The 57,671-nt window shown below is 34.4% G+C and carries 51 protein-coding genes and 1 riboswitch (2 of these 52 cut by a window edge); of the genes, 34 read left to right on the forward strand and 17 right to left on the reverse strand.

Annotated elements, in window-relative coordinates:
- The 10 genes from GM921_RS04325 to GM921_RS04370 form a co-directional block, all read left to right on the forward strand.
- Positions 1 to 1,390 carry the 3' portion of a RagB/SusD family nutrient uptake outer membrane protein gene (locus GM921_RS04325; RefSeq protein WP_182921379.1) on the forward strand. The gene continues 191 nt to the left of window position 1, outside the view, so the window shows 1,390 of its 1,581 coding nt (coding positions 192-1,581); its start codon lies beyond the left edge, outside the window; its stop codon occupies positions 1,388 to 1,390.
- 76 nt (positions 1,391 to 1,466) lie between these two features.
- The gene (locus GM921_RS04330) at positions 1,467 to 2,402 is read left to right on the forward strand and encodes a dihydrodipicolinate synthase family protein (protein WP_182921380.1); all 936 of its coding nucleotides are present in this window, start codon (positions 1,467 to 1,469) and stop codon (positions 2,400 to 2,402) included.
- 10 nt (positions 2,403 to 2,412) lie between these two features.
- A complete protein-coding gene (locus tag GM921_RS04335) occupies positions 2,413 to 3,600 on the forward strand; it encodes a galactose oxidase (protein WP_182921381.1) in 1,188 nt (395 codons plus the stop codon).
- Between the two features lie 55 nt (positions 3,601 to 3,655).
- Entirely contained in the window at positions 3,656 to 4,897 is a 1,242-nt protein-coding gene (locus GM921_RS04340; RefSeq protein WP_182921382.1) for an MFS transporter, read from the forward strand.
- 29 nt (positions 4,898 to 4,926) lie between these two features.
- The gene (locus GM921_RS04345) at positions 4,927 to 6,990 is read left to right on the forward strand and encodes a GDSL-type esterase/lipase family protein (RefSeq protein WP_182921383.1); all 2,064 of its coding nucleotides are present in this window, start codon (positions 4,927 to 4,929) and stop codon (positions 6,988 to 6,990) included.
- Positions 6,991 to 7,001: 11 nt separating this feature from the next.
- On the forward strand, positions 7,002 to 8,189 hold the full coding sequence (locus GM921_RS04350; protein WP_182921384.1) for an AGE family epimerase/isomerase: 1,188 nt from the start codon (positions 7,002 to 7,004) through the stop codon (positions 8,187 to 8,189).
- Positions 8,189 to 9,070 carry a DMT family transporter gene (locus GM921_RS04355; RefSeq protein WP_182921385.1) on the forward strand — a complete coding sequence of 294 codons (882 nt, stop codon included), beginning with the start codon at positions 8,189 to 8,191 and terminating at the stop codon, positions 9,068 to 9,070. The genes GM921_RS04350 and GM921_RS04355 overlap by 1 nt, the downstream gene beginning before the upstream one ends.
- Positions 9,071 to 9,109: 39 nt before the next feature.
- Entirely contained in the window at positions 9,110 to 10,276 is a 1,167-nt protein-coding gene (locus tag GM921_RS04360; protein WP_182921386.1) for a sialidase family protein, read from the forward strand.
- Positions 10,277 to 10,278: 2 nt separating this feature from the next.
- Positions 10,279 to 12,228, forward strand: coding sequence for a beta-N-acetylhexosaminidase (locus tag GM921_RS04365; RefSeq protein ID WP_235969772.1), 1,950 nt, complete (start codon positions 10,279 to 10,281; stop codon positions 12,226 to 12,228).
- 45 nt (positions 12,229 to 12,273) lie between these two features.
- A complete protein-coding gene (locus GM921_RS04370) occupies positions 12,274 to 14,298 on the forward strand; it encodes a glycoside hydrolase family 2 protein (RefSeq protein ID WP_182921388.1) in 2,025 nt (674 codons plus the stop codon).
- A 17-nt stretch (positions 14,299 to 14,315) separates the two neighbouring features.
- Here GM921_RS04370 and GM921_RS04375 read toward each other — a convergent pair whose 3' ends face one another.
- The gene (locus GM921_RS04375; protein ID WP_182921389.1) at positions 14,316 to 14,681 is read right to left on the reverse strand and encodes a hypothetical protein; all 366 of its coding nucleotides are present in this window, start codon (positions 14,679 to 14,681) and stop codon (positions 14,316 to 14,318) included.
- A gap of 170 nt (positions 14,682 to 14,851) precedes the next feature.
- Between GM921_RS04375 and GM921_RS04380 the strand changes: the two genes are divergently transcribed.
- Positions 14,852 to 15,859, forward strand: coding sequence for an LLM class flavin-dependent oxidoreductase (locus GM921_RS04380; protein ID WP_182921390.1), 1,008 nt, complete (start codon positions 14,852 to 14,854; stop codon positions 15,857 to 15,859).
- A gap of 123 nt (positions 15,860 to 15,982) precedes the next feature.
- Here the strand turns inward: GM921_RS04380 and GM921_RS04385 are convergent, their stop codons facing one another.
- The gene (locus GM921_RS04385) at positions 15,983 to 16,384 is read right to left on the reverse strand and encodes an OsmC family protein (RefSeq protein WP_182921391.1); all 402 of its coding nucleotides are present in this window, start codon (positions 16,382 to 16,384) and stop codon (positions 15,983 to 15,985) included.
- Between the two features lie 43 nt (positions 16,385 to 16,427).
- On the opposite strand from GM921_RS04385, the gene GM921_RS04390 reads away from it, so the two are divergent.
- Positions 16,428 to 16,871: a PaaI family thioesterase gene (locus tag GM921_RS04390; protein WP_202985628.1), complete on the forward strand. Its 444-nt coding sequence runs from the start codon at positions 16,428 to 16,430 to the stop codon at positions 16,869 to 16,871.
- A 172-nt stretch (positions 16,872 to 17,043) separates the two neighbouring features.
- A complete protein-coding gene (locus tag GM921_RS04395; protein ID WP_182921392.1) occupies positions 17,044 to 17,298 on the forward strand; it encodes a hypothetical protein in 255 nt (84 codons plus the stop codon).
- Positions 17,299 to 17,908: 610 nt separating this feature from the next.
- On the opposite strand, the gene GM921_RS04400 is transcribed toward GM921_RS04395, so the two are convergent.
- The 3 genes from GM921_RS04400 to GM921_RS04410 all read right to left on the reverse strand — a co-directional run bounded on the left by GM921_RS04400 (position 17,909) and on the right by GM921_RS04410 (position 21,659).
- Positions 17,909 to 19,153, reverse strand: a complete 1,245-nt coding sequence (locus GM921_RS04400) for a homoserine dehydrogenase (RefSeq protein ID WP_182921393.1) — start codon at positions 19,151 to 19,153, stop codon at positions 17,909 to 17,911.
- A gap of 99 nt (positions 19,154 to 19,252) precedes the next feature.
- Positions 19,253 to 20,305 carry a homoserine O-acetyltransferase family protein gene (locus GM921_RS04405; protein ID WP_182921394.1) on the reverse strand — a complete coding sequence of 351 codons (1,053 nt, stop codon included), beginning with the start codon at positions 20,303 to 20,305 and terminating at the stop codon, positions 19,253 to 19,255.
- 31 nt (positions 20,306 to 20,336) lie between these two features.
- Positions 20,337 to 21,659 (reverse strand): O-acetylhomoserine aminocarboxypropyltransferase/cysteine synthase family protein, encoded by a 1,323-nt coding sequence (locus GM921_RS04410; protein WP_182921395.1) that lies wholly within the window; start codon positions 21,657 to 21,659, stop codon positions 20,337 to 20,339.
- 248 nt (positions 21,660 to 21,907) lie between these two features.
- Positions 21,908 to 22,020, reverse strand: a riboswitch (SAM riboswitch).
- A 671-nt stretch (positions 22,021 to 22,691) separates the two neighbouring features.
- Here GM921_RS04410 and GM921_RS04415 point away from each other — a divergent pair.
- Both GM921_RS04415 and cysM read left to right on the forward strand, forming a co-directional pair.
- A complete protein-coding gene (locus GM921_RS04415; RefSeq protein WP_235969773.1) occupies positions 22,692 to 23,501 on the forward strand; it encodes a serine O-acetyltransferase in 810 nt (269 codons plus the stop codon).
- Positions 23,498 to 24,370, forward strand: a complete 873-nt coding sequence (gene cysM / locus GM921_RS04420; protein WP_182921396.1) for a cysteine synthase CysM — start codon at positions 23,498 to 23,500, stop codon at positions 24,368 to 24,370. The genes GM921_RS04415 and cysM overlap by 4 nt, the downstream gene beginning before the upstream one ends.
- Before the next feature lie 107 nt (positions 24,371 to 24,477).
- On the opposite strand, the gene GM921_RS04425 is transcribed toward cysM, so the two are convergent.
- Positions 24,478 to 25,593, reverse strand: a complete 1,116-nt coding sequence (locus GM921_RS04425) for a trans-sulfuration enzyme family protein (RefSeq protein WP_182921397.1) — start codon at positions 25,591 to 25,593, stop codon at positions 24,478 to 24,480.
- A gap of 107 nt (positions 25,594 to 25,700) precedes the next feature.
- Between GM921_RS04425 and GM921_RS04430 the strand changes: the two genes are divergently transcribed.
- From GM921_RS04430 to GM921_RS04445, 4 genes are all read left to right on the forward strand, one after another.
- Entirely contained in the window at positions 25,701 to 26,192 is a 492-nt protein-coding gene (locus GM921_RS04430; protein WP_182921398.1) for a lipocalin family protein, read from the forward strand.
- A gap of 173 nt (positions 26,193 to 26,365) precedes the next feature.
- The gene (gene mqnE, locus GM921_RS04435) at positions 26,366 to 27,550 is read left to right on the forward strand and encodes an aminofutalosine synthase MqnE (RefSeq protein ID WP_182921399.1); all 1,185 of its coding nucleotides are present in this window, start codon (positions 26,366 to 26,368) and stop codon (positions 27,548 to 27,550) included.
- A gap of 92 nt (positions 27,551 to 27,642) precedes the next feature.
- Entirely contained in the window at positions 27,643 to 28,254 is a 612-nt protein-coding gene (locus tag GM921_RS04440) for a histidine phosphatase family protein (protein ID WP_182921400.1), read from the forward strand.
- A gap of 95 nt (positions 28,255 to 28,349) precedes the next feature.
- On the forward strand, positions 28,350 to 29,075 hold the full coding sequence (locus GM921_RS04445; protein ID WP_182921401.1) for a menaquinone biosynthetic enzyme MqnA/MqnD family protein: 726 nt from the start codon (positions 28,350 to 28,352) through the stop codon (positions 29,073 to 29,075).
- Positions 29,076 to 29,232: 157 nt separating this feature from the next.
- Here the strand turns inward: GM921_RS04445 and GM921_RS17475 are convergent, their stop codons facing one another.
- Positions 29,233 to 29,688, reverse strand: a complete 456-nt coding sequence (locus tag GM921_RS17475; RefSeq protein ID WP_235969774.1) for a hypothetical protein — start codon at positions 29,686 to 29,688, stop codon at positions 29,233 to 29,235.
- A gap of 105 nt (positions 29,689 to 29,793) precedes the next feature.
- On the opposite strand from GM921_RS17475, the gene GM921_RS04455 reads away from it, so the two are divergent.
- From GM921_RS04455 to GM921_RS04480, 6 genes are all read left to right on the forward strand, one after another.
- Positions 29,794 to 30,369 carry a 2'-5' RNA ligase family protein gene (locus GM921_RS04455; protein ID WP_182921402.1) on the forward strand — a complete coding sequence of 192 codons (576 nt, stop codon included), beginning with the start codon at positions 29,794 to 29,796 and terminating at the stop codon, positions 30,367 to 30,369.
- Positions 30,370 to 30,511: 142 nt separating this feature from the next.
- Positions 30,512 to 33,088 (forward strand): DNA mismatch repair protein MutS, encoded by a 2,577-nt coding sequence (gene mutS, locus GM921_RS04460; RefSeq protein ID WP_182921403.1) that lies wholly within the window; start codon positions 30,512 to 30,514, stop codon positions 33,086 to 33,088.
- A gap of 2 nt (positions 33,089 to 33,090) precedes the next feature.
- Positions 33,091 to 33,588, forward strand: a complete 498-nt coding sequence (locus GM921_RS04465) for a C40 family peptidase (protein ID WP_182921404.1) — start codon at positions 33,091 to 33,093, stop codon at positions 33,586 to 33,588.
- 4 nt (positions 33,589 to 33,592) lie between these two features.
- The gene (locus GM921_RS04470; RefSeq protein ID WP_182921405.1) at positions 33,593 to 34,147 is read left to right on the forward strand and encodes a redoxin domain-containing protein; all 555 of its coding nucleotides are present in this window, start codon (positions 33,593 to 33,595) and stop codon (positions 34,145 to 34,147) included.
- A gap of 12 nt (positions 34,148 to 34,159) precedes the next feature.
- Positions 34,160 to 34,645: a TlpA disulfide reductase family protein gene (locus GM921_RS04475; protein WP_182921406.1), complete on the forward strand. Its 486-nt coding sequence runs from the start codon at positions 34,160 to 34,162 to the stop codon at positions 34,643 to 34,645.
- Between the two features lie 3 nt (positions 34,646 to 34,648).
- Complete coding sequence (locus GM921_RS04480; protein ID WP_182921407.1) at positions 34,649 to 35,263, forward strand: thioredoxin family protein; 615 nt, start codon at positions 34,649 to 34,651, stop codon at positions 35,261 to 35,263.
- Positions 35,264 to 35,379: 116 nt separating this feature from the next.
- Here GM921_RS04480 and GM921_RS04485 read toward each other — a convergent pair whose 3' ends face one another.
- Entirely contained in the window at positions 35,380 to 37,284 is a 1,905-nt protein-coding gene (locus tag GM921_RS04485; RefSeq protein ID WP_182921408.1) for a DUF3857 domain-containing protein, read from the reverse strand.
- Positions 37,284 to 39,260, reverse strand: coding sequence for a DUF3857 domain-containing protein (locus GM921_RS04490; protein WP_182921409.1), 1,977 nt, complete (start codon positions 39,258 to 39,260; stop codon positions 37,284 to 37,286). Before GM921_RS04490 ends, GM921_RS04485 begins: the two co-directional genes overlap by 1 nt.
- A 168-nt stretch (positions 39,261 to 39,428) precedes the next feature.
- Here GM921_RS04490 and GM921_RS04495 point away from each other — a divergent pair, with 168 nt between their 5' ends.
- Both GM921_RS04495 and GM921_RS04500 read left to right on the forward strand, forming a co-directional pair.
- Positions 39,429 to 40,379 (forward strand): 3'-5' exonuclease, encoded by a 951-nt coding sequence (locus GM921_RS04495; RefSeq protein WP_182921410.1) that lies wholly within the window; start codon positions 39,429 to 39,431, stop codon positions 40,377 to 40,379.
- Positions 40,380 to 40,542: 163 nt separating this feature from the next.
- Positions 40,543 to 42,438: a M1 family metallopeptidase gene (locus GM921_RS04500; protein WP_182921411.1), complete on the forward strand. Its 1,896-nt coding sequence runs from the start codon at positions 40,543 to 40,545 to the stop codon at positions 42,436 to 42,438.
- A 274-nt stretch (positions 42,439 to 42,712) separates the two neighbouring features.
- Here the strand turns inward: GM921_RS04500 and GM921_RS04505 are convergent, their stop codons facing one another.
- The 3 genes from GM921_RS04505 to queG form a co-directional block, all read right to left on the reverse strand.
- Positions 42,713 to 43,558: a hypothetical protein gene (locus GM921_RS04505; RefSeq protein ID WP_182921412.1), complete on the reverse strand. Its 846-nt coding sequence runs from the start codon at positions 43,556 to 43,558 to the stop codon at positions 42,713 to 42,715.
- Between the two features lie 79 nt (positions 43,559 to 43,637).
- Positions 43,638 to 44,039, reverse strand: coding sequence for a GreA/GreB family elongation factor (locus GM921_RS04510; RefSeq protein ID WP_182921413.1), 402 nt, complete (start codon positions 44,037 to 44,039; stop codon positions 43,638 to 43,640).
- A gap of 516 nt (positions 44,040 to 44,555) precedes the next feature.
- A complete protein-coding gene (gene queG, locus GM921_RS04515; RefSeq protein WP_182921414.1) occupies positions 44,556 to 45,497 on the reverse strand; it encodes a tRNA epoxyqueuosine(34) reductase QueG in 942 nt (313 codons plus the stop codon).
- Positions 45,498 to 45,576: 79 nt separating this feature from the next.
- Here queG and GM921_RS04520 point away from each other — a divergent pair, with 79 nt between their 5' ends.
- Positions 45,577 to 45,801 carry a hypothetical protein gene (locus GM921_RS04520; protein ID WP_182921415.1) on the forward strand — a complete coding sequence of 75 codons (225 nt, stop codon included), beginning with the start codon at positions 45,577 to 45,579 and terminating at the stop codon, positions 45,799 to 45,801.
- A gap of 5 nt (positions 45,802 to 45,806) precedes the next feature.
- On the opposite strand, the gene ruvB is transcribed toward GM921_RS04520, so the two are convergent.
- The 3 genes from ruvB to pdxH form a co-directional block, all read right to left on the reverse strand.
- Positions 45,807 to 46,829 (reverse strand): Holliday junction branch migration DNA helicase RuvB, encoded by a 1,023-nt coding sequence (gene ruvB, locus GM921_RS04525; RefSeq protein ID WP_182921416.1) that lies wholly within the window; start codon positions 46,827 to 46,829, stop codon positions 45,807 to 45,809.
- A gap of 66 nt (positions 46,830 to 46,895) precedes the next feature.
- The gene (locus GM921_RS04530) at positions 46,896 to 47,783 is read right to left on the reverse strand and encodes a 3-hydroxybutyryl-CoA dehydrogenase (protein ID WP_182921417.1); all 888 of its coding nucleotides are present in this window, start codon (positions 47,781 to 47,783) and stop codon (positions 46,896 to 46,898) included.
- A 15-nt stretch (positions 47,784 to 47,798) separates the two neighbouring features.
- Positions 47,799 to 48,449: a pyridoxamine 5'-phosphate oxidase gene (gene pdxH, locus GM921_RS04535; protein WP_182921418.1), complete on the reverse strand. Its 651-nt coding sequence runs from the start codon at positions 48,447 to 48,449 to the stop codon at positions 47,799 to 47,801.
- Positions 48,450 to 48,497: 48 nt separating this feature from the next.
- Here pdxH and GM921_RS04540 point away from each other — a divergent pair, with 48 nt between their 5' ends.
- Positions 48,498 to 49,061, forward strand: coding sequence for a YqgE/AlgH family protein (locus GM921_RS04540; RefSeq protein ID WP_182921419.1), 564 nt, complete (start codon positions 48,498 to 48,500; stop codon positions 49,059 to 49,061).
- A gap of 68 nt (positions 49,062 to 49,129) precedes the next feature.
- Here GM921_RS04540 and purE read toward each other — a convergent pair whose 3' ends face one another.
- Complete coding sequence (purE, locus tag GM921_RS04545; RefSeq protein ID WP_182921420.1) at positions 49,130 to 49,618, reverse strand: 5-(carboxyamino)imidazole ribonucleotide mutase; 489 nt, start codon at positions 49,616 to 49,618, stop codon at positions 49,130 to 49,132.
- A gap of 51 nt (positions 49,619 to 49,669) precedes the next feature.
- On the reverse strand, positions 49,670 to 50,809 hold the full coding sequence (locus GM921_RS04550) for a 5-(carboxyamino)imidazole ribonucleotide synthase (protein WP_182921421.1): 1,140 nt from the start codon (positions 50,807 to 50,809) through the stop codon (positions 49,670 to 49,672).
- Between the two features lie 514 nt (positions 50,810 to 51,323).
- On the opposite strand from GM921_RS04550, the gene GM921_RS04555 reads away from it, so the two are divergent.
- From GM921_RS04555 to GM921_RS04575, 5 genes are all read left to right on the forward strand, one after another.
- Entirely contained in the window at positions 51,324 to 52,514 is a 1,191-nt protein-coding gene (locus GM921_RS04555) for a BaiN/RdsA family NAD(P)/FAD-dependent oxidoreductase (protein WP_182921422.1), read from the forward strand.
- Between the two features lie 63 nt (positions 52,515 to 52,577).
- Positions 52,578 to 53,324: a hypothetical protein gene (locus GM921_RS04560; protein ID WP_182921423.1), complete on the forward strand. Its 747-nt coding sequence runs from the start codon at positions 52,578 to 52,580 to the stop codon at positions 53,322 to 53,324.
- A gap of 1 nt (position 53,325) precedes the next feature.
- Entirely contained in the window at positions 53,326 to 56,100 is a 2,775-nt protein-coding gene (locus GM921_RS04565; RefSeq protein WP_182921424.1) for a TonB-dependent receptor, read from the forward strand.
- Positions 56,101 to 56,104: 4 nt separating this feature from the next.
- Positions 56,105 to 57,265: a DUF4249 domain-containing protein gene (locus GM921_RS04570; protein WP_182921425.1), complete on the forward strand. Its 1,161-nt coding sequence runs from the start codon at positions 56,105 to 56,107 to the stop codon at positions 57,263 to 57,265.
- Positions 57,266 to 57,306: 41 nt separating this feature from the next.
- Positions 57,307 to 57,671, forward strand: the beginning of a protein-coding gene (locus tag GM921_RS04575) for a DUF4249 domain-containing protein (RefSeq protein WP_182921426.1). Its footprint extends 778 nt past the window's final position; only the first 365 of its 1,143 coding nucleotides appear in the window; it begins with the start codon at positions 57,307 to 57,309; its stop codon lies off the right edge, out of view.

Raw genomic sequence — 57,671 nt, forward strand, 5'->3', positions numbered from 1 at the left:
AGGCGAATTAAGAGGAGGTTCTTTGAAGACAGGTACGAGTTTTACCGGTACTGCATCTTTAAATGCTGCTGGTCTTATCGCTCAGGATATCAGAGAATCAAGCCCTGGAGTTAGTGGGTGGGTGAATTTTTACCGCCCAATATTTGACGTGAATAATTTCATTTATCAGGTAGAGAAATCGACTTATTTGACTGCTGCTGATAAAGGTTATTATTTGGGTCAAGCTTATGGTTTAAGAGCTTTTTACTATTTCTGGTTATTCCGCACCTATGGTCGTGTACCTTTAACAACGGAACCTTCAGTTTTGCTTAAAGATCCAAAATCCGCAGCAGATTTGTATTTAGCTAGATCGGCAACAGAAAAGCAAACTTTAGACTTTATTAAAGCAGATATAGACAAGTCAGCCACTTCTTTTAATGGAAATTATACTACTAAGTTTCAGAAAGCACAATGGGGCTTATCTGCTACCCAAATGTTAAAAGGAGAGGTTTATTTATGGTCGGCAAAAGTTAAAATGGATGGCGCAGCTCCAACATCTACTGCGGCAGATTTAGCCACATCAAGAACTGCTTTAGAAGATGTGATTTCTAAACACACTTTATTAGCTAATTTTGGTAATGTATTCAAATCGGCAAGTATTGCAGCTAGTAGAGGAAGTAGTGAAATTATATTTGCATTACGTAATCTATCTGGAGAGGCATCAAATAACTATAGCCAGTTTATTTATGCCATTACCGATCCATTATCTGGATATGTAGATGACCAAGGTAATGCTATTCCTTCGGCCGATCCATTGCAGGTAAATGGAGGTGGTACAATTATCCGTTATGAGTATAAAATTGAATTGTATGATCAATTTCAATCTACTGATAGTCGTAAAAATGCAACGTTCTTAAACTTTAACAAAGCATCTGCGGGAATTCGTGCTACCAACTTGCGTAAATTCCCAGGTGAAATAGTAACTGGTGCTCGAGTTTTCTCTGATGATTTCCCAGTATATCGTGTTGCAGAAGCCTATTTACTATTGGCAGAAGTAAAAAACAAACAAGGCCAAGATCCAACTGCGGAAATTATGATGGTTCGTAATAGAGCCTATGCACCTAATGCAGCTCCTTTATTTGTAAACGGTACTTTTGAGCAAAACGAATTAGCTATTTTTGCAGAAAGAGGCAAGGAATTTGTAGGCGAAGGAAAACGTTGGTTTGATTTACGCCGTATGCAAGATGCTTCTGGTAACCCACTTGTGTTTAGAAAGGATTTACCATTGGTAGGTGTACTTGATAATGTGGCTGGACAAAATCATAAAATTTTATGGCCTATTGATATTGGAACTTTAAATGCTGATGAACTTTTAAAAGGAAATCAAAACCCTGGATATCCAGGTACTTAATATTTTTAAATTCTTAATAAAGAGTAAGTAGTTTCTTACTGCTTACTCTTTATTTTACTATTAGCTAAACAAAAAAATGAATTTCGAAAAACTTGAAGGTTTAATTGCTGCACCATTTACTCCAATGAGTGAAAATGGCGATATAAACCCATCTATTATACCTGCATATTATCAATTTTTAAAAGAGAATAAAATTACTGGCGCATTTATTTGCGGTTCTACTGGTGAAGGCGTGTCAATGTCTACAGCAGAGAAAAAAGTAATTGCTAAAGCTTGGGCAGATTGCACCAAAGGCGATGCTGATTTTAAAGTAATGCTATTTTTAGGCGGTACTAGTATTACAGATTGTAAAGAATTAGCGCTGTATGCACAAGAAGTAGGATTATATGCTATTTCATTTACAGCACCATTCTATTTTAAACCAGCTAGTCCTGCGATGTTAGCAGAAGCTTGTGCAGAAATTGCTGCTGTAGTTCCAGATATGCCATTCTATTATTACCACATCCCAGTATTAACTGGAGTAAATTTTGCCATGTATGATCTATTACAAGCAATTGATGGTAAGATTGAAAACTTTGCTGGAATTAAATACACTCACGAAGATTTTATGGATTTCTTAACCTGCATGAATTACCAAAATGGTAAATACGATATGCTTTGGGGCAGAGATGAAAACTTACTTTCGGCATTGGCTTTAGGTACAAAAGGATCGGTAGGTAGTACGTTTAACTACGCAGCACCTTTATATTACGATTTAATTGATGCATTTAATCAAGGCGACTTAAAGAAAGCAAATGCGTTACAACAAAAATCTATTGATATGATTCGCTTATTAGGTAAATATGGCGGCATAGCAACAGGTAAGGCTTATATGAAATTAGTTGATATTGATTGTGGCGAGTTCAGATTGCCTGTTAAAAACATGAACGCTCATCAATTTGAATTATTTACAAATGATGTAGCTACTTTAAATTTTGATAACTTTAAGTCTACTGCACCAGCTTTAGCTTAATATCAAAATAATGAACAGACTTTTTTTCTACCTATTATTTTTCCCTTTCAGCATGCTGATCACAGAAACTGCTTTGGCTCAAAAAAAAAGCATTACACAAGTAAAATGGACTACTATTGCTCAACTAAAAAATGCCGATGGTAAATCATCATTGGGTTTTGCTGGTGCTATAAATGGTTTTTATAATCATGCGTTATTAGTAGCTGGCGGAGCAAATTTCCCTGATAAAATGCCTTGGGAACAAGGAAAAAAATATTATTCAAAAGAAGTTCAAATCTCACAAAAAGTAGGAGATAATTGGCAATGGAACAAAAACTTTAAAGGCGAATTACCTGAGCCTATTGCGTATTGCGGTAATACGGTAACTAACCTCGGTATAGTTTACGCTGGCGGCGAAAATGAACAAGGACTTTCTAATAAAGCATATTTATTGAGTTTTAGTAATGATAACAACGAATTAAAAATCAAATCATTACCAAATTTACCTAAAGCTATTTCTAATATAAATTTAACTAGCGTAGGAAATGTAGTGTACGCTGTTGGTGGAGACGAACAAACAAAATCTTCTAATCAGTTTTTAAGTATTGATTTGGATTGTGAAACTCCAGAATGGAAAGTATTACCAAATTTACCTATTGCGTTAGCGAATTCCGTTGTAGTAGCACAACAAAAAGATCACGATGTTGCTATTTATGTAATTGGTGGAAGAAGTAAAACCAGCACTGGAATTAGCGATTTACACCACACCACTTTTGCTTTTGATCTCAAAAAGAAAGTTTGGAAAACATTAGCACCAATATCAGATGGTAAAGAAATCAGTAATTTATCTGCAGCAGCAGGAATAGCAGTTGGCAAAAATTATATTTTAATACCTGGCGGTGATAATGGTAAAACTTTTCATCAAATAGAGTTGTATTTAAATCAAATGGCCAACGCTAAAACTGATGAAGAAAAAACAAGATTAACAGCAGCAAAGAACGAATTAGTTATCCATCATAAAGGTTTTTACAGAGGTGTTTTATTGTACAATACACACACCAATACCTGGAGTAAAATTAGCGAATTACCATTTTTAGCTCCTGTAACTACTACAGCTACTAAGTATGGCAACTCTATTATTTTATCCAATGGAGAAGTGAAACCTGGCATTAGAACGCCAAATATAATGCTTGGAGAAATTAAGATGGTTAAATTTTAAAACTTGATACTAATTTAGCCTAGCAAGCTTAAAAATATAGAAATAACCAAATATTATGAAGAATTCAAAATATTATCCATGGGTTTTAGTAGGGCTATTATGGGTTGTAGCTCTGCTAAACTATATGGATAGACAAATGCTGTCTACCATGAAATCTGCCATGCAAATTGATATTGCAGAATTACAAACGGCAGCAAACTTTGGTTATTTAATGGCTATTTTTCTATGGATATATGGCTTTATGAGCCCAATTTCTGGAATTATTGCAGATAAATCTAATCGGAAATGGTTAATTGTAGGTAGCTTATTTGTGTGGAGTGCGGTAACCTTTGCTATGGGCTACGCCACAACATTTAACCAGCTTTATGCGCTAAGAGCGATAATGGGCGTGAGTGAAGCACTTTACATCCCGGCAGGTTTATCTTTAATTGCCGATTTCCATAGTTCTAAAACCAGATCTTTAGCTATTGGTATTCACATGACTGGCCTTTACATGGGGCAAGCCTTAGGCGGTTTTGGTGCAACTGTTGCAAAAGCCTATAGCTGGCAATCTACTTTTCATACTTTCGGTTTAATAGGTGTTGTTTATGCTATGGTATTAGTTTTCTTTTTAAGAGAGAAAAAAGATTCCGAAATAGAAACTTCATCAGACAAAATAATTACGACACCCAAACTGCCGATATTTAAAGGTTTAGCTTTACTGTTTAGCAACATTTCTTTCTGGATAATCTTAATGTACTTTGCCATTCCGAGCTTACCGGGTTGGGGAGTAAAAAACTGGTTGCCAACTTTATTTGCGCAAAACTTGAATTTACCAATGGAGCAAGCAGGTCCATTATCAACTATAACCATTGCAGTTTCATCGTTTATAGGTGTTATTTTCGGTGGTATTTTATCGGATAGATGGGTACAGAAAAACCTAAAAGGACGTATTTATACGAGTGCAATAGGTTTAGCTTTAACTATTCCATCCTTATTATTAATAGGTTTTGGACATTCTTTACTTCATGTGGTAGGTGCAGCAGTATGTTTTGGAGTTGGTTTTGGTATGTTCGATGCGAATAATATGCCTATCCTTTGTCAATTTGTTTCTTCAAAATATAGAGCAACTGCCTACGGTTTAATGAATATGACCGGCGTATTTTTTGGTGCATTCATTACCAATTTATTAGGTAAATCTTCTGATGAAGGGAATTTAGGTAAAGATTTTGCCATGTTAGCTGGAATTGTATTTTTGGCTTTGTGTGTACAACTTTACTTTCTACGACCAAAAGCGAATGATTTTACGGATGCCTAATTAACAAAAAACTAATTCCCTGAACTAAAATGAAGTTTATAGCTAAAATATCCTTCCTGATTTTAATAAATTGCCTACCATTTGTTGTTTTAGCTCAAATTAAAGTAGCCTGTATTGGCAATTCAGTTACAGCAGGTTACGGCCTTTCTAATCCTAGTAAAAATTCATATCCATCGCAATTACAACAATTGTTGGGTGATAAATATGTAGTTGGCAATTTTGGACATAGCGGTGCTACTTTATTAAAAAAGGGGCATAATCCTTATTATAAAACCAAAGAATTTACAGATGCACTTAATTTTAAAGCAGATATAGTTATTATTCATTTGGGTTTAAACGATACAGATCCAAGAAATTGGCCCAACTTTAAAAATGAATTCGAATCAGATTATAGTTGGTTAATCGATACGCTTAAAAAGCAAAATCCAAATGTTAAAGTATTCATTTGCCAATTAACACCCATATTTTCTGGGCATAGCCGATTTAAATCTGGAACGAGAGATTGGTACGATCAAATTCAACAAACTATTCCTCAAATCTCAAAAGCAAACCAAACTCGGTTAATTAATCTGAGTTCGAATTTATATAACCGACCAGATTTATTTGCCGATAACTTACATCCAAATGCAGAGGGCGCAGCACTAATTGCACAAAACGTTTATCAGAACTTAACAGGAGATTTTGGTCAATTAAAATTAGCTACTGTCTTTACCGATCACATGGTTTTACAACGTTTAAAACCCATTCCTATATATGGTACAGCAACTGCTGGAGAAGAAATAGAAGTCCAATTTCAAAAAAAAATATTAACTACTATTACGGATTTATATGGAAACTGGAAAGCAGTTTTCCCAGCTTCAAAACACGGTGGACCATTTGTTTTATCGGTTAAAACTAAAAAATCTACCCTCAATATTAAAGATATCTTAATTGGCGATGTTTGGTTATGTTCAGGACAATCGAACATGGATTTTAAACTAAAAAGTGCAAAGGGCGGAAAAGAAGAAATCAAAAAAAATCCATTATTAAGGTTATACAAATTAAATGCAATCGCCGAAACGGATAATACCTCATGGGATTCATTAACTCTTGCAAAAACTAATCAGTTAGAATTCTTCTCAGGAAATTGGCAACAAGCTGATTCTTCTTCATTGCAAAATTTCTCTGCTGTTGGCTATTATTTTGGTAAAAAGCTAACGCAAGAAGAGAAAGTTCCAATTGGCTTAATTCAAGTTTCTGTTGGTGGTTCTGGTACCGAATCATGGATTGATCGTTATACCTTAGAACATGACGATTTACTAGTTGATATGGTGAGCAATTGGCGTAAAACTGATTTTATCCAACAATGGTGTAGAGAACGAGCAGATTTAAATTTAAAAAATGCTACATCTCCGTTGCAACGACATCCTTATCAACCTTGTTATAATTACGAAGCGGGAATTAATCCACTAACTAAATTCCCAATAAATGGGGTAATTTGGTATCAGGGAGAGAGTAATGCAAATAATATCGAATTGCATGAACATTTGTTTAAAACGCTGGTCAAAAATTGGAGAAGTAAATGGAATATTAATTTGCCTTTTTATTATGTGCAACTTTCAAGTATAGATCGCCCTTCGTGGCCAGAGTTTAGAAATTCGCAGCGCTTAATGGCGAATGAACTAACGAATGTAGGCATGGCAGTAAGTTCAGACCTTGGCGATTCACTAAATGTGCATCCTACAAATAAACAACCCGTTGGAGAAAGACTTGCCAGATTAGCATTAAAATATACCTACAAAAAAGATATTAAAGCCAATGGGCCAGAGGCGATTAAAGCTGTACAGGTAAATAATCAAGTACAAATCAGCTTTGCTAACGCGATAAAATTAGCAATAGGAGATCAAAAAGATTTAAACGGATTTGAGTTAGTGAACGAAAAAGGTCAACGCTTTAACGTAAAAGCCACAATACATAATTTACAAGTGTGGTTAACTATTCCGAAAGGTGAAAAAGTGAAAAAAGTTGTATACGCATGGCAGCCATTTACAAGAGCAAACTTGGTGAATGAAGCTCAATTGCCAGCCAGTACTTTTAGCATGAACATAAAATAAATTCGACAAAAATGAAGTTAGCGATAGAATATTTGAAAAAGCAAGCAGCTTTTTATAAAAACCAATTGTTAAAGGATACCGTTCCTTTTTGGTTTCCACGATCAATAGATAAAGAACATGGTGGTTTTTTATTAATGAGAGATGCCGACGGAACGTTAATTGACGACGATAAAGCAGTATGGATACAAGGTCGTGCGACTTGGTTGTTATCAACTTTGTACAATACCATAGAACCAAAAAAAGAATGGTTAGATGGTGCGAAATCTGGTATCGATTTCTTAAATAATCATTGTTTTGATACAGATGGACAAATGTTTTTTCATGTAACGAGAGATGGAAAACCGATTAGAAAACGACGTTATTATTTCTCAGAAACATTTGCTGTAATTGCCAATGCTGCTTATGCAAAAGCCAGTGGCGATGAAAGTGCGGCCGAAAAAGCTCGTTATTTGTTTGGTAAATGCATCGAATATGCAACTACTCCTGGCATATTACCTGCTAAATTTACAAATACTCGTCCTGCAAAAGGAATTGGTGTGCCGATGATTATGATGAACACTGCACAACAATTACGCGAAACTATTGGCGATCCACGCTGTGATGAATGGATTGATAAATGGATAGCTGAAATTGAAAGAGATTTTGTGAAAGACGACATCAAATGTGTGATGGAACAAGTTGCGCCAGACGGAAGTATTATTGATCACATTGATGGAAGAACGCTTAATCCTGGTCATGCAATAGAAGGTGCTTGGTTTATTTTACATGAAGCTAAATACCGTAACAATGATCCAAAACTAATTGCATTGGGTTGTAAAATGCTCGATTTCATGTGGGAGCGTGGTTGGGATAAAGAACATGGCGGCATTCTTTATTTTAGAGATGTATACGATGAACCTGTGCAAGAATATTGGCAGGATATGAAATTTTGGTGGCCACATAACGAGGTGATCATCGCTACATTATTAGCGTATGTAATGACTGGTGATGAAAAATATATGCAATGGCATAAAATGGTACACGATTATGCCTATGAAAAATTCCACGATAAAGAAAACGGCGAATGGTATGGTTATTTACATCGTGATGGTACGATAGCGCAAACAGCAAAAGGAAATATGTACAAAGGTCCTTTTCATTTGCCACGACAAGAATGGTATTGCCTACAAATCTTAAACGAATATTTGGATAAAGCTTAATGACAAAAACAGGAAACAAATCATATAGTTGGCTAGTAGGGGGATTAATTTTTGCCATATTTTGGGCTTCGGCATCAACGGCAACTAAAATTGGATTAACCGTAGCACAACCCTTAGTAATAGCAGTTACTCGCTTTGCGATGGCAGCTATTATTATGCTATTTGTTTCACACTTTATACAAAATAACAGATTACCCAGAGGGAAGGAATGGCTTCAAATAAGTATTTACGGAATATTAAACATCAGTATTTACTTAGGATTGTATGTAGTTGCCATGCAAAAAGTAACTGCCGGAATAGGTTCTTTAGCCGTTGCAATAAATCCAGTATTTATTAGTTTTTTCTCCGTTATATTTCTCAATAAGAAATTAACATATTCATTGTTTTTAGCTTTAGCTATATGCACACTTGGCGTAGTTTGTGCAGCATGGCCATTGTTTAAAAATGCGTCTGTAACCACCGAAGGGTTAATAATTCTTTTTGTGAGCATGCTTTCTTATGCTTTGGCAGCTATTTATTTTTCGGCTAAGAGATGGGGTAATTTAAGTTTATTAACCATAAATGGGTGGCAAACTTGCATTGGTGGGTTATTACTATTGCCTTTTGTTATTTTCTTTTACAACGATGAACTCAATCATTTCGATTTAACATTTTGGTCGTCTGTTACTTGGTTAGCTATACCTGTTTCTATTGTAGCTGTACAATTATGGCTTTGGTTATTAAAAACAAATGCAGTTAAAGCCGGTTTGTGGTTATTTCTATGCCCTTTATTTGGCTTCATCATTGCCGCTGTACTAGCTAAGGAAGCGATCAGTTTATATACTTTTATAGGTGTTATATTGGTTTTAGGAGGTTTATTTATCGCTAAAAAAACAAATTAACACTCATTTTAATTTAGACACAACAAAAAACACATACTAATGAAAACTATTTTAAACACATTAACTTTTCTTTTACTTGCTTTAACTAGTGTAGCACAAGTAAAATATATTCCAGTTTTTGTTTCCGGACAAGATGGTCATAAAAGCTATAGGATACCTGCTATTATCACCTTAAAAAATGGCGATTTATTAGCTTTTGCTGAAGGCAGGGTAGATGATGCTGGAGATTTCGGTGATATTAACATTGTTTTAAAACGAAGCACTAACCACGGGAAAACATGGTCAAACTTGCAAACAGTAGTTGATTACGATAAGTTCCAAGCAGGAAACCCAGCACCAGTAGTAGATTTTACTGATCCCAACTATCCAAAAGGACGCATCTTCTTATTCTACAATACGGGTAACAACCATGAGGGTGAGGTTAGAAAAGGAAATGGGCTAAGAGAAGCTTGGTATAAAACCTCTATCGATGGTGGCATGACCTGGTCTGAACCTGTAAATATCACAACGCAAGTTCATAAGCCTAAAATGCCACAACTAAATCCAAACTATAATTTTGCAGAAGATTGGCGCAGTTATGCCAATACCCCAGGTCATGCTATGCAATTTGATAACGGAGTATATAAAGGCCGCATTTTTGTATCTGCTAATCATTCGGCTGGAGCACCTCAAAGTGCTGGTAAAGATTATTTAGCACACGGCTATTTTTCAGATGATCATGGCAAGACCTTTAAACTATCAGAAAATGTAAGTTTTTTAGGAGGTAATGAAGCCATGGCTGCTCAGCTTTCTGGTGATGAAATGGTGATGAATATCAGAAATCAGCAAGGAAATGTGAAACAAAGAATTATTGCGATTAGTAAAGATGGCGGACAAAGCTGGGATAAAACCTTTTTCGATCCAAACTTACCAGATCCTGTTTGTCAGGGTAGCACACTTTCTTTTTTAGATAAAAAAGGAAATAGAGTATTGTTTGTTTGTAATGCGGCAGATATTAAAAAAAGAGATAATCTAACCTTAAGAGTGAGTAAAGATGATGGAAAGAGCTGGGAGAAAAGTATAGTAATCGCCAAAAGCCCAGAAGGTTATAAAGGAAATAGTTACTCAGCTTACTCTGATATTGTTAAGCTAAGCAAAAATAAAATTGGTGTACTGTTTGAAAAAGACGAATATAAATCGATCGTATTTGTAGTTCAAAAATGGTAGTAATGAAAAGATTGATTTTCTTTTTCGTTGTTATAATTGCTTTTACAAATACAATTAAGGCACAAGTTGCATTAATTCCTCAACCTACATCATTAAATTTAAAAGAAGGATCTTTTCCAATCGCTCGTGTAAAAACCATTTATATATCATCCGAAGCATTAAGAAAAGAAGCATTCGTTCTAAAAGAAGTTTTACAAGGAATGGGAATTTCGGTTGCTATTAAAACTGGCAATGCTAAAAAAATAACACCATACGTTAGTTTATCGCTACTTAAATCAACTCAAAAAAAGGAAGCGTATCAGTTAAGCATAAACCAAAAGCGGATCTCAATTACTGCTGAAGATAATGCAGGTGTTTTTTATGGCATCCAAACGTTAAAGCAATTAAGCACTAATAAACGTGTTATTCCTAACCTAGAAATTAAAGATTCTCCTGCCTTTGCTTGGCGTGGATACATGGTAGATGTCGGTCGTAATTTCCAATCCATCGCTTTGCTTAAACAACAAATAGATGTAATGGCGGCATATAAACTGAATATCTTTCACTTTCACTTTACCGAAGATATTGCTTGGCGATTAGCTAGTAAACAATACCCACAGCTTACCAATTCAGATAATATGATCCGTAATAAAGGTCAATTTTACACCGAAGCCGAGTTTAAAGAGTTAATCAACTATTGTAAGGATAGACATATTACCCTTGTGCCAGAAATTGATATGCCAGGGCACAGTGCTGCTTTTAAAAGAGCGATGGGTGTAGATATGCAGAGCGATTCTGGCGTACACATCCTTAAAAATATCCTTAAAGAATTTTTTACCACCTATAATTTACCTTATTTCCACATCGGTGCAGATGAAGTAAAAATTACCAATAAAAACTTTGTGCCAGAGATCAGCGCATTTGTAGAATCATTCGGTAAAAAAACAGTAGGATGGGAGCCAGGTGGTAATTTCAATACAACTACCATCAGACAATTATGGATGGATGATGCAGCCGTAATTGCTGGTAAAAACGACATTCAATATATCGATTCAAGACATCTCTACTTAAACCACATGGATCCCTTAGAAAGTGTGGTCACCATATTTAATCGACAATTGTGCGATGTAGATAGTGGTAATGCTAAAGCGCTTGGTGCAACACTTTGCCTTTGGCCAGATAGGAGAGTAGCCAATGAAGATGACGCCATAAAAATGAATGCAGTTTATCCGGCAATGCTTGCCTTTGCAGAAAGAGCATGGTTAGGTGGTGGTTATGCAGGGTGGGTTGCTAATCTAAATTTAAACGGTGATAAAGCACTCAATCTCTTTAAAGATTTTGAAACCCGATTGCTAATCCATAAAAAACAATACTTTAAAGGCCTACCTTTTCCATATCAACAGCAAAGTAATGTAACTTGGCAATTGTATGGGCCATTTAAAAACGATGGTGACTTAACAAAACAATTCAATCCCGAATTGCCAGATTTCAATTTGGATAATGAAAAACCAGCCTTAACAGCTTTAGGCGGAACGATTATTTTAAGACATTGGTGGGCGCCAAAAATAAAAGCAGTTTTACCAGAACCAGCAGAAAACACAACGTGGTATGCTTTTACTAAAATTTGGTCAGACCAAGATACCGTTAAAGACTTTTGGATAGGCTTTAATAACCTTTCCAGATCTCCAGCTACAGATAGCCCTTTGGCCGGAACTTGGGATAATCATAAAAGTGAAATTTGGTTAAACGGAACATTAATCTCGCCACCAGAATGGAAAAATGCAGGACAAAAAGGTGATTCTGAAATTCCTTTGGTTGATGAAGGTTACGAGTATAGAAAACCAACCACATTGCCCTTAAAAAAAGGTTGGAACATCATCAGAGTTAAAGCCCCAATTGGTAGTTTTAAAGGGAAAAACTGGCAGAACCCAGAAAAATGGATGTTCACCTTTATACAATCGCCAACAAATTAAAAACAATACAACAATCAACCTAAACCCTAATTAGTATATAAATAAATGAAACACGCCTTACTTATATTTTTCGCCCTTTGCTTTAGTAAATTAAGTTATGCCCAACGCGATACCGTTGCCGTAAATACTGGCTGGTCCTTCGCAGTTGATAAACAAAATGTAGGTACAACCGCTAAATGGTTTACCAGTACATTAAGCAATGCCAAAACGGTAACGCTGCCACATACATGGAATGTCGAAAAGGAAAATGAAAACCACTACGGTTGGGGTTGGTATCAAAAGAAAATCAATATCCCAGCAAACTGGAAAAACAAAAATGTAGTGTTACAATTTGGCGCTATTAACCATACCTCAACTATTTATGTAAACGGAATTAAAGTTCACGAAAACATAGGCGATGGCTTTACTAAATTCTCTGTTAATCTAAACGGCAAAGTAATTTATGGTAAAGAAAATATAATCACCGTTGCCTGTAATAACGATTTCGGCAACAATAAAGTTCCATTCGGTAGCTCATTTGATTGGCCTAACGATGGCGGACTAATCCGTAAAGTTAATATCATTGTTTCTGATAAACCAGCAGCAAACTACATCCATGCAGAACCAAAACTAATCTTAGCAGATCAATCTGGACAGCTTAAAGTTAAACTAGGTTTCGATCAGGCAGATAAAAATATCAGCTTTCAAGTTTCAATTACCGAAGAAAACCAGCCAACCAAAAACGTAGTATTAACTACCAAAGCAACCCCGGTATGGGATAACAGCGAAGCTTCGTTCAACATAACATTACCAAAAGTAAATCCCTGGCATTTCGATTTCCCTAACCTATATAAAGTAGTAGTAATCGTTTTAAAAGGAAATAAAGCAGTTGATAAACTAAGTGCCAACATAGGTTTTAGAGAAATTAAATTCGTAAACGGACAAACTTTTTTAAACGGCGAACGAATTAAAATGATGGGAGTAGAATGGACTGCAGGTTCTAATCCAGATTATGGCTTTGCAGAACCCGATTCAGAAATTATCCGTCATGGTAAATTACTAAAAGATGTAAACTCTATTTTTACTCGCTTACACTTTCAACAAGATGATTTGTTTTACGATTTCTGCGACAGAAACGGAATTATCGTTCAACAAGAAGTTCCGCTTTGGGGCCCAGAAACCCCTGCAAACGATGTCATAAAAGATATTGCAATGAAACAATTAACAAGAATGGTGAGTAACTATTACAACCATCCATCAATTTTTTCATGGGGCGTAGGTAACGAATTGAGAGGAAGAGATGCAGATATGAAACAAATGATTTCCGATTTAATTGCAAAAGCAAAGGTCTTAGACCCAACTAGATCAGTAGCCTACGTAAGCAATACCTTAACGAGTAGCTTTTATAACGATCCAAAATTTGTACCAGATGCAGCAGCAGATGGAGATTATTTAATGATGAATGAATATGGTGGCAGCTGGTGGAAAGTACCAAGCGCAAAAATTAGTAACTACCTAGATAGCATCCACCAATCATATCCTAATAAACCATTCTTCATCTCAGAGTTTGGTTTATGCGAACCTAACTTTAAAGGAGGCGATGAACGTAGAATAGAAGATTTAATCTACCACATGGCTGTATACGAAACAAAACCCTATGTAGAAGGAGCTATCTATTTCGACCTTACCGATTACAGAACACACTACCCTGGCACTTCCGAAAACGATAAATACCGAAGACGCATTCACGGCTTGTACGATATGTATGGCAAACCAAAACCATCAATGAAAGTGTTAAGAGAACAAAGTTCGCCAGTAGAAGTACAAGGAATAAGCAAAGGCAAAAAAGGTAAATTAAACGTAACCATTTTCGGTAGTATGGGCTTGCCGCAACACATCACCAAAGGCTACAAACTCTATTTATCAACTAATAACGATAATTATAAAGCAACAAAAGCATATAATTTACCAGAACTAAAACCAGGGCAACAAATCAATTTCGAAATAGATGATATAAATGGTGGCGATAAAGGAATTATCACCGTGGTCAGACCAACAGGCTTTGTAGCAAGTCAGAAATCTTTCGAATAATACTATTAAATTACCCATTAAGAAGGCAAGTCATTTTCCTCTTTTTGGGTAATTATCTTTTGTTTTTTCAAGTCAACCCTAATCAAATTGTATAAACTCATATACACATTCGCTATCCAAACAATAGAAAAACCAGCAATTAAATAACCACGCCAATCTGCATATATTAAGGTGAAATTAGTTGCCCACAATAGTAAAGCAGTAACGTAATGACTAAAACAATACTCACAGCTAAGCATATAAAAGAATTTCCTTTGTAATAAATGTTTACACTTGGTAGATTTCTCCACACAAAATTCATTAACCTCCCTAAAAATTTCTTCCTTAGTAAAAGTCCATGCAATGCAGGCAACAGGTAATGCTAAAATAAAAATCATTTCCATAAGCAGTCAAGTTAAAATGTTATAGCAGTAAAACCTCAATTTACTCCAATATGTTTTAAATCTGTCATAAACTCATTTTCTTCTTCACAATCCTGTCATCTAATTTTATTTAAAACCAATACGCAAAAATGCCTATCTATCTTTGCACCCAAGGTTTCAAATAGAAATATATGCAAAACGAAATATCACCGCTTCCCTTTTCAGTTTTAGATTTAGCTACCGTAATACAAGGCAAAACACCAGCCGATACCTTTAAAAACAGCGTAGCACTAGCACAACATACAGAAAAACTAGGCTACACACGTTATTGGTTTGCCGAACACCATAACATGGTAAGCGTAGCCAGCTCAGCAACATCTCTATTAATTGGTCACATAGCAGGGCATACCAAAACCATCAGAGTAGGCTCAGGCGGCATTATGCTACCCAATCATTCACCATTAATTGTAGCAGAACAATTTGGTACACTAGCCACATTATATCCTAACAGAATAGATTTAGGCTTAGGCAGAGCACCAGGTACAGATCAACTAACAGCGATGGAAATTAGAGGCGAACGTTTTTCAGCCCCACATAATTTCCCACAAGACGTATTAAAACTACAAAAGTATTTATCCAATGATAACAACGATAGCAAAGTAAGAGCCATACCAGGCGAAGGAACAGAAGTACCCATCTGGATATTAGGTTCAAGCACCGAAAGCGCACACTTAGCCGCATCCTATGGTTTACCCTATGCCTTTGCAAGTCACTTTGCACCCGCTTACTTTTTAGAAGCCATCAAGATTTACAGACAAAACTTCCGACCATCAGCAACACTACAAAAACCCTACGTAATGGCATGCGTAAATGTAGTTGCAGCAGATACAGATGCAGAAGCAGAGCGATTAGCAACCTCCTTAAAACAGTTATTTATGGGTATTGTAACCGGAAAGCGCAGACTATTACAACCACCAATAGAAAGTATGGATAACGTTTGGAGCGATATAGAAGAAGAAGCAGTAAATCAAATGTTAGCAGTAGCCTTTATCGGCGGGCCAGAAAAACTAACCGCACAAATGCAATCATTCAGAGCCCAAACACAAATAGATGAAGTAATGGTGACTTCGCATATTTACGATCACGAAGCGAGATTACATTCTTATCAACTTTTTGCCGAAATACTTAAGAACCTATAAGCACACTGTCATGCTGAGCGTAGTCGAAGCACTAGTAATTAATCCAATCACACCCAACATATAAAATACTTGTCATTCCCTTGAAAACAGGAACCGTAAAGCGCCATAAAAACAAACTAGCCCCTAACTCGTCACAATCCTAACAGGATTACTCAACAACTTATGTATCGGACACTTATCCGCAATCTGCAACAAACGAACACGCTGCTCACTATCCAAATCCCCAACAAACTCTATCTTACGCGTAATCGTAGTTTCATTACTCATTTTATCCTCATTACAAATTGCCAAATCAATCTTAATAGCATCTAAAGCAATCCCCTTCCTATCAGCATACATGCGTATCGTAATCGCCGTACAACTCCCCAAACTAGCCAAAAGCAAAGCCCCAGGAGGCATACCCTCATCAGTACCACCTAAATCTTCAGGTTCATCAGCATAAATAAAATGACCGCCAGAATAAATCTTAGTTCTATACGTAGACCGATCTAACTCCGTTATAGCTGTAATTTGCGAACTACTCATATATATAATTTAATACCTAAATTTAGCATAAACATAGCATAAAATGGAAGAACAAACCGAACAACAACAACGATTATTAATCTTTCAATCCCTAAAAGGAAAAGAAATTACCCAGTCACCATCACACTTCATGAACTGGTTAAAACCAACATTAATCAACGCAGAGAAAGGAACATTAGAATGTAGCTATATCGTCCGAAAAGAAATGACCAACCCCCATGGTATCCTACACGGAGGCATTACCGCAGGTATTATCGACGATTTAATAGGAGCAACCGTATACATTTTAGGCTTAAACGCTCGTTATACAACAGTTAATAACAACATAGATTATTTTGCACCAGCCAACGAAGGAGATGAAATTACAGCTAAAACAACCATCGTAAAACAAGGTCGAACAATAATTAACCTACAATGCGAAGTATTTCTGCCCTCAAAAAAACGCCTCATTGCCAAAGGCTATTCTAATATGTTAAATATAGGGTAGGAGTAAGTAGATAGTCAATTGTACATAGTTTGGATGCCTATACATCACGTCTATCAACCATTAACCATCAACTAATTATACTGCAAAAAAGAATTTCTTGTTATAAACTTAACTTTCACTAAACATTTTAATAAGACATTTGTTATATCATCACCCTAAAACCAAAAGCACCATGTTGAACGATTATTTAAACCTCCAGTTTGATGTTAAAGGCAAAACCTTTAAAGGTTTCTGCATGAAAATTCAAGATGATTTTCACCTTACCTACGCCGTAATTTTAGAAGATTGTCACTCCTTCTGCATTTGGCTCGATGATAAAACCGCACAGTGGTACTCCTCAAAATTCACCAACTTAGATCAAAGCGTACTAGATCAAATTATAGATAAGTTAGGTGTTCAAGAAGAGGTAGGTAGTTTAAGTTACTAAATTAAGTCCAACTAATGTGCCCCATGCATCTATGTGGTTAATCATTTTCCGAAAAACAATATCAGTATTTCATCACAAAACCAGCCCTGCTTTCCGTTACAATCTTTTTTGCATTTGTCATGCTGAGCTTGTCGAAGCATCTGCAATAAAAAAGTATTTCCACTCCTCCCGATAGCTATCGGGACAGGTTTAATAAACCCAAAACAGCCCCAAAAACCTAGCACCTGCAAAAAGAAACCCAGCATGCGCAACTTTGCAATTCCCCTCCTTTGGAGGGGTGCCTGAAAGGCGGGGTGGTTATTTACCTCGCAATGATGCTACCATCTTACAATCTTTCCAAAACAACAACTCACCGCCAAGAACGAGGACACGCCTTGTAATATCCCGAAGGAGAAAGCAATCCAAACTTCCCTCACAATCGTTCAAAAACCATAACCCAAAACAGAATGCAGTTTCAATCCTTATTCTGTTACCGTAAAAATTTTACATTATTAATTTCCACCCTGAGTTTCCCTCTCCTTTGGAGAGGGGTTAGGGGAGAGGCTTAAATGCAAAGGCCTCAACATAACGTCAAGGCCTTTTACATCAAAACAAAACAAAATAAACTACTCTAATTTGCTAAAAACGTTTCGTTTTCAATAATCGGAGCAATATCCTGCTGACCAAAAGTTAACCTACCAGTCTGAGCAATAAAAACATCTTTATTCACTAACAAATTACGATGTTTAATTAAATTCTTAAGCGTAATACTACCTATTACATATTTATAATCATTGCGAGAAAAACGCTCTGAAATATTCTCAACTTCCAATTTATCCAAAGTATACTCATGTACATAGCGTAAATACACCTCAATACTAACCTTATCAGTATTAATTAAGCCATTTTGCTGACGGTATTTCTTATACTCATATTGGTAGTCGTAACGTAATGCAGCAATATCAGAAAGTACAGCAGCCCCCGTCGGGTGACCACCTGCGCCTTTGCCAAAAAAGAATTGTTTATCAGCAAATGCAGCCTGTACAGTTACACCATTATACTCATTTTCTACATTGTAAAGAAAATCATCAGGTTTAACAAACTTCGGCAACACATAACTAATAATTTGTTTAGTACTTATTTTACGAGCAGTAGGTACCAATTTAATTTTAATGTTTTTCTCCTTCGCGTACTGAATATCATCATCAGAAATATTCTGAATACCAACATTTAAAATATTATCCGGATTGATAAACAAACCATATGCATGAGCCGTAGCAATAGTTAGTTTATATTTTGCATCGTAACCTCCCACATCTAAAATAGGATCGGTTTCTGCAAAACCTAAATCCTGAGCCTGCTTTAAAGCAGTACCATACGCTAAACCTTCATTAAATATCTTAGATAAAATATAGTTCGATGAACCATTAAAAATGCCACTAATACCATGTAAAAGTTCATTGTCATAATACTCTTCCAGGTTACGAATAATTGGAATACTACCACAAACAGCACCTTCATACAATAAAGATGTACCATGTTTTTCTTGCAAATGCACTAATTCTTCTAAGTGTATCGCAATCATCTTTTTATTAGCCGATACTACATTCTTTCCATTACTTAATGCTTTTTTAACAATATTGAAAGCCGCATCAGCATCATCAATTAGTTCAACTATGGTGTTTATTTCCGGGTTATCTAAAATCTCATCGTGTGATGTTGTGAAAAGATGAGCATCTAAACTGCGTTTCTTTTCAGGGTTTTTAATCGCAATCTTTACTACCTCTAAATTTAGGTTTTGCCCACGAATAATATCATGCAAACCCTGTCCAACCACTCCAAATCCAAATAATCCTATTTTAAGTTTCTTACTCATTTCTGTAATTTATTATAGTTGAGAATAGTTAATAGGCAATAGGTTGGGCGTATAACTAAACACCACGTCTATTTTCTATTTCCTATTCTCCATTTCCATTTATGCTGTTTTATGTAATTTAATTATTTTCTTATCGCTACTCTCTTTCAAAAAGTTGCCAATGATGTTTGTTAGTTTATCAGTCTCTATTAAAAATCCATCGTGCCCATAAGCACAATTAATGCTGCTAAACTGTGCGTCATTAATATGGTTTGCCAAAAACTTTTGCTCGCTAATAGGGAAGAGCACATCGTTCTCAATGCCAATAACTAACGTATTCGACTTTACTTCCGCTAAAGCAGCAGTAATGCTTTTCCGTCCACGCCCAACATTATGGCTATCCATCGCTTTGCTTAAATACCAATAACTATAAGCATTAAAGCGTTTACACAATTTCTCACCTTGGTAATTTTGGTATGATGCTGCTCTGTAATCAGTCGTTTTATCGTTTACACTTTCTAATTGCGTTGCCGAATAAGCTTCGTACGTACGATAAGACAATAAAGCAATGCTACGGGCAACTTTTAAACCTTTTAAACCGCCATCTGGCTGATTTGCATAGAAAGTTCTGTCGGTGCTAATTGCTAAACGTTGACTTTCATTAAAAGCAATTCCCCATGGAGAATGAACCGCATTTGTAGCCACTAAAATTAAATTCTCTATAGTCTGCGTTTTAGCCAACGACCATTCTAAAGCTTGTTGTCCACCTAAAGAACCACCAATTAAAACCTTAATTGTATTTATTTCTAAATGTTTTGCTAGTAAACTGTGCGTTGCAGCTAAATCTTTAATTGTAAACTCAGGGAAAGATAAATAATAAAGCTGTCCAGTGGTTGGGTTTTTACTTAATGGATTTGTAGTGCCATAATTTGAACCCAAAATGTTAGCGCAAACAATAAAATGTTCATCAGGGTTAAATAAAGACTTATTTCCAAATAATCCTTTCCACCAATCTAATACATCTGCATTAGCAGTTAACGCATGGCAAGCCCAAATTACATTATCCTTCTTAGCATTTAATTTGCCAAATGTTTGATAAGCAATTTCGAGATTGCGTAACTTTTTGCCGTTCTCTAGTTTAAAAATTTTTGGATATTTATATGTGGTAGACATGTTGTAAAGTTGAATTTGTCTGAAATAAAAACTAATGAGCCAATGATGCCAATGAACCAATTTTTTCAAATGCTTGTTCAAAATCAGCTTTGATATCATCAATATGTTCAATACCAACAGATACCCGCAATTGATTTGGTTTTACACCCGCTGCCAATTGCTCGCTCTCACTTAATTGTTGGTGTGTTGTTGCCGAAGGCTGAATAATTAGCGTTTTTGCATCGCCAACATTAGCTAAATGGCTAACCAATTTTAAGTTGTCAACTAAGGCAATTGCACTTTCTTTATCGCCCTTTAACTCAAAGGAAAGTACAGCGCCAAAACCATTACGTAAATATTTTTTCGCATTGGCATGATAAGGGCTGCTTTCTAAACCAGGGTAATTTACTTTCGCAACTGCTGGATGATTTTCTAACCATTTGGCAAGAGCTAAAGCGTTTTCTACATGACGTTGTACACGTAGCGATAAAGTTTCTAATCCTTGTAGTAATAAAAAAGAGTTAAAAGGAGCTAGCGAAGGGCCGAAATCTCTTAAACCTTCTACTCGAGCACGAATAATAAACTGAATATTGCCAAAAGGACCACCTTCGCCAAATACATCGCTAAACACTAAACCATGGTAACCTTCTGATGGCTCAGTAAATTGAGGGAACTTTCCATTGCCCCAGTTGTAATTTCCACCATCAACTATTACACCACCAATGCTAGTGCCGTGACCACCAATCCACTTTGTGGCAGATTCTACTACAATGTGTGCGCCATGTTCTAAAGGTCTAAACAAATATCCAGCAGCGCCGAAAGTATTATCAACTATAAGTGGTAAATCGTGTTTTTTGGCAATTGTAGCAAGCTGTTCAAAATCTATAAAGCTAAAAGCAGGATTACCTATTGTTTCTAAATAAATAGCTTTAGTGTTTTCATCTATTTTAGCTTCGAAATCTAAAGGATCATCGCCATTGGCAAATTTAACTTCAATGCCTAAACGCTTAAATGCAACTTTAAACTGGTTGTAAGAACCACCATATAAATGACTTGATGACACAAAGTTATCGCCAGCTTGTAAAATATTATTTAACGCAATAAACTGTGCCGCCTGCCCAGAACCTACTGCTAAAGCCGCAACACCACCCTCTAAAGCCGCAATTCTTTTTTCAAAGACATCGGTTGTTGGGTTCATGATGCGTGTATATATATTACCAAATTCTTTTAGCGCAAATAAATTGGCACCGTGTTCTGAGTTTTTAAAACCGTAAGATGTGGTTTGATAAATAGGTACAGCTCTTGAGCCAGTTGTTGGATCTATTTCTTGACCTGCGTGTAATTGTAATGTTTCGAATTTATGAGTGGTTGACATGATTTTAAATCTTTAAGTAAAACGTAATTGTGTTGATAAGGTAACAGCGTATCTCGATTTATCGAGACCTTCCGAATTGAAAAATACAAAGAGGAAGATTTTTTAAACTAGTATATGCGGCTGCACATACAGTTCATTAACTGCATATTACTACAAATCAGATTTACACTTAAAAATGCAATTGACCGTTTGGGGCTTGACTTAAGACTTTCGCTTAGCGAAATTGAATTGACTGTTTTCATCTTCTTAATTTATATTTCCAAACAACACCATGTTGGTTGGTCAGGAATTGGCACCTTCTCCGTTAGGGAGGGTTGCCAGTGGGTCAAAGAGCCTGTCTCTCGCCACTTCTTTATAAATCAAATCGATAAAGGATTTGATTTTTATTTAGCTTTCACCAAATAATGTTTCAAATGTAGTGGTATTAAATTAATTATCAAAATTTAATTCTGAAAATTATTTAATTTATTGTTTTGTGGTAGGTTGTTTCAGGAACAAGCGTAAAAGCTGAAGAGGGATTAAGTATTTCTGTTGGAAGAAAATAGAAAGGATTGTTGTGATTTATCCTAATTAATTATCGAGAACTTTTCAAGTTATAAGTTAAACAAAAAGAGATCAAGTTTTTGTCTTAAGGTTCGCTTCGTGTTAAGGTAATAGTAAGAGCATACTAAATCCGCAGATAGTCCGCATTATTGTGAAAAAACGCGGACTATACGCGGACTTACTATTAAGAAGAATCGAACATAACCTCAATTTGTTCACATTGTCCTATACTAGATTTTTGTTAAAAGAGGAACTGGGTAAAACAAGGATTAAATGATAACCTTCTGTGTTTTCTGGCTAATTTGTAAAAACTGTAGGAGAGCTTTAGGCGCAAGAAAAAAGCGCACAACTTTTGCTTGATCCGTTGTTTGGAGCGTTGTTGTTTAAGGAATGGGAATTTGGCATTAGCTTGACTAAACTGAATTAAAATAACTTGAATACCATAATAAAGTATACTAACTTTGTAGAGTAAAATAATTTCTCATATCATTGGACTCTAAATTTCTAGATAGTATTATCTGTCGCCAAAACCAACAACAAGTAGTGCCTTCAAATCAAATGATTGCTAATTGGGCACACGCTTTACTTAACTTGATTTTTCCAGAACGTGGAGCTTCAACTAATTATAATCAAGAAATACTTAAAGGTGTATTTTTTGAGCTTAAAGAAGAACTTCAATTGATTTTGAAATCAACGAAATCATCTAATAAAACCCTTAATAAAGGAATAGCAGATGCATTTTTTGATCGACTACCAGAGGTTTACCGTAAATTAAACACAGACTTGACATCTCTTGTTGATGGAGATCCAGCAGCACAAAGTGAGTTCGAAATTATTAGATGTTATCCTGGTTTTTTCGCTATTTCTATGTACCGCTTTGCGCATGAATTGCACTTGTTAGAAGTGCCTCATATTCCCCGTATCATAACGGAATATGCTCATACAATTACAGGAATAGATATTCATCCTGCTGCCGATATTGGTGAATATTTGTACATAGATCATGGTACGGGTTTAGTAATTGGCGAAACTACTGTGATTGGAAATCATGTAAAACTTTATCAAGGTGTAACTTTAGGCGCTTTAAGTGTAGACAAATCAAAGTCGAATACGAAAAGACATCCAACTATTGGTAACCATGTAATTATTTATTCTGGTGCAACAATTTTGGGCGGATCAACCTCTATAGGCGACCATAGTATTATTGGTGGAAATGTGTGGCTAACGGTAAGCGTTCCAGAAGGTTCAACAGTTTATCATCAGGCAGAAATTAAAATAAAGGAGACAAAAAGAGAATGATGACCATAATAGATAGTATTGGAAATACACCATTAGTAGAAATCAGGTACCTTAACTCAAATCCGAATGTTAAAATTTATGCCAAGCTAGAAGGTAATAATCCTGGTGGAAGTGTAAAGGATAGAGCTGCATTGAATATGATACGTAGTGCGATGGAGCGTGGAGAGATTGATAAAAACACAAAGTTAATAGAAGCTACAAGCGGAAATACAGGTATTGCGCTAGCCATGATTGCTTCTATTTACGGTATCGAGATAGAATTAGTAATGCCTGCAAGTTCTACTAGAGAACGTACCTTAACTATGGAGGCTTTTGGTGCTAAGGTAACATTATTAGAATCTATTGAAGTATGTAGAGATTATGCGGAAGAAAAGGGTGCACAACCTGGATACTTTTTGTTGAACCAGTTTGCTAATCCTGATAATTATTTAGCGCATTATAAAACTACCGGACCAGAAATTTGGAAAGATACCAACGGGCAGATTACACATTTTGTAAGCAGTATGGGTACAACAGGTAGCATTATGGGAAATTCTAGGTATTTAAAAGAGAAAAATCCTGCTATTCAAATTGTGGGTTGCCAACCTACTGAAGAATCATCTATTCCAGGAATTCGCCGTTGGCCTATTGAATATTTACCAAAAATATACGAGCCTAAACGTGTAGATAGAATTATGGATGTTTCGCAACAAGATGCGACCATAGCTTCTAGAAATTTAGCAAGAAAAGAAGGGGTATTTGCTGGAATGAGTAGCGGTGGTGCTTTACATTGTGCTTTGCAATTAGCTCAAGAATTGGAAAGCGGTTTAATTGTTTTTATTGCATGTGATAGAGGAGACAGGTATTTAAGTAGTGATTTGTTTGGATAGTTCCGATTATCCTATTGTCATTCCCGCGAAAGCGGAAATCTTAAAGCGATAGCATTAGGATACCCATCCGATAGTTATCGGATCGAGTTGGACATGACGAAACAGTATTACCCCAAAGCTTGTTCAAAATCTGCAATCAAATCATCTATATGCTCTAAACCCACAGAAACCCGAATTAAATTCTGTGGTGTTTTAGTATCAGGTCCTTCCACCGAAGCACGATGTTCAATTAAACTTTCTACACCACCAAGGCTGGTAGCCTGAGCAAATACCTTTACAGTATTCACCACTTTTCTAGCAGTTGCTGCATCGCCTTTAACTAATACAGATAACATCCCTCCAAAATCTTTCATCTGTTTTTTAGCAACATCATGTTGTGGATGAGAAGGTAAACCAGGATAATATACAGCCTCTACTTTTGGATGAGCTTCTAAATATTGAGCCAATTTCATCGCGTTTTCGCAATGTCCTTTCATTCTATAAGCCAACGTTTTAATACTTCTTAGCAATAAAAAACAATCAAATGGTGATGGAACTGCACCACCATTTTGCTGTATGTTTTTAACTCTTTCCCAAAACTCATTTTTAGTAGCAGTAGTTAAAGAACCACCTAAAACATCGCTATGCCCACCAATATATTTAGTAGTAGAGTGCATTACAATGTCTGCACCTAAGGTAATGGGATTTTGTAAAGTTGGAGAAGCAAAAGTGCTATCAACTGCTAAAATGAGTTTATGTGCTTTACAAATCTTTGCCAAAGCTTCAATATCAGTAATTTTTATGAGTGGATTAGAAGGCGTTTCTGCCCAAATCATTACTGTATTCGGTTTAATGAAACTTTCTATTTTATCAACATCAATTAAACTAATAAAATCAAATGTTAGGGTTTCATTAAAAATACTGAGCAACTGTTTTTTCAAACCCCAATACATATCATCGGGTGCAATAATATGACTGCCAGATTTTAAGGCCTGAAAAATAGACATCCCTGCGGTATTACCCGATGAAAAAGCGCAAGTATCTGCACCAAACTCTAATGCTGTAATTACGTTTTCTAAAGCAGCTCTGTTCGGATTACTCATTCTGCTATACATGTGCCCGCCCGGATAACCGCCATCTTCATCACGTAAAAAAGTTGTAGATAAGCTAATAGGCATCGATACATCGCCTGTGGCACTTTTCACTAAATTTAAAGCATGGATGGCAGCGGTTTCTGGTTTCATTTTTTTACTAATTAAATATCAAAGATTTATAACAAAGCTAAATTTTATCTCACTAAAAAAATGATTTTGGCAAGATTTATGTAAAAGGTTAATCAAAAAACAAGTATATGAAAAGAATATTTTTAATAGCAGCCTTAATTTGTAGTTCATTAATAGTGTTACAAAGCTGCTCTCCGAAAACAACAAGTGGTACAGTAGCTGTAAAACGTGGCGATGTATCTGGTAATTGGGTTTTAAACGACATTACTTTTGATGGTATTCCTGAAATTGCTGTAAAATCATTCTTGGGCGAAAGTTCTTACAAATGTTTTGTAGGCAGTACTTGGAGCTTAACAAACAGCGGAAATGGAAGTTATAGTTTGCCATCAAGTGCAACTTGTGCAGCTAAAACACAAAGTATTTTTTGGTCTGTAAGCACAGCTGATGAAACTTTTCAGTTTAAAAAATTATACGAAGGCGATAAAGCTAAAAACGTAACAGAAGGTTATCGTTTAATGCTTTCTTCATCAGATGGAAACAGTATGGTAATTAAATCGCCAATAGAATATGGTAGCAAAACTGCTTACATTGTAATGAATTTTACAAAAGCAGCTAAGTAATAAAATTAAGTACATCTATCTATTAGCCACAGATGCTCTGATTATTTAAGTTATAATCTCTGCATCTGCGGCTTTCTTTTTATGTATTGTTTCTAAATAAGCCATTTTTACAAGAAAATGATTTTCAATTAGGTCAATATTGTACTTTTGCCTAAACATTAAAATGAATTACTGTGCAGGCTTTAACTCTACTTCTTAATAACCCGAATATTGCAGCACCTTTAAAGGCTATTGCCCAAAAAGTCCAAAATCATCAACGTATTACATTTGATGAAGGTGTATACTTATATGAACACGCAGAATTAGGGTATTTAGGTGTGTTGGCCAATTATATCAGAGAAGAAAAGCATGGCGATAAAACCTATTTCAATCGCAACTTCCATTTAGAACCTACCAATCTTTGCGTTTACGATTGTAAATTCTGTTCATATTCTCGTTTAATTAAACAAAAAGAAGAGGGTTGGGCATTAACTATGGATGAAATGCTCGACGTAGTTAAAAAGTACGATGATGAACCTGTTACCGAAGTTCATATTGTTGGTGGCGTTTTACCGCAGTATGATGTAGAATTTTATTCGGGTTTGTTTAGCGCTATAAAAAAACATCGCCCTGCGTTACATGTAAAAGCATTAACGCCTGTAGAATATCACTACATCTTTAAAAAAGCCAAAATAGATTACGCTACGGGAATGAAATTGATGAAAGACGCAGGTTTAGAATCAATTCCAGGAGGCGGAGCAGAAATATTTCATCCAGAAATTAGAGAGCAAATTGCCAAAGATAAATGTACGGCAGACCAATGGTTGGCGATACATGAAGAGTGGCATAAATTAGGTATGCGCTCTAACGCGACCATGTTATATGGGCATATTGAGAAATACGAGCATCGTGTAGATCACATGGAACGTTTACGTAATTTGCAAGATCAGACTAAAGGTTTTCAAACATTTATTCCATTAAAATTCAGAAATCAGCATAACCAAATGAGTCATGTGCCAGAAGTTTCGGTGATTGAAGATTTACGTAATTATGCTATCGCTCGTATTTATTTAGATAATTTCGACCATATTAAAGCCTATTGGGCAATGATTAGTAGAGAAACTGCTCAACTTTCTTTAAACTTTGGGGTTGATGATATTGATGGAACACTAGACGATACGACTAAAATATATTCGATGGCAGGTGCCGAAGAGCAAAACCCAGCAATGAGTACACAAGAATTGGTTAATTTGATTAAACAAGTTGGCAGAAAACCAATTGAACGAGATACATTGTACAATGTGGTAACTGATTTTACCGATGTTGTTTTTGAAAGCGATGTTAAACCATCTTATTATAAACTGCCTGTTATAAATTAGTTCACTTGCTTATTGGTTCATTTGGAAAGATGCATAGCGTATTTAATACCAATGAACCATTGAATTGATGAACAAACGAACGAATTTTCATTATGAAAGAATTATACATCATCCGCCACGGCGAAACAGAATTGAATAGATTAGGGATTGTGCAAGGCAGAGGTGTAGACAGCGATTTGAATGATACTGGACGAGCGCAAGCAGCAGCATTTTTCGAGCGATATAAAGAAGTGCCATTCGATAAAATTTATACTTCAGAACTGAAACGCACACACCAAACTGTACAACAATTTATAGATTTAGGTTTGCCTTGGGAACAAGAAGCAGGTTTAGATGAATTAGCTTGGGGTTTATGGGAAGGCCAGCCAAATACCGAAGAAGCCAGAGTAGCTTTTAGAGAAATGGTAGAAAAATGGCAAGGCGGTAATTACAATGCTAAATTTGAAGGTGGCGAAAGTCCTAATGATGTAATGTATCGTTTAGAAGAAACCATTATGTTAATTAAAAGCAAAGCTGAAGAAAAACGAATTCTTGTGTGCATGCATGGCAGAGCAATGCGATTGTTGTTATGTTTATTGCTAGATAAACCACTATCTGAAATGGGTGATTTCCCGCATCAAAATACAACATTATACAGGTTAAGTTTTGATGATAATAAGTTTAGTGTTATCGATTTTAACAATACCGACCATTTGAAAAGTTAATTTACACCACCTAAGATATCTTAGAACAACTAAGATTGAATGTTGCTAAGGTTAACTGAGGTGTCTTAGGTGGTGAAAGAAAATATAAAAACATAGTGAGTAAAATAAAAATATCAGCAGTTTCTTATACCAATACCAAACCATTTATTTACGGAATTGAACATAGTGCTATTCGTAATGAAATAGATTTAAGTTTAGATATCCCATCAGATTGTGCCGCAAAATTAATTGCTAACACAGTTGATATTGGTTTAATACCGGTTGCTGCCATACCTCATGTACCCAATGCAACTATTATAGGTTCATATTGTATTGGTTCTGTGGGAGCTGTTAATTCGGTATTTATCTTTTCTAATGTTCCTGCTGCAGAAATAAAAACTGTAAAACTCGATTTACAATCTCGTACTTCTAACAACCTAGCTAAGGTTTTATTAAAGTTTCACTTTAAAGTTGAGGTAGAATTTACAACAGATCAGGATGCGAAGACTGATGCGATTGTTTTAATTGGCGATCGTACTTTTGGGCGCAAGGCAGATTTTGCTTACGCCTATGATATGGGTGAGGAGTGGATGAAGTTTACTGGGCTGCCATTTGTTTATGCTGCTTGGGTTGCCAATAAAGCTATTTCTCCTGAGTTTGTTGCCGCATTTGATGAAGCATTAAAATTTGGTTTAACACATAGGAAAGAAGTTTTAAAAGAACTGCCTGCACTTTCTAACTTCGATTTGGATGATTACCTTTTTCATAAGTTAGATTTTGATTTAACTGATGATAAAAGGAAAGCGTTAGGGTTGTTTTTAGGGTATATAGAGGAGTTGTAAATTCTTTTATCTGTAACGCTCGTCATCCTGAGCGTAGTCGAAGGATCTTTCTAGTGGAATCTTGCTCGTCATTCCCGTGCAAACGGGAATCGTAATGCGATAAAAATACTTACTATAGCATTACGATTCCCAATCGAGTTGGGAATGACGAGTGTGTTTAGACACTTTTCTTAGCAGCAGCTTTTGGTTTTTTAACAACTGCAATAACTTCTTCTATAACTTCTACCTTCTTTTTAGCTACGGCTTTTGGTTTTTTAGCTGCTACAACAGCTTCTTCTACTACTTCAACTTTCTTTTTAGCAGGTGCTTTAGCTTTTTTAACTACAGGTTGTTCTTCAATAATGGGCTCTTGCACATCATCAGCCTTGATGGCTACATTTTTTTGTAAAAAAGAAGTTAAAACTTGCTTTAAATATAAATCGGGTTTTGGCATATTAATTACAGTGCCTGGTTCTTTATCTTGAGATTGTTTAATGTATGCCGATTTAATTTTACCCCAATCTTTAGAATAAAGTTTGATGAACATTTCTACAAACTGCTCATCTGTATATTTTTTAGGCAATCTGCCTAGTACTACTTGTATTTTTTCTTCTTTTCTATGTAAAACTGCCATTTGTGATTTATTTCTTCAAAGATAGCCCATATTAATTAAACACTACTATGGTAAATCGATTCTGGTTTTATGTCATGTATTTCATTCGATTTATTAATTTTAGGTATGACTCTTTTTGAAAAATCAAAATATTCTATTGCTATAATGCCTAATGAAAAAGAGATTAATTTTGTTGATGAATTAAAAAATGAATTACATTCGAAAATTGGTTGGTATCATAGTAAAAATTCTAAAGCACATATTACCATAACTCAATTTGATGCAACTGATGATGATATCATTTTTATAGTTAATCGTTTAAAGGAAATAGCTAATTATGAAAATCCAATTCATTTAAATTTTGATGGCGTGAAGAATTATTCCAATGGAGCAATATTTTTAGCACCTGATGAACCTACAAAAAATAGCTTAACAGCTTTAATGAAGAGAATTCAACAACAACTACCTGTTAATAACCCATACCATAGTAAAGATCCTCATATGTCTATAGCTAGAGGTTTAAATGAAAATAATGTTAAAAGTGCATTAAAAATGTTCTCAGATGCTAAACTATATTTCGACTGTAACCATATCGTTTTGAGAAAATTTAACTCAGTTAAACGACAATATGATATTTATTCTGAGGATTTTAAATTTTTAGGTATACCACCTAAACCTATTGCCCAACAAAGTTTATTTTAATGATTAACTCAGGAGTTTAATCCTGCTAACATTGTAATAATTTCTCCACAAAAACTACAACCCTAAGCCTCAAGATGCTATATTTACACTTTAGTAATTTACAACGATTTTGGCCAAAATAAAAGAGACCGTAACACCATTAATGCAGCAATACAATACCATAAAGGCGAAATACCCCGGTGCGTTATTGTTGTTTAGAGTAGGAGATTTTTACGAAACATTTGGCGAAGACGCTGTAAAAACTGCGCAAATTTTAGGCATTGTTTTAACCAAACGCGGCACTGGTCCGAATGGGGCTTTAGAGTTGGCAGGTTTTCCGCATCATTCCTTAGAAAATTATTTATCTAAACTAGTTAGGGCAGGACAAAGGGTTGCTATTTGCGATCAGTTGGAAGATCCGAAAATGACTAAATCCATTGTAAAACGTGGCGTAACAGAGTTGGTAACGCCAGGTATTGCGTATAATGACAATATTTTAAGTCAGAAATCTAATAATTACCTAGCTGCAGTTTTCTTCGATAAACAAAATATAGGTGTCGCTTTTTGCGATATATCTACCGGAGAGTTTTTAGTTGCGCAAGGCAATGCAGAATATATAGATAAGCTTTTGCAAGGTTTTAGGCCTACGGAAGTTGTTTTCCAGAAAAGTAAACGTCAGGAATTTTTAAACCTATTTGGTGATAAATTTTATACTTATCATATTGATGATTGGGCTTTCACAACAGATTATGCGAACGAAATACTAACCAAGCATTTTGAAGTTAATTCGCTTAAAGGTTTTGGTGTAGATAAATTACAAGCAGGTATTGTGGCAGCAGGAGTGGTGCTGTACTATTTGGGCGAAACCGAGCATCGTAATTTGCAACATATTTCTGCTATTTCTCGACTAGAAGAGGATCGTTATATGTGGTTAGATCGGTTTACCATTCGCAATTTAGAACTGGTGAGTACAGCTAACGATAACGGTGTAACCTTGTTTGATGTGTTAGATCAAACCAGTACCCCAATGGGTGCAAGGATGCTGCACAAGTGGATTATAATGCCACTTAAAGAACTAAAACCTATTCAAGAACGCTTGGGTATGGTTGAATATTTGGTGCATCACAATGAACTTTTACAAGAGTTTTTATCGCACATTAAACCTATTGGAGATTTAGAAAGACTAATTTCTAAAGTTGGTTTGCAAAAAGCTGGCCCCAGAGAGTTGGTTCAATTAAAACGAGCTTTATCACACATAGAGGAAGTAAAAACATTAGCTGAAAAAACCGAAAACCCATTTTTAACGGTATTATCATCGCAATTAAATCCTTGTTTAAGCATTAAGGAAAAGCTAGAAAGAGAGCTAAATCAAGATCCTCCAGCTTTGCTGATAAAAGGAAATGTAATTGCCGATGGGATAGATGAGGAGTTAGATCGTTTACGTAAAATCGCCTTTGGCGGAAAAGAATATTTAGTCGAAATTCAGAAAAGAGAAGCAGTTAATACAGGAATACCATCCTTAAAAATATCATTTAACAATGTTTTCGGTTATTATTTAGAGGTTACGCATACGCATAAAGATAAAGTACCTGAAGCGTGGATTCGAAAACAAACTTTAGTTAACGCAGAGCGATACATTACGCCCGAGTTAAAAGAATACGAAGAACAAATTTTAGGTGCTGAAGAAAAAATACAAGCTATTGAAGTGCGTTTGTATAACGAATTAATGTATCAGGTTGCGCATTATATTAAACCTATTCAGCTGAATGCGTATTTAATTGCACAATTAGATGTGTTGCTTTGCTTTGCTCAATTAGCGATTAAAAACCATTACGCAAAACCAATTTTAAACAATAAAAAGGAATTAGATATTAAAGGAGGTCGCCATCCGGTAATAGAAAAACAGTTGCCAACAGGCGATGAGTACATTACCAATGATGTGTTTTTAGATAATGATAGTCAGCAAATAATTATTATTACTGGTCCGAATATGTCGGGTAAATCGGCAATTTTAAGACAAACTGCTTTAATTGTTTTAATGGCACAGATGGGTTCATTTGTTCCTGCAAAGGCAGCTCATATTGGCTTAATTGATAAAATATTTACTCGAGTTGGGGCATCAGATAATTTATCGAGCGGCGAAAGTACATTCATGGTAGAAATGAATGAAACGGCCAGTATTTTAAATAATATATCGGATAGAAGTTTGATTTTGTTAGATGAAATTGGTCGTGGTACAAGTACATACGATGGTATTTCTATTGCTTGGGCAATTGCAGAATTTTTACACGAACATCCAACTGCACGACCAAAAACTTTGTTTGCGACGCATTACCATGAGTTAAATGAGTTAGAAAATACGATGAACCGCATCAAAAACTTTAATGTAACGATTAAAGAGATGAACAATAAAGTAATTTTCTTGCGGAAATTAGTGCCAGGTGGTAGCGAACATAGTTTTGGTATTCATGTAGCTAAAATGGCTGGGATGCCGAGTAAATTAATTAATCGTGCTAACGAAATATTAAAGCGTTTAGAGATTGATAGAACAGAGGGGCAAAGTATTAAAGATAGCATTAAAAAGGTGCAAAACCAGGCATATCAATTACAAATGTTTGCTATTGATGACCCAGTGTTAGTAAAAATACGAGATACCTTAAATAACCTAGATGTAAATTTGTTAACGCCAGTTGAGGCTTTGCTGAAATTGGATGAAATACAACGGTTAATTAAAACTTAGGTATGAAAAACGTTAAGCTAAATTGTTTTGGTTTGTTACTATTGGTGTTGTTTTTAGCATCCTGCGGAACTAGAAAATATACGGTGAAATCGGATACTAAAGCGGCCAAAACTGCAGACGTGATGGCAAACTTAAAGAGTAAACAATTGTATCGTTTTATTACCGATTGGACTGGTGTTAAATATCGTTTTGGAGGATTGGATAAAAGTGGGATAGATTGCTCGGGTTTTGCATTGTTGTTGGAGAAGGATATTTATGGTCGTACATTACCCAGAAGATCAAAAGACCAAGCAGAAACGATAAAAAAGAAAAGCCAAAGCAATTTAGAAGAGGGTGATCTTATCTTTTTCTCTTTTGGAGGCAATGAAGTAGACCACGTTGGCGTTTATTTAAATAACAATTTTTTTGTACATGCTTCTACCACCAGAGGCGTTGTAGTTGATGATCTGAATATGCCTGTTTATCAGAATGCAATTGTAAAAACAGGAACTTTAAAATAATATTATGCGTAAAATAATTGGCTCTCTTTGTTTAGTAATTGGTTTAATAACTACCGTGCATGCACAAAAAGCATTAAAAGTAGGTGAGGTACTGCCTGATTTGGCGTTGTTAAGTACCAAAGGAAATGTATATGATTTAAAAGCTCAAAAGGCTGCAAAAGGTTTTATTTTGGTTTTTATGACGCCAACTTGTGATCATTGTATTGCGTATGAACCTAGAATTATGGCTTTGGATAAGAAGTATAAAGTGAAAGGTTTTCCAGTAGTTGCAATTGGTCCTTATGGCGATGATCCGATTAAATATCCACTAGATGCGATGCCAGAAATGAAAAAATTAGCAATAAACAAGCAGTTTACTTTTCCTTACCTATCGGATGATCATTTTAAATATACCTGGTTATTGGGTATTAAAGAAACGCCAACTGCTGTAGTATTGCAAAAAAAGGCGAATGGATTTTTAATTAAATACATTGGTAAAATTGACGATGAGCAGAACCAAAAGCTAATTCCTAAAAACAAATTTGTAGAACAAGAGGTTAATAAATTGTTGACTAAGTAAATTCTATTTTATATGAAGTATCTGTTGAGTTTATTCTTGGTAACAGCAACTTTATCTGCAAATGCGCAGGTGAAATTAGTATCCTTAAATGAATTAGAACAAAGATTATCCAAAGGAAAAGATACAACCTACGTAATTAACTTTTGGGCAACTTGGTGTGGGCCTTGTGTGGGAGAGTTGTCGCAATTTGAGAGTTTAAAGAAAGAATATTTTAAAACCCCTGTAAAAGTGATTTTGGTTAGTATGGATTTCAAATCTAAATTAAAATCGAATGTTATTCCATTTGTTAAAAAGCAGAAATTGAAATCGGAAGTTTATGTAATCAATGAACCAAATACACAAGCTTTTATAGATAATGTAGATAAAAAATGGTCGGGCGCTTTACCAGCTACTTTGATTGTGAAAAATAATAGTCGATCATTTTTTGAAAAGGAATTTGTCAATACTGAATTAGAAGATTTAGTAAAAAATATAGCTCACGAAGATTATAAACCTTAAAAAATGAAAAGGATTTTATTTGCTTGTTTAATGATGCTAGGCATTATGACAAAAGCACAAAATGGTTACCAGATTGGTGATGTAGCTTCAGATTTTAATTTAAAAAACGTTGATGGGAAGAGTGTTTCATTAGCTAATTATAAAGATGCCAAAGGATATATTATCGTATTTACTTGCAATACTTGTCCAGTTGCTCAGGCTTATCAAGATAGGGTTGAGGCATTGAATAAAGAGTATGCTCCAAAGGGATATCCAGTTATTGCGATAAATACGAACGATCCTATCGCATCGCCAGGAGATAGTTATGCGAAAATGCAAGAACGTGCTAAACAAAAGAAATTCAGCTTCGCTTATTTAGAAGATCCAAACCATATTTACACTAAAAAGTATGGTGCTAATAAAACACCACATGTTTTTATATTGCAAAAAACTGCCAAAGGGAATGAGGTAGCTTATATTGGAGCGATTGATAACGACCAAGAAGAAGTTAACCCGCAAAAAGAAACTTACGTACAAAATGCAATTAATTTATTGCTGCAAGGTAAAAAGCCAACAGTAACTTATACAAAAGCAATTGGTTGTAGTATTAGATGGAAAAAAGAAAGCACAACTGAATAACGAGATTATTATGACAGAACCTAAGCACGATTACTCTTTTTGGACGAAGTACAAACATTTTGCTACTACAGAAATTCTGATGTATTTAATTATGATTATTGGTATTGGACTTGGGATTATTTTTTTAAGCTAAACACAACCTTTACGTGATCTGCGGTATTTACATCGGTTATAAACTTAAAGAACGCTGCATAGCTTTCTGCCGGAAAAGTACCATCATTCAACACAAATTTCCGATAGTATATTAATTTATTTCCTTCTAAAACAGTTTTTGAAACGTACGAACCAAACTCGCTTTTAATTGCCGTATCATTTGGTTGAATAAACGGAATTACATTTTCTGGTAATGTGTACGTAATGCTATCTGCATCGGTATATCCACGATTTAAATAAACTGGTAATGTTCTGTTTTTAGCATCAGGTATTGTTGCTTTTACATTGAAAGCATTTAATAAAAGAAATAGTTTACCATTATTGATAGATCCGTAATTTCTAATAGTTATCGCTAAGTTTTCTGTGAGTTCTGGTTCAATATCTTTCTTTTGAACGTAATTAATTTTATCGAAGTAGATGTTGTCAATGTCGTAAGCTTCCGCTAATAATTTCTGTTGTTCAGTTAAAGGTTTATCAATAACTTCTTCGTGATTATCGTATTGAGCGCCAGAAAATATCGTTTTTAAGTTTCCAGTTACGCTTCCATCTTTATCCATACTTAAATCCGCTTTGCGAATTTGAAGATTTTTTGGTGTAGTTAATTTTGGTGTGTGCAGTAATTTACCTCCTTCGGGAGTGCAAGCCAATACATATCTATCGTCTGTAAAATCACTTAAAAAACCGAAAGGAATTTTCTGACTTGTACATTCTAACCAAGTGGTATCGCCTTTAAGTGGCATACATAAAATGATGTGATTTCCTTGATTCATACTTGCATACGTAGGATCTAAGCTCTTTTTCTGACTACCAGCTTGCACAATACAATAATATGATTCGATGCCGACCACATCTAAAAGGCTTTGCATGTAGTTAACCAAAGCCTTACAATCGCCATAACCTAAACGATCTACGTCTGCAGCGGTTATCGGTTGAAAACCTCCAATACCGATTTGTACACTAATGTAACGCGTTTTATTTTGCAGGTACTGATATATTTTTCTGGCTTTTTCTTTATCGGTTGCTTCGTTTTTAACCAAATCTTTAATAGTTTCAATAGTTGTGGGCAAAAGCGTTTTACGATTTTTTAATAAATTATCATATTGCCATTTGCCCAACTCTTGCCAATTGGTATAATTGCCTTTATAATTGAAATAACTAAAATTTTGAGGAGCAATTTTAACACTAGTTTGATAGTTTTCTCGATCTGGACTATAAGGTTCAGGTTTTACGCCCATCATATTATTCACCGTCCATACTAAGGTTTTTTGTTTTTCATTAACACTTTCAAGAGCTTTATTAGCTAAGTTTTGGGTTTTAATTCGAAACTCATCTGTTGGTTTACAAATAAATGTGTAGCTGCTTTTTTCTACAGAAACATCACTAGCAGGTTTTGGTACCCAATCTGGAATAATTAAGTTTTGCTTGTAACGCATTTCATAGGTGTAAACTATGGTATAAGGATAAACATTTACAGAAGGTAAATAATGTTTTACGCGACTATCTTCAAATAAAGAAAAATCTTGTACAGCACTTTCATCCTTAAAATCACTTTGTGAAAATTTGCCAGTTAGCTTACCAACTTCATTATAAATTTCGCCTTTAATGCTTTTAATGGAAGTGTTTTTATCATAGAATAAAACCAATCGAGCACTATTTTCACCGTTTTTATTTAAAACTGTAATGGCTTGTTTAACAGAATATATCACATTATCTGGCGAACGCATATCTACAACAGTCTCTTCATTTCTGATGGTTGCATTTGCTCTATTTCGCAAGGTTGAAGGAATTAATTCCGAATCGTAATTGTCTTGTGCATAACACGTAATGAAACTTAAAAATGAGATCAAAAACAGAGATATGACTTTCATTAGTTCGCTTTTTTTAATAATAAATCTGTTTTTTGATTTTGGATAATCTTGCTGTAAAACTCTTTAAGGTAAGGATATTCTTCTGGAGCATAAATAGCTTTATTAAACTGCAATACTTGACTTAAAACTAAATTATTATCCGTTAACGTAGTTTGTAATAAATATCGACCACCAGATAATGGCAAGCCTATGGCCAAATCTTGAGGTTTTTCTTGTAACTGATAATTTCCTGGTAAGGTAATAATAATTGAAATTCGTTCATCAGATGCAGCGCCTAAATCTACAGGATAAGTTCTTTCATTTAAATTAAAAGGGTTTTTTGAAATGCGACTGATAAAGAAAGGATTTATATAAAGTAAATCTTTACCCATACCATCATGAGCAGCAAATTCAACTTCGTAAATTTCAGTTAGTGGTTTTTCAACACTATCAATATTTAATATTTCTTGTTTAGTGATACTTATTTTAGCTAATTCCGCATCTAATTTCTCTACATATTCGTCTGGCGAATTGTATTTTTTAATCTCTTTTCTCTTGTTAAAAGCTGCGTAACCAAGGGTGGTAGTTGTAATTGTACCTGTAATTTTTCCGTCTGCGTTTAACTTTCCGTTTAATATATAATTTGTAGTGCTTTTCTGACCTGCTTTTAAGTCTATCCAATAGGATGGTTTTTTAAGATTAATTACCCTTCCTTGATCGTTTATACAACGCAAAGGCAATAATCCGAAAGGTAATAAAGGTTCTGTAGCATCTAATAAATAGCTTTTATCACCAATATTAACTTTAGCAACCACATAATTAAAATCACTTATTATGGGATACAATTTATTTACCGTTCCGTTTTCTCTTGTTGAAATAATTACAGCTTCAGCATCCAAATCTGCCGCAGAAAGCGCTGCAATTAAACTTAAATTAACACCAGCAGCATTGCCAGATCTACTTTCTAATACAGTTTTAATGTTTTCCTCACTATATTTTCCATAATAGTTATTCCATTTTATTTGTTTTTTAATGTAATTATAAATCGCTTTGGCTTTACTTAAATCATCCGTAGTATTTTGTAAAATAGATGGCAATAGGTCTTTAAAAACATCTTTACGTTTCATATGCGAGCCAAAATTCTTATCAGATGTTAGTTCATAATCAATATCTTTCCATGCTTTTGTAAAGTTCTGTTTGCTTCCATTAGTCATTAATATATCTGAAAGTTCAAAATAAACTGCCGACTTGAAATTACTAGGAGCAGTCATGTAATCTTCTTCTAAAAAAGCAGGTACATTTTTCATCACATAAGTCATTTTAGAGCAGTCTATAGGCACTCCGTTTAGTCGTAAACATTCCCTACTCAATTCAGCTTTTTGATCGCTTAATTTATAAAATCCACGAAGTGTTACATTATAAGTGTAGTTTCCAGGTATATAAGCTACGTATTCGCTATGCACTTTAGGAATATCTGATTGAAATTCCCATGTTTTAAAATTAAAATAGTTTGGTGATACTAAACGATAGCTATATTCTATAATAGAACCATCTTTAATATTTGGCAAGGTGAATTTGGTTAATGAAGTATATTTAGATCTATTTTCTGTAAAAACGGCTTTTTTATCCATCACAGTTTCTACAAATTTGTTATCAACATAATTGAAAGTAGAAGCTTTTAGATCTTGTACTAATTCTTCTCTCGAATCATCTTTATAAGTAGGAATAACAATATTAGCTTGTTTAAAACCTTCTTTATTGTAAATTTTGATTTTTACGTGGTAATCAAATATTAATAAAAGCCTACCTGTAGCATCATCAAGTTGCAAGGCAGCAGTTCCATACTCTTTTAAAACCACAGCATTTGCATTACTATCTATCGATTTCTTGTTAAACTCATAATCATCATAAGTAATTGCTCCAAAGTTAAAGTTCTGAGCATGAGCAGCTGATAAGATTAATAAATAAAAGCAGGTTACGGCTAAAATTTTCTTCATAAAGAGGTTAGTTAATTTCGTAGCAATTTAAACGTACTTGCTAACATTATGAAATAATTTCGCAACTAAAATTTTAGCTGAATAGTACAGAACTAACCAAACCTTTTTAGCATTTTTGAAAAACAAAACTTAGCTTAAACCCAATACTTTAATAGATATCAAAATAAAATGAAATTAAATTTAAAACGTCCTTTAGCCTTTTTCGATTTAGAAGCCACAGGGATAAATGTTGGCGCAGATAGAATTGTAGAAATTGCAGTATTAAAAGCAATGCCAGATGGATCGGAATTGATTTTAACTAAGCGCATTAATCCAGAAATGCCAATTCCATTAGTTACTTCATTAATACATGGTATTTATGATGAAGATATTAAAGATGCCGAGACGTTTAAGCAAGCTGCAAAAGAAATTGCAACATTTATTGGCGATGCCGATTTAGCTGGCTATAACTCCAATAAGTTTGATATACCTATGTTGTTAGAGGAGTTTCTAAGGGTTGGTGTCGACTTTGATATGAGCGATAGAAAGTTTGTTGATGTGCAAAATATCTTCCACCAAATGGAGCAACGTACATTAAAAGCAGCTTATAAGTTTTATTGCGAAAAAGATATTATTAATGCACACTCTGCAGAAGCTGATATTAGAGCTACTTATGAAGTATTGTTATCGCAATTGGATAAATATCAAGATGTTGAGTTTGAGGATAAACAAGGAAATAAATCAAAACCGGTACAAAATGATGTAGATGCGTTGCACAGTTTTACCAACATGAATAAAGTGGTAGATTTTGCTGGTAGAATGGTTTATAATGAGAAAGGCGAAGAGACCATCAATTTTGGTAAGCATAAAGGCAAAACCGTAGAACAAGTTTTTGATACAGAACCTAGCTATTATGCTTGGATGAAACAAGGCGATTTCCCTTTATATACTAAAAAGAAATTGGAAGAAATTTGGGTGAGATGGAGCAAAAAGAAAGACGAACAAAAAGTAGCTAAGCAACAAACTCAAGCTCCAAAACAAACCCCAGCAGCTCCTACAAAACCTCAACAAAAAGAAAAACCAGCTGCACCAATTAACAACGATATGCTGGAGCAGTTAAAAATGAAATTCGGTAAATAAGGTTTTAACCACAGGAGAATGAGAAACTGTTTAAATTTCCTTCCATTACATCACTGTCTTTTGTCATCCTGAGCGTAGTCGAAGGATTTGCGCAAAGGTCTTCGACAAGCTCAGACTGACATGCATAATTTATAACCGAAATTTAAACTCAAAAAAACATTAAATGAATATTAAAATATTAAAACACAAAATCTGTGTTCATCTGTGCATATCTCTGGTTGGCATATTTTTTATAACCAACTGTGCAAAAGCTCAACTTCCTGTAGGACAAGTTTTTCAACAAACTTACCAAAAAGGAACACGCGATGTAAGTGGAGCGCCAGGAGCAAACTATTGGCAAAATACTGCTAATTACAATCTTAAAATAGATTTTAATCCCGAAACAAGATTATTAAAAGGAACTGTAGAAATTCAGTATACCAATAATAGTCCAGACGTTTTAGAAGAAATTTGGTTTAAGTTATATCCAAACCTCTATAAAAAAGGTGTTGCTAGAAAATCTAAATTGAATGAACGTGATTTAGGCGAGGGAGTTAAAATCACAAGTATTTTGCTAAACAATCAGCTTAAAGATACCTCAAGTTTAATAATTGATGGAACAAATATGCATACCAAAGTTCCAGCATTGGCATCAGGAAAAACGATGAATTTTAAAATTGAGTACAGTTATATCTTAAATAAAGGCTCCCATCAAAGAACAGGTCAGGTAGACGAAGGAGCACATTTTATCGCCTATTTCTTCCCTCGAATTGCAGTTTATGATGATGTAGATGGTTGGAATAAAATTCCATATAGTGGCTCTGAAGAGTTTTACAATGATTTTTGCAACTTTAAAGCCGCTATTACTGTTCCTAAAGATTATACAATTTGGGCAACAGGCGATTTATCAAATGGAGCAGATGTATTTACAAAAAACATCTATAAGAAATATCAATTAGCTAATAAAAGCGATGAAACAATTGATGTAATAGATAGTGCTGAATTAGCACAAAATAAGGTAACTGCTCAGAAACCTTTTAATACCTTTAAATTCGAAGCTAAAAATGTAGTAGACTTTGCCTTTGCCACAAGTAACCATTATTTATGGAAAGCTAATAGTTTGGTAGTAGATCCAAAAACAGGCAGAAGAACTAGAGTTGATGCCGTTTTCAACCAAAAACATAAAGATTATTACGAAGTAATTGATTTTGCTCGTAAAACAGTTCACGCTATGAGTTATGTTTTTCCAAAATGGCCTTTTCCGTATAGTCATGAAACTGTTTTTGATGGTTTAGATCAAATGGAATATCCAATGATGGTGAACGACAATCCAACTCAAAATAAATTCGATGCCATTACTTTAACAGATCACGAGATTTTTCATACCATGTTTCCATTTTATATGGGCATAAACGAAACTAAATACGGTTGGATGGATGAAGGTTGGGCAACAATAGGCGAGTGGTTAATCTCGCCAATGATAGATTCAACAATTGTAGATGATTATGGTGTTTTACCGACAGGAAGCTCATCAGGTACTAAAGATGATATGCCGATTGTTACTTTAACAACTGAATTAAATGCTCGTAGTTCATTTACAAATACTTATCCTAAGCCAGGTTTTGGTTATCTTTTTGTTAAAGATTATTTAGGTGATGAATTGTTTACCAAGGCATTACATAATTATATCACCCTGTGGAATGGCAAACATCCAATGCCTTACGATTTCTTTTATAGTATGAATACTGGTGCTGGTAAAAACATGAATTGGTTTTGGAAACGCTGGTTTTTTGAGGATGGTGTAACTGATATGGCAATTAAAGCTGTAAATAAAACTGATGCTGGTTACGATATTGAAATCGAAAATAAAAGCAATAAACCTTTGCCAATAGATTTATTAATTACGTACAGCGATAATTCTACCGAAAAAGTACATCATACCATTGGTGTTTGGGAAAAAGAGAATAAAACTTTTATATCGTCCATTAAAACCAACAAACAAATTAGCAAAGTGGTGATGAAAAGCGACCACGTTCCAGATAAAAATAGGAGTGATAATACATTTGTAGTAAAGAATTAGAAAGCGCCAAAGGAGTTCCTTTGGAACAAATACAGAAGCCCGATTAATATTAGTCGGGCTTCTGTATTTTACTTCTTGCTCGCTACAATCCTGTTTAGTTAACAAAAGATTGTGCAAGTAGACCGTCATTCCCAACTTGATTGGGAATCGTAATGCGGTAGTAGGTACTAACACACTACCTAGTTTTCTATCGCCTTACGATTAGCACTTCGTGGTTCCCGTTTTCACCGGAATGACGAGAAAAGTAAAGAGATAACGAATATTAATCGCATAATTATTTATATTCCGTAATCGGGTAATACGCTTTTTCAATTACACCCTCATCACTTAATAACTGATTTAAAATTGGGTCTGCTAAAACTTTAGCAATGGTAGTTCTTTTGCCATTCACCCATATTTTATTTTGAATTAACCGAATACCATGACTATAATCGGCCCAAGTATTGGTGTGTTTGTTATAAAGTGGCTGTATTGCTTTTCCATCTGGTTTATGCCAGCCATAAATAACTACTTTTGGAGTTTTCTCGCTATATATTTTATTGCTTATTATAACATCTTTTTTATTTCCAGCAGTTAATTCGCTGTTATTATGCTGAGTGGAATAAGGTATCAACTGTGTTTTAACTAATTCATTATGAGTTATAAAAATAGGAACAGTGGTCATTGCTTTAGTAGGAGGAATGGGTTGTGGTTCTACTTTTATGATTGCATTTTGGTAAATCAAATCAACCATTTTTCTGGTTGGCAACGTACATTTTAACAAATTAGCAACACGTTGTGCTAAAATTGGCGTCATTGGCATATACATATAATCATCATTGCTACCAATTGCTATATAGTCTGGCAGTACAAAAAAATCTATAGAGTACTCTTGATTATTTATTTTTGAGCTATAACTAACCTTTTTCAGTTTTCTTAAAAAATCAGGAATATTACCACTCTTAATTTCTTTGTAAATAATATTTTCTCGATCAACCAAACTCAAATTGCTGTCAATAATTGAATTGGCAAAAGCTTTTCCGCCTAATGCATCCGCCTTGTGAGCTTTTAATTTTAATTCTTGTGCATTTACAAAGGCAAAATGAAATAAGAATAAGAGTAATGCAACTGTGGTTTTCAAATTTTTATGTATATTTTATTAAAGTTATTAATAAAAATGAACGAGCATCAATTAATTAATACTCGTTCATAAACTTTGTTTAAGTAAGCCTAGAAACTTTTAGAATTTGAAAAGATTTAATTCCCTCTGGAAGTTCCCATTGTATAATTGCATCTTCTGCATAACCTAAAGTGGCAATACCAATTGCTGATAAAATAGAGGTTGTACCATTTTTTCTTCTTGCTTTTTGTGGAGATACAAATTTGCGGATGATCTCTTCTGAAGTTTGTAGATCTTTTACTGTAACTAGTGAATTTATTGTAACCACATTATTTGGTAAATCTCTATTTAAAACTTGTTTAGCATTTTTTAATTCAATTTCTAACTTTTCTTCGTTTAACCTATTTAATTTTTTCTTTTTAATTTGTTCTTTTAAAAGGTCGTAAATGCCTGTTGTTAAAATGATGGAAGTTTTTGTTACTTGAATATCTTGATTGTTCATGATAATAAATTTGAATAATGAATGATGTTAAATCCTGACTTTACTAGATCTAATTTTATAAAATTTGTAAAGCTTTTGCTTAACGCTGAGTTGATTATGAATACCTTTTAAAACGCCACTTACTACAATAAATAGAAGTACTAAAAGCGGATTTAGTATAGTTAATGCTAATAAAATGATAAAAATATCAACCACGATGATAAGCATGAAAGCTGCTTTTAATAAGCGCATATCATATTTAATTAATGTGAATGATTTTTTTTGAATTGTCCCTTTTACCTGTCAAAGGCAAGGGATTAATTTATAAAGTCTTTACTGCTTTTAAGACAAGAATCGCCTAATGAATATTGAATAGCTAAGAATCGTTTGTAGATGCGAAAGCTATCACGCAATTGTTGTTTAAAACAATTTTGAGATAATAAAAGATGTAATTTGCTTTGCATATAAACAAACATAGGTCTTATTATAGGCTAAAAAGAATGTTTTTTGAACAATGACAATGTTATGCCAAATCTCCTAACGTTTAGTGCTGATTAAAAAATCAATATTTCGTTTTAAACCTGTAAACTTTGTTCTTTTAACTGCCGAACCTTTAAATACTTGTTTAAAAACCTCATCTGTCATTTCTATAAGTTCTGTTTTGTTCAGTTGTAAAAGTTCAAGTGCAGGTTTAAAAGCAGGTTCTTGATGTGGTGTTGCAAAGCGATTCCAAGGGCAAACATCCTGGCAAATATCACATCCAAATGCCCAGTTTTCCATTTTATGTTTAAACTCATTCGGGATTTCATTTTTCAATTCGATGGTTAAATAAGAAATACATTTACTACCATCAACTACATAAGGAGCCATAATTGCATCCGTAGGGCAAGCATCAATACAACGAGTACAAGAGCCGCAATGATCGGCAGCAAAAGGAGTGTCGTATTCCAATTCTAAGTCGATAATCAGCTCTGCTAAAAAGAAAAATGAACCGGCATCTTTACTAATTAAGTTTGAGTTTTTGCCACGCCAACCTAAACCTGATTTTTGTGCCCAAGCTTTATCCATTACAGGTGCAGAATCAACAAAACATCGCCCAGAAACTTCGCCAATATTATCTTTAATAAATGCTAGTAATTCTTGAAGTTTTTCTTTTATCACAGTGTGATAATCAGCTCCGTAGGCATATTTAGAGATTTTTGGAGCACTAATATCCAGCTGTTTATCTTCAGTAAAATAATTTAAGGTTAACGAAACTACAGATTTTGCATCATCAACTAATAGGGTAGGATTTAGGCGTTTATCGAAATGATTTTCCATGTAAGTCATTTCGCCGTGTCGATTTCCTTTTAACCAATTTTCAAGTCTAGGTGCTTCTTCTGCTAAAAATTCTGCTTTCGCAATTCCACAAGCCATAAAACCGAGCCTTAATGCTTCAGTTTTAATCATTTGACTGTATTTTGCAGAATTGTTGTACATAGATTTGCAAAGATAGGTTTTTGCATTAAAAACCTTTTAAAGCCTTAATTGTTGTTATACGAAACTAATTATTATCGTCATGGAAAATACAACGCCTAATCATATCGAAGATCCAAATAAGGGACATCCACCAATAGAAACTAATTACGAAGCTCATAAAGATAATCCAGGTCCAGCGCCAACTGTAAATGAGCCAGATAATAAGGGAGCAGGACAAGCAATGAAATGGATTATACCAGTTGTGGTAATAATTTTATTGGTAATCTATTTCTTGTATTTTAGAAATAACACTTCAACACATTAAAAGATTTAAAACAATTTTCCAGTTTGCCCTAATTTAATTCTACCTAAATGTTTATAGGCAGCTTCTGTAACTTCACGACCGCGGGCTGTGCGCATTAAATAACCTTCTTGTATTAGAAAAGGCTCATAAACTTCTTCAATAGTGCCATCATCTTCGCCTACGGCTGTTGCAATGGTTTTTAGTCCCACTGGGCCACCTTTAAATTTATCTATAATGGCCAACAAGATTTTATTATCCATTTCATCCAAACCATGCTCATCTACATTTAAAGCGGTTAAGGCGTAGCGAGCAATTTCGGTATCAATGTTTCCAGTACCTTTTATTTGTGCAAAATCTCTAGTACGACGTAAAAGTGCGTTTGCAATACGAGGCGTGCCACGACTGCGGCGAGCAATTTCGTAAGCACCTTCATCTGTAATTGGAGTTTTTAAGATTTCAGATGAACGTAAAACAATGGTAGTTAATATTTTAGCATCATAATAGGCTAGGCGTGAGTTAATTCCGAAACGAGCTCTTAATGGTGCAGTTAATAAACCCGAACGCGTGGTAGCACCAACTAAAGTAAACGGATTTAGACTGATTTGTACTGAACGGGCATTTGGACCGCTTTCAAGCATAATATCAATCTTGAAATCTTCCATTGCCGAGTACAAATATTCTTCTACCAAAGGTGATAAACGATGAATTTCATCAATGAAAAGAATATCTCCAGTTTCTAAATTGGTTAGTAATCCTGCTAAATCGCCTGGTTTATCTAAAACTGGGCCAGATGTAACTTTAATATTCACACCCATTTCATTCGCAATAATGTATGATAGGGTAGTTTTTCCTAATCCTGGAGGACCGTGTAATAACACATGATCTAAAGCTTCGCCACGTAATTTGGCGGCTTTAACGAAAATCTTTAGGTTTTCCATGATTTTCTCCTGACCAGTAAAGTCATCAAACTCCTGTGGGCGTAATACTTTTTCAATATCACGTTCAATAGGGCTTAAATTTTCAGAAGAAGCATCAAGATTTTCGTTCATTTGGTAAAGATAATGGTTAATAGTCAATAGTCCATGGTCAATTAGCTATGAACCATCAACCAAAAATTAGTTAAACTTGGTTGCAACTTTAGCTTCTTTTACGCCATTGCTATAATCATAAAAACCTTCTCCAGATTTTACACCTTTTTTACCAGCCATCACCATATTTACCAATAATGGACAAGGTGCATATTTCGGGTTGCCAAAACCTTGATGTAAAACATTTAAAATAGCTAAACAAACATCTAATCCAATAAAATCAGCTAATTGCAATGGACCCATTGGATGAGCCATGCCTAATTTCATTACCGTATCAATTTCATTTACACCAGCTACACCTTCAAATAGAGTATAAATAGCTTCATTTATCATTGGCATTAAAATTCTATTAGCCACAAAACCTGGGTAATCATTTACCTCAACTGGAGTTTTATCTAGTTTTTTCGAAAGTTCCATTACCTGATGGGTAGTTTCGTCACTTGTAGCATAACCTCTAATTACTTCTACCAATTTCATTACAGGAACTGGATTCATAAAATGCATGCCTATTACTTTATCACCACGATTGGTAACTGAAGCAATTTGAGTGATAGAAATAGAAGAAGTATTGCTAGCTAAAATAGCTTCAGGCTTAGCAAATTGATCTAAATCTTTAAATATTTTGAGCTTTAACTCGATGTTTTCAGTCGCGGCTTCTACAATTAAATCAGCGTTTTCTACACCAGCTTGTAAGTCGGTAATAGTAGTAATATTAGCTAAAGTTGTGTTTTTTTCTTCTTCAGTTAATGTTCCTTTAGTAATCTGTCTTTCTAAATTTTTGGTAATAGTGGCTATTGCTCTTCCGAGAGCGTCAATGTTAATATCAACTAAATTTACTTGGTAACCAAACTGCGCAAATGTATGTGCAATCCCATTTCCCATTGTGCCAGAGCCAATTACTGTTATGTTCTTCATATTTTAAATTCTTGTTTAAGGAGCTAAACGATTAGTTTGCCATTTTCCATTTATCAAATCGTATTTAATTCTGTCGTGTAAACGGCTAGTTCGTCCTTGCCAAAATTCTATTGATGTTGGTTTAACGATGTATCCACCCCAATGTGCCGGTTTTGGAATTGTTTTACCTTCATATTGTGAGGTTAATTCTTCAACCTTTGTTTCTAATATTTTCCTATCGGAGATGATTTGACTTTGAGGCGAAACAATGGCACCGATTTGACTTCCTTGTGGACGAGAATGGAAATACTTTTCCGAATCTTCTTTGCTTAATTTTTCTACTTTTCCTTCTATACGAACTTGTCTCTCTAATTCTCCCCAAAAGAAAACTAAACAAGCTTGTGGATTTTTCTTTAATTCTTTACCCTTTGTGCTTAGGTAATTGGTGTAAAAACTAAAGCCATTTTCATCAAATCCTTTTAGTAAAACGATACGAGCATTTGGTTTGCCAGATTTATCGGCAGTTGCCAAAGTCATGGCATTGGGTTCAAATATTTCGGCAGTCATTGCCTCAGAAAACCATTTATCGAACTGTTTAATTGGGTTTTTGTTAATGTCGTTATCGTTCAATTGTGCAGAGCGATAATCTTGTCTTAAATTTTCTAGTGTTTCTTTAGTAACCTCCATAGTGCAAAAATAGGCTTTAGTTCTTTCAAAATTTCTTAAATTTCGCAAATGTTAAGTAGAACTGAACCATCAGCTGGAAAATTATTGATTTCGGAACCGTTTTTAAGCGATCCGAACTTTAAGCGATCGGTTATTTTATTAGCAGAGCATGAAGAAGAAGGGACTTTGGGTTTTATTTTAAATCAACCAAGTAGTTTGTTATTGAAAGACTTAGTGCCAGATTTGTGGCAAGCAGATTATCCAATTTTTATAGGTGGACCAGTTGAAGTTGATACCATTCATTTTATCCACCGCTGTTATGATAAATTAAATAGCGGCGAAGAAATTGCGAATGGCATTTATTGGGGAGGTAATTTCGAAACACTTAAAATTTTGGTAAATAATAATAGTATTTCTGAAAATGAAGTGAAATTCTTCTTGGGGTATTCTGGTTGGGGCAAAGAGCAATTAACCGAAGAAATTAATACAAACACTTGGATTGTTTCAGGTAAATATCATCAAGATATTGTTTTTTCGCACAACGAAGAAGAATTATGGCGAGAAGTAATTGTTAATCTAGGTCCAAAATATGCTCATGTAAGCAATTTCCCGAGTGATCCAAGCTTGAATTAAATAGACGGAAAGTCAGTAAGACAGAAAAGTCAGAAAGATGATAATGCTTACTCTTACGGACTTTCGGACTATTTTTCCATTTCACTTGCACTTTCCTCAACTTTTTTCTTCAAATCATCTTTATACGCTTGCATTTTTTGAGCTAAGTTATCATCGGCAATTGCCAAAATTTGAACAGCCAATAAACCAGCATTTTTTGCAGCATTTAAGGCTACTGTAGCAACAGGAATCCCATTTGGCATTTGTAAAATAGATAAGATAGAATCCCAACCATCAATAGAATTAGAAGATTTAACAGGAACACCAATTACAGGTAAAGTGGTTATGGAAGCCACCATTCCTGGTAAGTGAGCAGCACCACCAGCACCAGCAATTATCACTTTTAAACCTCTTTGAGCAGCATCTTTAGCATAAGTAAACATGCGTTCTGGTGTGCGATGAGCTGAAACGACAGTCATTTCAAATTCAACCCCAAATTCTTTACAGATATCAGCAGCATCTTGCATGATGTTTAAATCAGATTTGCTACCCATGATAATACCTACTTTTGCGCTCATATTTTTTTTTACTAAATTGTCCTTATTCTTTGTTCCTTGCTCTTTAATCTTTTAAGAAACTACTTTTAATGTTTGTTGTATATATCTAGCTTTTTCTATTGCGTTTTCACGGTTTTGATCTACAATAGTAATGTGCCCCATTTTACGGAATGGCTTAGTATATTTTTTTCCATATAAATGTACGTAAACACCATCAATAGCCATTATTTTTTCTAAACCATCGTATTTTGCCAGACCATCATGACCTTTTTCACCTAGTAAATTTATCATAACTGCATTGCTAATAGAACGCGTATCGCCCAATGGCAAATTGAAAATTGAACGTAAATGCTGTTCAAATTGCGAAACATAATTTCCTTCAATAGTTTGGTGACCGCTATTGTGCGGGCGAGGGGCTAATTCGTTTACTAATATTTCGCCATTTTTGGTGACAAACATTTCTACGGCCAATATTCCAGTAATATTTAATGCTGATGCAATATTCAATGCTATTTTCTCAGCTCTATGCTGAATATCATCTGGATAAGTTGATGGTGAAATTAAAAATTCAACCAAATTCGCTTCAGCATTAAATTCCATTTCCACCATCGGGAAAGTTTTCATATCGCCGTTAGCATTTCTAGCTACAATTACCGCTATTTCCTTATCAAAATCAACCAATTCTTCTATTAATGATGGTGCTTCGAAAGCATTTTCGATATCTGCAAGATTACTAATTTTCATTACACCCTTGCCATCGTAACCATCTTTTCGTTGCTTTAAAATATATGGAAAAGGAAAATTTCCGTTGCTTAAATCATCTTTAGAATTTACTAGTTGAAAAGGGGAGGTTGGAATATCATTCTCTTTGAAAAATTGTTTTTGTACGCCTTTATCCTGAATCAAACGAATAACACGCGACTGAGGAAACACTGATTTCCCTTCTTTTTCTAACTGTTCTAAGGCTTCGATATTTACTTTTTCAATTTCAATCGTAATGATATCGGCTTTTTTCCCAAAATTATAAACCGTGTCAAAATCTGTAATCGAACCGCATTCAAATTTATTAGCGATGTGTTTACAAGGCGCATCAGGATCAGGATCTAAAACCAAAGTGGTTAAATTGTAATTAATTGCCTCTTGTATCAACATTCTGCCGAGTTGCCCACCACCTAATATTCCTAATTTTTGCTCGCTTATCTGTTTTGCCATTGCTTAATAATAGATTTTACGATGCAAAAATAACATTTTGAAGCTCAAATTCACTACAATTATTGGATCAAGCGTAAAAATTGGAGGTTATGATTTTCATAAAGCTCTCATTTATTCCGTTTTTACTAATTACCCGGAAACTACTTTAAAACGTGCCATTTAATATTACTTCATTCCCATTTACCTTATAATTCATCTTTGCTTAATACTAGAATACTATCACGTTTATAACAGTTTAACTATTGGCTCTAATTTAATTCGGACTTCAGTCGGACTTTGTTCGGATTCAATTGTCACAAGTCCGAACTAACCCCGAACTAACTCCGTCTAAAGGCCGTTTTAACAATCTTGTTTTCCCAACGCAAAAACGAGGCAAAAAGCAACTTAATCAATCCCTAATTTTTACGCTTGGTACCTAATTTAAGTTCAGTTCTCGTCAAAAATACGCAGCTACTGTTGGGGCTAATTTGAACAGAACTGTAACTATTACCTGCAAACTTATAACTTTGCAATAATGGATGCAGATGCGATAATTATTGGTGCTGGAGCTTGCGGATTAATGTGTGCAGTGCAAGCTGGTTTCTTGGGTAAAAAGGTTGTTGTACTCGAAAAGAACAGTAAACCAGGTGCTAAAATCTTAATTTCTGGTGGTGGAAGATGTAATTATACCAATCAATGGGCTACTACAGAACAATTTATTTCTGCTAATCCCCACTTCCTAAAATCGTCTTTTAATCAATGGACAGTTGAAGATACTATTAGCTTTTTTGAAACTTATGGCATTGTAGGAAAAGAAAAAACATTAGGTCAATTATTTCCTAATGATAAAAATGCGAAGGATGTGGTTGAAATTTTTACATCACTTTGCGAGGAAATGGAGCAAGAAATTTGGTGTAATATTGAAGTGAAAGATATTGAGCAGACTAGTAATGGTTTCAGCGTAAAATATGCTATAGGCGATAAAATCAAAACTATTTCAGCACCCAAAGTGGTTATTGCAAGTGGCGGATTACCAATTCCGAAAATGGGTGCAACAGATTTTGCCTTGCGATTTGCTCGTAACAGCGGATTGAAAATTATAGAAACTGCTCCCGCTTTAGTACCCTTAACCATTACAGGGAAAGACGAAGATTGGTACGCACAACTTTCTGGGAACTCTGTTTTTTGTGAGGTAAGTAATGATGAAATTTCTTTTGAAGAAAATATTTTATTTACCCATTGGGGATTAAGCGGTCCGGCTATTTTGCAAATTTCATCATATTGGCGAAGGGGCGAAGTTTTTAATATCAATTTACTGCCAAACCAAAATATTTTAGAATTAATAGAAGATGAACGTAAAACAAATGGGAAAACGCTGTTGTCAACTTTGTTAAACCGTTTTTACGCTAAGAAATTTACTGATGCTTTAGGTAAATTTTTGCCTTTAACTAAAACAGTAGCCGATTTAAGTAAAGCTGATATGGAATTAGTTTATCAGACCATTCACGAATTTAAAGTTAAACCAGCAGGTGATAAAGGTTACGATAAAGCCGAAGTAATGCGTGGTGGAATTGACACGAGTGAAATTTCTTCTAAAACATTAGAATGCAAAAAGATACCTGGTTTGTATTTTGGCGGCGAATGTATGGATGTAACTGGCTGGTTGGGTGGTTATAACTTTCAATGGGCCTGGGCAAGTGGTTTTGTAATTGCACAGAATATTTGATTAACTCTTACTGTTTAACAAACTAATGTTTTTTCTCTATCTTATGACTTTCAAGTTAAAAAAATGAATAGAGATTGGAATAATAAAGTTAGATTGATATTAATTTTACTATTAGGTTTTAATGGTATTTCTGAAGCACAGTCTGTAAAAAAAGATACTATTCTTTATAACGCAGCACAAAATGCTAAACAATTTTATGTAAAAGCAATAGGTGAGCAATCTGGTCTATATAACGGTGAAGAATATAATTATTATACTGGTTTAGAGGGAGTTGCTTATTTTAAGAGCAAAGATTTTTATAGCGATGGTAAAATAGTATACGATGGTTTTTTATATGAAAAGGTACCATTGTTATATGATTTGTATAAAGACAAAATAATTTCATTGCTCCCAAATGGATTTACAAAATATAGTTTTGTGAATGAAAAGGTGAATAGTTTCGATCTTTATAATCATCATTTTATAAGGGTTGATATTAAAGATATGACAAAAGATATTTTGCTTCAAGGCGGATTTTTTGATCAAATTTATAATGGAAAATGTAAAATTCTTGTTAAACGAACAAAAATTTCGCAAGAAACTATGGGTACACAAACTTTAAAGAAATACTTTATTAATAAAGACATCTATTATATGGTAAAGGATAACATTTATTCTGCATTTAGTGGTGAAAAAAAACTTTTAACTCTCTTTGGTGATAGAAAGAAAGAACTGCAACAATATTTAAAAGATAATAAAATCAAGTTTAATAAAGATCCTGAAAATGCCATGATTAAACTGGCAACTTATTATGATAGCTTATTTAATTAAAATGACAAAAATTAAACTACTATATTTTATATTTTTCCTGTTTTGCTGTCAATCAATTTATGCTCAAAAAGTATCTGATCCATTTATAACGGTTGATTTTAAAAATGCTACTGTGAATGAGTTTGTAACAGCACTAGAAAGTAAGAGTAGTTATCATTTCTATTATGATTCTACTATAATGGATAGTTTGCGAATTACATTTAAGGCAGATCAAAAAAACTTGATCTATATCTTAGAGGGATCATTAAAGAATACAAATTATTATTATGCTATCGGTCAGAATTCTAGTGTTTTCTTAACTAAGAACGAACCACTTAAAACCGATCTGGCTATTTTATATTTCAATCAGACACCAGACAACAAAGCAACTGATTCACTTTTTAAAACCGAAACGGCTTTAACGAATGAGAATAAAGCAAATACAGCAGCTACCACAGAAAATAAAATTTATGAAATAGGAATTAAAACAAATGAAATCAAATCAGGTATGGCAACTATAGCCGGCTACCTTCGCAATTTTAAAACTGGAGAACCTATTTATGGAGCTAGTATTTTATCAATGAATTCAAAAATCGGGACATTTTCTGACCGCGTTGGCTTTTATTCACTCACATTGCCCAAAGGTAACAACACCTTACAAATCAAGGCTGTAAACCTAGGTGAAACCAGAAGACAGCTTGTTATTTATAATGATGGGAAATTTAATATAGATTTAAAAGAAAAGATTGTAACACTTAAAACAGTTCAAATTTCTTCGCAAAAAAATAACAATCTTAAAAGTGTTGAAATGGGTGTAAATAAGCTTGATATTAAAAGTATTAAACAAGTTCCATCGGTTTTTGGTGAGCCAGATATTCTAAGGGTGGTTTTAACACTTCCAGGTGTCCAATCTGTTGGCGAGGCAAGTACAGGCTTTAATGTAAGAGGGGGTGCAGCTGATCAAAATCTTATTCTATTAGATGAATCTACTATTTATAATCCTTCACATTTTTTTGGTTTTTTCTCCGCCTTCAATCCAGAAATAGTTGATAATGTAGAACTATACAAAAGTTCAATTCCTGAAAAATTTGGTGGAAGACTGTCATCAGTTTTAGAAGTAACAAATAGAGAAGGTAACAAAAAGAAGTATACTGGATCAGCTGGGATTGGTTTAATTACTAGTCGACTAAATATTGAGGGTCCGATTGACAGCAATAAAACTTCATTCATTTTAGGCGCTCGTACTACTTACTCAAATTGGTTATTAAAACTGCTTCCAAAAGATTATAAAAATAGTAGTGCATCATTTACGGATATAAATTTAGGAATAAGCCACCAGATCAATGAGAAAAACAGTATTATATTCTCAGGCTATTATAGTACAGATCGGTTTAAGTTAAATTCTGATACTGCTTATTCTTATGGAAATAAAAATGCTTCTATAAAATGGAAACATATTTTTAATCCTAAACTAACAGGAAGTTTGGTTGCTGGTTTTGATAAGTATAACTACAATATCAAAAGTGAAAATAATGAAGTAAATGCATATAATCTAAGTTTTGATATTGGACAAACAAACTTGAAAGCAGATTTCAACTATTTATTGAATGATAAACATACCGTAAATTTTGGGCTTTCATCAATTTATTATACACTTCATCCTGGTGAATTTTTGCCTGTTGGAGAGAAATCATTAATAAAACCAGACGTTGTACCAACAGAACAAGCATTAGAAAGTGCAGTTTATGTTGGCGATAAATTTGATATCACAAAAGAGCTATCAATTAGTGGTGGACTTAGATATTCACTTTTCAATTTCTTAGGGCCATATGATGTTCGAACATATGTTGAAGGTCAACCAAAAACTGAAAACACATTGGTTTCAACTGAAAGTTTTGGTAGAAATAAAGTGATTAAGACTTACCATGGACCAGAAATCAGACTCTCAGCAAGATACAATGTATCTAATAGTTTCTCTGTTAAAGCAGCGTTTAATACATTGAGACAGTACATTCACCTTATTTCTAATACCACAGCAATTTCTCCAACGGATATTTATAAACTGAGCGACCCAAATATTAAACCACAATTTGGGAATCAGATTTCATTGGGGCTTTATAAAAACTTCAGTGATAATGCTATAGAAACATCAGTTGAGGTGTATTATAAAAAGATAAAGGATTATCTAGATTACAAAAGTGGAGCGAGTTTAGTACTTAATCATCATATAGAAACAGATGTAATTAATACAAAAGGTAAAGCTTACGGAGTTGAGTTTTTTGTTCGTAAGAATGTTGGAAATTTGAATGGATGGATGAGTTATGCCTATTCACGTACTCTACTTAAGGATGATGACATCACTTCTATTGAAAAGATTAATGCTGGCAATTATTATGCTGCGAATTTTGATAAGCCACATGCCTTTAACTTTATTGGTAATTATCGCATTTCACATCGCGTAAGTTTTTCTCTAAACCTTACTTACAGTACTGGTCGTCCAATTACGTTGCCCATCTCAAAATATTATTATGCTGGTGCGCAAAGAGTATATTATTCTGATAGAAATGCTTATCGTATTCCTGATTATTTTCGATCGGATATTTCCTTCAATATTGAAGGAAATCATAAACTCAAACAACTTACACATGGTTCTTGGACTGCTGGTATATATAATATTACTGGAAGAAAAAATGCTTTCTCAACTTATTTTACAGAACAAGCAGGTGTAATTAAAGGGTATAAGCTATCTATTTTTGCTACCGTGCTACCATTTGTTAACTACAATATCAAATTTTAATAAAGTGAAACAGTTTAAAGTTATATATATTGTTATTATAGCATTGATTATCACATCATGTAAAGAACCTTATGCGCCTAATTTGACCAAAACCAATAACAATCTTTTAGTCATCGAAGGTTTTATCAATACTGGAGCAGACTCTACGCTCATTAATTTGAGTAAAACTGTTTTGGTTGATAATAAAAATACGGCAAGTCCAGAATTAAACGCTACAGTAACAGTAGAAAGTGATGCTAATAATACTTATTTATTGAAAGATATTGGTAAAGGACTATATGTCTCTGCTGGACTAAATTTAGATAATTCTAAAAAATATCGTTTGAGAATTAAAACATCAAAAGGAACGGTTTATATTTCAGATTTTGTGGAACCAAAAGTAGCTCCGCCAATTGATGATGTAGTTTGGGATATAAAAGATGATGGAGTACAGATTTATGTGAACACGCATGACAATACAAATAATAGTAAATATTATCGTTGGGAATATAATGATACATGGGAATTTCAGGCAGAATACTATTCTATGTATATTTCAAATGGGAAAGATGTGGTAGATCGGAATCAATTAACAGATAATATTTTTACCTGTTGGGCGGGCGGAAAATCAAGTAATGTACTTATTGGTTCATCAATTAAATCAGAGAAGGATATCATTCATAAAAGTCCACTTACCTTTATTCCAACAGATGCAGAAAAAATATCTGTTAAGTATAGTATTTTGGTAAAACAAATGGTGCTCACAAAAGATGCATATGATTTTTGGGAAAGACTTAAAAAAAATACCGAGAACTTAGGGTCTATATTCGATGCTCAACCCTCTCAACTTACAGGAAATGTTCATAATGCTGCAGATCTGAGTGAACCTGTGATAGGCTATATAGGTGCAGGAACAACTCAAACAAAACGAATTTTTATAGCAAAAAATAAACTACCAAGTTGGACTAGAAAATATCCTTATGCATGTTATCCTTTGGATTCAATTTTTATTATTAGTCCAAAAACTGGCTCGAGGGATGAAGACAAATTCTTTCATACCAAAATAATGGTGCCAATTGAAGAGATAAAGATAAATAATGTAATTGTTGCTCATAAGGGTACAACTAAAGAATGTGGAGATTGCACTATAAGGGGCGTTAATAAAAGGCCTACATTTTGGGATTAACAGTAGGTGTATAAGTTGGTAGAGAAATAAATGTTTAAGTTATGAAGAAATTTAAAAATGTATATTTATTGATTTTATGCCTAGCATTTTTTGCTTGCAAAGAGCCTTATGCGCCTACGGTTACAACCATAAATCATAATTTTTTAATAATAGAAGGATTTATCAATACAGGCGCAGATTCTACAATTATTAATTTAAGTAGAAGTGTTTTAGTTGATAATAAAAACACGGCAAACCCAGAGTTGAATGCTACTGTAACAGTAGAAAGTGATGCAAATAATAGTTATACATTAAATAACTTGGGAAAAGGTGTATATGCTTCTGCAGGACTAAATTTAGATAATTCTAAAAAATATCGTTTAAGAATTAAAACATCAAAAGGAGTTACTTATTTGTCTGACTTTGT

Source organism: Pedobacter planticolens (genome assembly GCF_014172375.1).
Taxonomy (GTDB): domain Bacteria; phylum Bacteroidota; class Bacteroidia; order Sphingobacteriales; family Sphingobacteriaceae; genus Pedobacter; species Pedobacter planticolens.

Coding starts and splice junctions, on each gene's coding strand:
- GM921_RS04330 (WP_182921380.1), top strand. CDS start 1,467: ATGAATTTCGAAAAACTTGAAGGTTTAATTGCTGCACCATTTACTCCA.
- GM921_RS04335 (WP_182921381.1), top strand. CDS start 2,413: ATGAACAGACTTTTTTTCTACCTATTATTTTTCCCTTTCAGCATGCTG.
- GM921_RS04340 (WP_182921382.1), top strand. CDS start 3,656: ATGAAGAATTCAAAATATTATCCATGGGTTTTAGTAGGGCTATTATGG.
- GM921_RS04345 (WP_182921383.1), top strand. CDS start 4,927: ATGAAGTTTATAGCTAAAATATCCTTCCTGATTTTAATAAATTGCCTA.
- GM921_RS04350 (WP_182921384.1), top strand. CDS start 7,002: ATGAAGTTAGCGATAGAATATTTGAAAAAGCAAGCAGCTTTTTATAAA.
- GM921_RS04355 (WP_182921385.1), top strand. CDS start 8,189: ATGACAAAAACAGGAAACAAATCATATAGTTGGCTAGTAGGGGGATTA.
- GM921_RS04360 (WP_182921386.1), top strand. CDS start 9,110: ATGAAAACTATTTTAAACACATTAACTTTTCTTTTACTTGCTTTAACT.
- GM921_RS04365 (WP_235969772.1), top strand. CDS start 10,279: ATGAAAAGATTGATTTTCTTTTTCGTTGTTATAATTGCTTTTACAAAT.
- GM921_RS04370 (WP_182921388.1), top strand. CDS start 12,274: ATGAAACACGCCTTACTTATATTTTTCGCCCTTTGCTTTAGTAAATTA.
- GM921_RS04375 (WP_182921389.1), bottom strand. CDS start 14,681: ATGGAAATGATTTTTATTTTAGCATTACCTGTTGCCTGCATTGCATGG.
- GM921_RS04380 (WP_182921390.1), top strand. CDS start 14,852: ATGCAAAACGAAATATCACCGCTTCCCTTTTCAGTTTTAGATTTAGCT.
- GM921_RS04385 (WP_182921391.1), bottom strand. CDS start 16,384: ATGAGTAGTTCGCAAATTACAGCTATAACGGAGTTAGATCGGTCTACG.
- GM921_RS04390 (WP_202985628.1), top strand. CDS start 16,428: ATGGAAGAACAAACCGAACAACAACAACGATTATTAATCTTTCAATCC.
- GM921_RS04395 (WP_182921392.1), top strand. CDS start 17,044: ATGTTGAACGATTATTTAAACCTCCAGTTTGATGTTAAAGGCAAAACC.
- GM921_RS04400 (WP_182921393.1), bottom strand. CDS start 19,153: ATGAGTAAGAAACTTAAAATAGGATTATTTGGATTTGGAGTGGTTGGA.
- GM921_RS04405 (WP_182921394.1), bottom strand. CDS start 20,305: ATGTCTACCACATATAAATATCCAAAAATTTTTAAACTAGAGAACGGC.
- GM921_RS04410 (WP_182921395.1), bottom strand. CDS start 21,659: ATGTCAACCACTCATAAATTCGAAACATTACAATTACACGCAGGTCAA.
- cysM (WP_182921396.1), top strand. CDS start 23,498: ATGATGACCATAATAGATAGTATTGGAAATACACCATTAGTAGAAATC.
- GM921_RS04425 (WP_182921397.1), bottom strand. CDS start 25,593: ATGAAACCAGAAACCGCTGCCATCCATGCTTTAAATTTAGTGAAAAGT.
- GM921_RS04430 (WP_182921398.1), top strand. CDS start 25,701: ATGAAAAGAATATTTTTAATAGCAGCCTTAATTTGTAGTTCATTAATA.
- GM921_RS04440 (WP_182921400.1), top strand. CDS start 27,643: ATGAAAGAATTATACATCATCCGCCACGGCGAAACAGAATTGAATAGA.
- GM921_RS17475 (WP_235969774.1), bottom strand. CDS start 29,688: ATGGCAGTTTTACATAGAAAAGAAGAAAAAATACAAGTAGTACTAGGC.
- GM921_RS04455 (WP_182921402.1), top strand. CDS start 29,794: ATGACTCTTTTTGAAAAATCAAAATATTCTATTGCTATAATGCCTAAT.
- mutS (WP_182921403.1), top strand. CDS start 30,512: ATGCAGCAATACAATACCATAAAGGCGAAATACCCCGGTGCGTTATTG.
- GM921_RS04465 (WP_182921404.1), top strand. CDS start 33,091: ATGAAAAACGTTAAGCTAAATTGTTTTGGTTTGTTACTATTGGTGTTG.
- GM921_RS04470 (WP_182921405.1), top strand. CDS start 33,593: ATGCGTAAAATAATTGGCTCTCTTTGTTTAGTAATTGGTTTAATAACT.
- GM921_RS04475 (WP_182921406.1), top strand. CDS start 34,160: ATGAAGTATCTGTTGAGTTTATTCTTGGTAACAGCAACTTTATCTGCA.
- GM921_RS04480 (WP_182921407.1), top strand. CDS start 34,649: ATGAAAAGGATTTTATTTGCTTGTTTAATGATGCTAGGCATTATGACA.
- GM921_RS04485 (WP_182921408.1), bottom strand. CDS start 37,284: ATGAAAGTCATATCTCTGTTTTTGATCTCATTTTTAAGTTTCATTACG.
- GM921_RS04490 (WP_182921409.1), bottom strand. CDS start 39,260: ATGAAGAAAATTTTAGCCGTAACCTGCTTTTATTTATTAATCTTATCA.
- GM921_RS04495 (WP_182921410.1), top strand. CDS start 39,429: ATGAAATTAAATTTAAAACGTCCTTTAGCCTTTTTCGATTTAGAAGCC.
- GM921_RS04500 (WP_182921411.1), top strand. CDS start 40,543: ATGAATATTAAAATATTAAAACACAAAATCTGTGTTCATCTGTGCATA.
- GM921_RS04510 (WP_182921413.1), bottom strand. CDS start 44,039: ATGAACAATCAAGATATTCAAGTAACAAAAACTTCCATCATTTTAACA.
- queG (WP_182921414.1), bottom strand. CDS start 45,497: ATGTACAACAATTCTGCAAAATACAGTCAAATGATTAAAACTGAAGCA.
- GM921_RS04520 (WP_182921415.1), top strand. CDS start 45,577: ATGGAAAATACAACGCCTAATCATATCGAAGATCCAAATAAGGGACAT.
- ruvB (WP_182921416.1), bottom strand. CDS start 46,829: ATGAACGAAAATCTTGATGCTTCTTCTGAAAATTTAAGCCCTATTGAA.
- GM921_RS04530 (WP_182921417.1), bottom strand. CDS start 47,783: ATGAAGAACATAACAGTAATTGGCTCTGGCACAATGGGAAATGGGATT.
- pdxH (WP_182921418.1), bottom strand. CDS start 48,449: ATGGAGGTTACTAAAGAAACACTAGAAAATTTAAGACAAGATTATCGC.
- GM921_RS04540 (WP_182921419.1), top strand. CDS start 48,498: ATGTTAAGTAGAACTGAACCATCAGCTGGAAAATTATTGATTTCGGAA.
- purE (WP_182921420.1), bottom strand. CDS start 49,618: ATGAGCGCAAAAGTAGGTATTATCATGGGTAGCAAATCTGATTTAAAC.
- GM921_RS04550 (WP_182921421.1), bottom strand. CDS start 50,809: ATGGCAAAACAGATAAGCGAGCAAAAATTAGGAATATTAGGTGGTGGG.
- GM921_RS04555 (WP_182921422.1), top strand. CDS start 51,324: ATGGATGCAGATGCGATAATTATTGGTGCTGGAGCTTGCGGATTAATG.
- GM921_RS04560 (WP_182921423.1), top strand. CDS start 52,578: ATGAATAGAGATTGGAATAATAAAGTTAGATTGATATTAATTTTACTA.
- GM921_RS04565 (WP_182921424.1), top strand. CDS start 53,326: ATGACAAAAATTAAACTACTATATTTTATATTTTTCCTGTTTTGCTGT.